This is a genomic window from Vibrio sp. 2304 (assembly GCF_033339475.1).
GTDB classification, from domain to species: Bacteria; Pseudomonadota; Gammaproteobacteria; order Enterobacterales; family Vibrionaceae; genus Vibrio; species Vibrio alginolyticus.
In genome coordinates this window covers 1-57,671 of record NZ_JAWOUQ010000018.1, presented here as the reverse complement: position 1 = coordinate 57,671, position 57,671 = coordinate 1, and the positions used below count along the sequence as shown (strand labels likewise).

Here is a 57,671-nt window from a genome sequence, read left to right as displayed (position 1 = left end):
CGCCATGAGTGATGGCGGTTTTTAAAGTGCTTTTAAAACAGTTGGTTGAATTTATGCCAATTCTGCTTTCTCTGCGATAAGTTTATCTACAACGCTCGGATCGGCAAGCGTTGATGTGTCTCCGAGGTTGCTGGTATCACCCGTTGCAATTTTACGCAGGATTCGACGCATGATCTTACCAGAACGAGTCTTCGGTAAGGAATCCGTCCAGTGCAGTACATCTGGTGTTGCAATTGGACCAATCTCTTTACGCACCCAATCTTTCACTTCTTTGTGTAGCTCTGCTGACGGGAATTCACCATCGTTCAAGGTAATGTAAGCGTAGATAGCTTGGCCTTTGATATCATGCGGAATGCCCACAATAGCGGCCTCAGCAATTTTATGATGTGCGACAAGAGCCGATTCTATTTCAGCGGTACCCATGCGGTGACCCGACACGTTTAGTACGTCATCAACACGGCCCGTGATCCAGTAGTAACCGTCTTCGTCACGACGAGCTCCATCACTAGTAAAGTACATTCCCTTGAAGGTTGAGAAGTAGGTCTGTTCAAAGCGCTCGTGGTCGCCATAAACAGTGCGCATCTGACCTGGCCATGAATCAAGGATCACCAAGTTACCTTCTGCTGCGGTTTCTTCAATGATGTTGCCCATGTTATCAACCAGTGCAGGTTGGACTCCGAAGAATGGTCGAGTTGCTGAGCCTGGTTTTAAGTCTGTTGCGCCTGGTAGTGGTGCAATTAAGATACCGCCGGTCTCTGTTTGCCACCAAGTATCAACGATAGGCGAGCTCTCGTTACCAATCGTTTTGTAGTACCACTCCCACGCTTCAGGGTTGATAGGCTCACCTACTGAACCCATCACACGTAAGCTTGAACGAGATGTCCCTGCTACCGCTTCGTTACCTTTTGCCATTAGTGCACGAATAGCGGTTGGCGCAGTGTAGAGAATGTTCACTTGGTGCTTATCAACCACTTCACTCATACGAGCCGTGCTTGGGTAGTTTGGAACACCTTCAAACAGAATGGTTTTGGCCCCGTTCGCTAGTGGACCATAAATTAGGTAAGTATGGCCTGTAATCCAGCCCACATCCGCGGTACACCAGAAGGTTTCACCTGGTTGATAATCGAAGACATATTTAAAGGTCATTGCCGCGTAGACGAGGTAACCGCCTGTAGTATGTAGTACGCCTTTAGGTTTACCTGTCGAGCCAGATGTGTAGAGGATGAACAGCGGGTCTTCGGCTTTCATCTCTTCTGGTGGGCAAACGTCAGAAACATTGGCTGTTGCTTCGTGCCACCAAACATCACGGTGTTCATGCCATTCAACATCACCACCTGTACGTTTAAGCACGACGACTTTATTGATGGTTTTTACGTCTGGGTTGGTTAGTGCTTCATCCACGTTCTTTTTCAGTGGAACAGCGCGTCCGCCACGTACGCCTTCGTCTGCGGTGATCACGACTTTAGCGTCAGAGTCGATGATACGGCCGGATAGCGCTTCTGGTGAGAAACCGCCAAATACTACGGTGTGAACCGCACCAATACGGGTACAAGCGAGCATAGCCACTGCGGCTTCTGGCACCATTGGCATGTATAGACACACCACGTCGCCCTTGCGTACGCCTTGCTCTTTCAATGCGTTGGAGAATTTACACACTTCTTTGTGCAGTTCGTTGAAAGTGAGTGTTTTGTCGTCGGCTGGATCATCGCCTTCCCAAATGATGGCGACGTCATCCCCGTGTTCTGCAAGATGACGGTCAATACAGTTAGCCGAGACGTTCAGTGTGCCATCTTCAAACCAGCGAATATCAACATGGCCAGTGTCGAAAGAAGTGCTTTTTACTTTGGTGAAAGGTTTGATCCAATCAACGATTTTGCCGTGTTCGTTCCAGAAGCCCTCTGGATCGGTTACCGACTGCTGATACATGGCTAAGTAAGTATCATTATCCGCGTGTGTATGAGTTTTAATATTTTCTTTTACCGGATAAACGTGGGCTTCGCTCATGGCTTCTCTCCTTGTGCCTTATTTCTCGGCCTTACACCAATCTAGATAAGATTTTGAATATATTTTTGTAGGGCTGTTTTTTGGTTCTAAATAACTTGGTCGTGGTAATGACGACGTTGTGCTTATAACTGTCAGTCACCGCGCGTATTTCCACAATTAGACTTTAGGATGAGAGTGATAGAAGCGCCGGGAAATCGCTGAAACAAAAGTATTTCTGGGAGCTAGGTCAACTGATTTTTATGTATACGGTGCGGTTAGGTTGGGTAAATCGCCTTTCGTTAAGCGGACAAAGACCAAAGCGGCAGAAATCGCGTCTTGCAAGGCGTCGTGTTTGTCTTGGATAGGAAGTTCGAGGTGTTTACAAATGGCATCCAGACTTAAGTCGAAATAGGCATTCGGCAAATGTCGTTCCAACTTATCGTGATAAATCTGACTGACCTCGATAAGTGGGTTAGGAAGTGGGAAGCCAAGTTGCCGCAGACAAGCAAGGTCTAAGATCTTTTTATCGTAACGAATGTGATAGCCCACAAGTGGTCGGTTGCCGATAAAGTCGAGCAGCTCGAGCAGCGCCTCTTTTTCACTGATGCCATCGACTAAGTCTTGGTGGCGAATTCGATGGATCTTGACCGAGCCTGAGTCGAGCGATTGCGGCGCGCGTAAGCGGACTTCAAATGGTTGACTGGTGATGATGCGGTTGTCGATGATCTTGGTGGCTGCAATAGTCACCAGCTCGGCGCGATTTGGGTCAAGGCTGGTGGTTTCGCAGTCAAGAGAGACGTATTCTGTTTTATCTGGCGTGCAAAACAGCGACTGATAAGGCGAACCTTTCAGTTTGTAGTGCCAGTATTTGCGTTGTAACCAGTTCATTGCCTACGCCTCTGTGATTTATGAAAATCAGGGTTAATCACGAATTTGATAATGGAAGCCTAAAAATTGCTTAAATTTCTTCACCACATGTAAGCTGTGGCGAAGCAAATCACGCTCAGTTCTATCCAGTTGTTTAATATCAATGTTATTCAACGCTTCTTGCTTTTTGAGTTGCTGATTAAGGCGAAGTTTAAAGAACAATTTCAGTGCTTCGTTGAGATTATCTGCCGTTTCAGATTCTAAGATGCGCTTATTTCTCAGAGCTTCAATGCGCTCAAACGTGTTCTTCTCCTCAATGGCATATTCCAAAGACAAGGTGCGAATGCCGTGTACAATTGGGAAAATACCGCCGCGTTTAATGTCCAATCCGTCTTTAGCACTTTTTACGTTGCCAAATAGAGTTAGGGGCACCGAAAACTGCAAGGCAGGGCGAGTAAAGTCAGACAATATCAACATGCGATCTTTCATTGTGTCACGAAGATGCGCCGCAATTGGAGCCAGCAGCTCGCAATTCCCAGCAACAGCATGGGCGTCACTGAAAATGGCTAAGTCCATGATTTGTTGTGGTTCGGCTTTAGCTATCCAGTGGTTTAGGGTGCTTATCCATTCTTGCTGTGTTTTGACCCATTTCGGGTTGTTAACCATCACTTTACCAGGGCAAAGTGGATAACCGAGCTGTTGTAGGGTGTGTGTGAAGGATTGCATCACTTGTTCGCAATGAGGCCATTCCAGGCCATCTTGAATAATCAGGGCATTGTCTTGATCGGTTTTGAGAATTTGCTCTCCTCGGCCTTCAGAGCCGAGTACGATCAAGCAACAATGGTCGTGCAAGGCTGGTGGTATTACTAACTCGAACGCTTTCTCGATAATTTGCTCGTTTACGGCTGAGATCAGCTCCATGATGAAGCGAGTGCGGATGCCGTTTTTCAATAAGCTCTCGACCAATTGACGTTGGCGGTTTGAGGCCAAAGCGAGCTCTTCCACGCTGCTTGCTCGAGCAATACTGAGCGTTAACACGTGAGAGTGGGTTGAGAACGCGCTAAGAATTTGGGTCATATCCAGCATGCCAACGGCTCTGTTGCCTTCACATACCATGAGGCGTTTCATTCTATTTCTGGTCATTGTGATCATGGCGTTGAATAGAAAGTCACCATCATCAACGTGATAAACAGGAAAGCTCGCGATCTCACCCACTGGTGTGTCGAGCGCGCAACCATCTATCATCACAGAATGCAGCATATTAGTACGAGTCACTATTGCGTACGGGTGGGCTGATGGCCATTTTTCCAATCGTGGATCATCGCCATGGAGTTGAACCAATGCAGCGTCAATCCCATTTTCTTTTAAGGAACGTGTTACCTCGTTAATTGGTGTATTTGGTTCGAGGATCATCGGTGGGTGATAAATGCTGCGGTCAACTTTAGTGAGAATAAACTCCGCTAAGTTTTGCTGTTGATGGGCCGCTTCGATGAGCTCTTGCCGTTTCGATAAATTGTTATCGAAATAGGCTGCAAACTGGCCATTTTCGTTGTAAAGGGCAAGGAAAATTTCTTTCGGCAGTAGGTAAGAGAGCGTGTCCTCAAGCGCGATGTAGTGATGACGTACCTTGTCTTCAAGTAACGAGCGTACATCGAACATATCGTCGTTGGCATAATGTGCGAACACTTCCTGTTGATCGTTGGAGCGCTCTTCTACCGCGCCTTTGATCAGAATATGTAAGTGGGGGTTCTTCTGTCCGCAGGATAAAATAACATCTCGAGCTCGATAGTAGGCGACGTCCAGAGACGATCGCAGTCGCGTTTGTTGTGCTTCAGTTAAGCGATCGAACGGTGGAGATTGCATGTTAAATTTGTCAGGCATGAGAACACCCAATAATGATGGAAGGAACACTCTCTAAGTCTGACAAATTTCTTACCGGAAGCCAGACGACTTTGGTCTAAATTACGATGTTTTCGTTTGAAGATGCCAAATGTCGCAAAGTTAGTATTCCATCGAGGAAACGATAAGTTTCTTATTCTTCCCTTTTTATAATACGCATGGCGATCCATAATTCCCGGCTCGAACGTTGGTGTTCCCGTTTTAGGATATTAGTAATGTTGAAACCTTCTCCGTATGGCTGGATTTCCCAGTACTTTCTCGGATTCTTCTTTGCGTATGGCGTGTATCTGCCATTTTGGTCACTTTGGTTTAAGGATCAGGGCGTATCTTCGACAGATATCGGTTTGCTGGTCGGGTTAGGCCTTGCGACACGTTGTGTTGCCAATATCGTGATCACCCCACGAGTACACAAAGTCGAACATCTTATGCCTGCTTTACGTTGGTTGAGTTTCGCTGCCCTCCTTTTTGTTGGATTTCACTTTTTTACGGGTGGTAGCTTTTGGTTAATGGCACTAGCGACAGTGTTGTTCAATCTTTGTTGTGGACCGATTATTCCGTTGTCGGACGCGATGGCAAATTACTACGCTCGCCTGAAAATGCTCGATTATGGCCGTACGCGGCTATGGGGTTCGATTGCCTTTATCGCAGGCTCGACGGCAGTGGGCTACCTAGTGGCTGAATTTGGCTCCGATATGATCTTGTACACTGCGATGTTCGGCGTGTTTATCTCGTTGCTGTTTGCTATGCGACCGACTAACCCAATGCCTGTAACGCACGGTGGGCAAAGCGCAGAACGTCCAAAGCTGACCGCTCTTTTGACCGACAAGCCGATACTAAAATTCTTAGTGTTGGTGTCACTAATTCAGGGCAGTCATGCGGCTTACTACGGCTTTAGTGCGATTCACTGGAAGGCCGCTGGTCACTCGGAAGATGTCATTGGCTACTTGTGGAGCTTAGGAGTAGCCGCAGAAGTGGCAGTGTTTGCATTGAGTAAGCGCTTATTCGTAGGTTGGTCAATACGCGCGCTGTTTATTGCTGCTGCCGTTGGTGTAATGATGCGTTGGGGTATTACGGCGTCGACAACATCAATTATTGCTTTGGTGATTGTTCAACTATTGCATGGTGTGACTTTCGCTACCGCACACATTGCCGCGATCCAATATATCCAAAACTCCGAAGAAAATAAGATCGTAGCGTTGCAAGCGTTGTATAACGCGATTCCGTTGGGCGCATTTATCGCGTTAATGACCGTATTGAGTGGTTGGGGTTATGAGCACTGGGGACCGCTTGTGTTCTGGGGCATGGCCGCGATGGGGTTATTGGCTCTGTTCATCAAGCTTGACTCACAAGACCCACATCAGGTGGTTGATGTATCAGACAAGCCACTTGAAACACAGAATTAGACTTATGTAACAAAGGTTAAAAACTAAGCTTTGTCTCCGTTATCAAAGCGGTGTTAAATGAAACCTCTCCCTCATGGAGAGGTTTTTTTATTCTCTTGCTTTAAAAGTAGCAAGAAAGGCAAGAAAGGATATCGGATGCAAGGATGGCTGGTGGTTCCCGTTTCTTTAGCGTATTTGGGAGCTTTATTTATCATCGCGTGGTACGGCGACATTCAGAAAAGGTGGCTAGCGCGCTGGCGGCCTTGGATTTATAGTCTTTCCATTGCGGTGTACTGTACATCATGGACCTTCTACGGCACGGTCGGGCAGGCCAGCAGTAATCCTTGGTCTTTCTTGCCCATCTATATTGCCCCCATTTTAGTGTTTACCATCGGATGGCGCGTTTTAGCTCGGCTTATTTTGATTGCTAAACGGGAACACATCACGTCGATTGCTGACTTTATCGGAGCACGCTACGGTAAATCCCAAGGTTTGGCCGTGGTTGTTACGCTCATAGCGGTTGCGGGAATTTTGCCGTACATCGCTTTACAGCTGCGTGGTATCACTATGGGGCTTGAAATTATTGCTCCGGAGCTGGCTACTGATTTTGGTTATCAAAACGATAGCGTGTCGTGGTTTGTTGTGGTCGCATTGGCGATTTTTACGATGCTATTCGGTACCCGCCACATTGATAACACGGAACACCATCGTGGGATGATGATGGCAATTGCCTTCGAATCCATTATCAAACTGCTGGCTTTTTTAGTGGTTGGTGTCTTCATTGTTTGGTTGGCGATGAACTCCGAGAATTTGAGCTTAATTGATGTTGCCGCACAGACGTATCAGTCACCAAATATCCCGACTATATTGATTCATACTGTACTGACCATGCTGGCGATAGTTTGCCTTCCGCGACAATTCCATACGATGGTGGTAGAAAATGAACGTGCTCAAGATTTGCATGTGGCTCGTTGGTTGTTCCCCATTTATCTGATCTTAATGGGGATTTTTGTTTTACCTATTGCGTGGGTAGGGCAAGGCCTCTTGAGTGGCGCTTCGCCTGATACTTATGTCATCAGTGTGCCGATGTCGGTCGGGGCGAGTGAAATCGCCTTGCTTGCGTTTCTAGGCGGTACTTCAGCAGCAAGCGGCATGGTTATCGTATCGACGATTGCCTTAGCGATCATGGTCTCGAATGACTTGGTTATGCCATTGCTATTGCGTCGCATGCGACTGACGCAGCGTAACCACCACCATTTTTCTGAATTATTACTGCGGATCCGCCGTGGTTTGATTTTAGTTTTGTTGATTGGCGCGTGGTGTTTCTATCAAGCGTTGGACACCATTCATTCACTTTCTGCTATCGGCTTTCTCTCGTTCGCGGCTATCACGCAATTCGCTCCTGCGCTGGTTGGCGGTATGTATTGGCGTCAAGGGAATAAGAAAGGTGTGTATGTTGGCCTCGCGGTGGGTTTTGCTACCTGGTTGATTACGTTAATGAGCCAAACAGACATGCTTGCCGGAGACGCCAGTAATAACTTCCTGATCTGGTTGATTACGCCACCAGAGGTATTGGCTAGCTTTGATATCGCGATTTCAGATTGGGGGATGATCCTCAGCGTGGTCGCTAATGCAGTGTGTTTTGTTGTGGTTTCTATGGCTACCCGACCAAGCCTAAGTGAGCGCTTACAATCGGCATCATTCGTTGGTACACCGTTGCCTGAAAGCGAAAATATGAGTCTGTACCAGAGCCGCGTTACGGTTGCAGAACTGGAAATGCTAGCGTCCAGATTTGTAGGACGAACGCGAGTTAAAGCGGCGTTTCAAGCCTACTGGAGCCAGCAACGAGAAGAGTTGATGCCGAATCAACAAGCGCCATCTTCTCTGATTCGGCATACGGAGCGTGTGCTAGCAGGGGTATTTGGAGCATCTTCTGCTAAGTTAGTACTTACTTCCGCTCTGCAAGGAAGAAACATGCAGCTTGAAGAGGTGGCGACTATCGTCGATGAAGCCTCTGAACTGTACGATTTTAGTCGGGGTTTACTCCAAGGCGCGATTGAGCATATTGGACAAGGTATTGCGGTCGTCGATAAGCAACTACGCTTGGTAGCGTGGAACCAACGCTATTTAGAACTTTTTGAATTTCCGCCAGGCCTGATTCAAGTAGGTCGACCGATTGCGGATGTGATTCGGCACAATGCAGAGCAGGGGTTGTGTGGCCCTGGTGACCCTGATGACCACGTCCGTCGCCGTGTTTATCACCTTGAGCAAGGGACTCGGCACACCTCTTCTCGGGTTCGTCCCGATGGTCGCGTGATAGAGGTGCAAGGTAACCCAATGCCAGGTGGTGGCTTTGTGATGAGCTTTACCGACATCACCGTATTCCGTGATGCAGAGCAAGCACTGAAAGACGCCAACGAGACATTGGAAGAAAGAGTACGTCTGCGGACTCGAGAATTAGAACAACTTAACAAGCAGCTGGTGGAAGCGACGCAGCGCTCGGATTTGGAATCGAAGTCCAAATCACGGTTCTTGGCGGCAGTAAGCCATGACTTGATGCAACCGCTCAACGCGGCGCGTCTATTCGCATCTTCACTATCGGAAGTCGCCAAAGACAGCGAAGCCAAAAAGCTGTCAGCACACATTGAAAGTGCTTTAGAGGCTGCCGAAGACTTAATTGGAGATTTGCTGGATATCTCGCGTTTGGAATCGGGCAAGTTGGAAGTCAACGTGCATGGCTTTGCGTTAAATGATGTGTTATCGAATTTGAATGCTGAGTTTAGTGCGTTAGCCAAACAGCAAGGTATAGAGTTCACCATGATTCCGTCCTCACTCATGGTTAAGTCGGATCCCAAACTGCTGCGCCGTGTGGTGCAAAACTTCCTGACCAATGCGTTTCGTTATAACCCGAATGGCAAAGTCGCACTCGGTGTTCGCCGCGTGAAAGGGCGAGTGCGTATTGATGTATGGGATAATGGAGTGGGGATTGAAGAAGAGAAGCAGCAAGAGATTTTTGAAGAGTTTAATCGCGGAACTCAAGTTCGTTCCGACCAAGGTCTCGGACTTGGTTTGGCGATTTCGAAAGGAATTGCTCAGGTACTTGGGCATAAAATTTCGATGCGCTCTTGGGTTGGAAAAGGCAGTGTTTTTTCCATCACCCTAGATAAAGCTGATCATGTTCAGCCTCATCCAGTTCACGTGGCAATGAGTAAGCAATCTGAACTTGGTCATCTGAGAATCCTATGTGTCGATAATGAGCCTGACATTCTAGTCGGCATGGAAAACTTACTTTCCCGATGGGGCTGCGATACACGAGTTGCGATTGATTTAGTTGAAAGTCTACAAGCGCTTGAGGATGGTTGGATTCCGGATGTAATTTTCTCCGATTACCGACTTGATGATGGTCGTACTGGTTTAGAAGTGCTACAGCAATGCCGCCTGAGATTAGGCCACAGCTTTGAAGGCGTCATCATCAGTGCAGATCGTACCGATGATATGCTTGATGGCATCAAAGCAAATGGGTTCAGCTTTATTGCTAAGCCAGTTAAGCCGCTTAAGCTGCGTTCGGTGCTCAATCGAGTCGCTTAGGATTGGAGTGTTTGAAAAATCGCTATAAAAAGAGACCTCCGAATGGAGGTCTCGATGTTTGTAATCTTAGTTGATAGGCTGAGTTTGCCGCTTATTCTGCGACGCCGCCTTGAGTCAGTTTGGCTGGATTAAGCAATCGCTCTAGTGTGGCTCTATCCAAATCAGTTTCTTCTTCCGCGACATCAATAATCGCGCGTCCCTGTTTGTAGGCTTTTTTCGCGACTTCTGCCGCTTTTAGGTAACCAATGACCGGGTTGAGAGCCGTGACCAAAATAGGGTTTTTGGCGAGTGCTACATCCAAGTTATCTTGGCGAACTTCAAACGTCGTAATGGCTTTGTCAGCTAAAGCGGTTGCGCTGTTAGAGAGTAACTCGATGCTCTCCAATACGTTATGAGCAATAACTGGCAGCATGACGTTAAGCTGGAAGTTGCCCGCTTGGCCTGCGACGGTAATGGTGGTGTCATTACCAATGACTTGCGCTGATGCCATCGCTGCGGCTTCTGGGATCACAGGATTTACTTTGCCAGGCATGATGGAAGAACCCGGTTGCAAGCCTTGTAATTCAATCTCACCTAAACCAGCCAATGGGCCTGAATTCATCCAACGAAGATCGTTTGCGATCTTCATGATCGCAACTGCTGCTGTTTTGAGCTGTCCCGACAGAGCGACGATCGCATCTTGACTGCTTAAATTGAAAAAGAAGTTATCACTGGCCGTGAACTGAATACGAGTTGACTGGGTTAGGTTGCTAGCGAATAAGTCTGCAAAGCGTGGATCGGCATTGATCCCCGTTCCAACCGCCGTACCACCTTGGGCTAAGGCTTTTACAGCAGGAAGAGCTTGTTCAATCGCTTGTTTTGCATGCTCGATTTGGAACTGCCAACCGCCAAGTTCTTGAGCAAAGGTAATTGGCATCGCGTCCATTAAGTGGGTGCGACCGGTTTTTACAACATCTTTCAATGCTTGCTGTTTAGACTCTAGTGTTTGGCTGAGGTGTGACAGGGCCGGGAAGAGCTGTTTTTCGATGGCTAATGCTGCGCTAACTTGAATGGCCGTTGGTACCACATCGTTGCTGCTTTGCCCCATGTTGACGTGATCATTAGGGCTGACAGTGCCGCCTAGATGCTGGGAGGCCAGTGTTGCAATTACTTCATTCGCATTCATATTTGAGCTAGTGCCTGATCCCGTTTGGAACACGTCAATTGGGAATTGCTCAATATGATTGCCTTCGATAATTGCTTGAGCTGCGTCAGCAATCGCGTTGGCAATATCTCCCTCAAGCAGCCCTAGCTGTGCGTTGGTGAGTGCCGCAGTCTGCTTGATGTGTGCTAACGCTTTGATAAAACCAGATGGCATTTTATGTTGACTGAATGAGAAGTTATCGACGGCGCGTTGAGTCTGGGCTTGGTAGAGAGCATCTGCAGGGACCGTTACTTCGCCCATACTGTCAGTTTCTATGCGGAATTCGGTGCTCATGGTAGGGATCCTTTTGGTTAATCGAGTGAGATTTGAATCAGGCGTAATTGTTGTTGTAGTGCGAGAAATTTCACGTCGCCTTGTTCAAACTGGTAGTAATAGCGTTTGAGGCAAAATAATGGCGTATGGATAGAATCGAGACAGACACGACGGAAGATACGACTGCGAGTTGAGTCTTGAATCGCGTCTAGTAAATGGAAATAAACCTGACGTAAAAACAGCTCACACAACAATAGATTTTCTTCATCGGCATCGTGTTCATAACAGGAAGACAACACCATTCCCCAATGAATATAGTCATGAATCACGTCTGGCTCAAAGCCATGTGGTGCGGCGAGAAGGAATCTATCTTGGGCTTTAAAAAATGCGTTAAAGATGTCCCGTTTGTTGTCCATAACCACCTCTCATTAAATGTAATGATAATTATTATCAATTAACTTGTGAGTTGGCAACCCTTTTTAGAGTAAGAGGTTGTTGAAGAAAGACTTACGGAAACAAAAGCCGACGCAAAGGCGTCGGCTGAGTAGGAATTCATTTATGCTGAGTGAAACTAAGTCACTGTCGTTTGAATACCGGTGAATTAGCTTGTCGCCGTTATTCAGTAAATAAGGTTTCGTACTTCACAAATGCGGTTTGTGTTTCACCATAATATAGTGTGCCGCCTGATTGAATGACGACTCTTAACCAGCTTTCTGCAGATGCAGGCTTTGGTAAGGTGATGTACCAGCTTTGGCCTGCTTGATCGGCGGGCTTCATATCAATCGGTTGAGCGTTTTTCTCTTTGTCACTCACAATAGAAACTTTAACCCCTTCAAGTGGGTAAGCGGCGTTGAGTGACAATTCTAAGTTATTTTTAGTGAGTTTTTCAGAGCGAAATTTCACTTTAAAATCGCCATTTTCCATATCACACAGACCACTGGTGTAACGACAATTAGACTTACTCGCGAGTTTGTAAGTTTCCCCTTCTTGCGCCGCGTGGGGTTTCTCGCTGAGGGCCATATCGGTACCGAAGTAAGCGATCAAAGAGAGAACTGGCGCAATCAGTAGAGCGAGAATAAAGTGCTTGTTTTTGAACATCTTGGCTTCCTTGCAACGACATACTGCGAATATGGTAACTGAAAAGTGAGAATAAAAAAGCCCCGGACGGCTGGTTCCAAACGGGGCTTTTGTGGTTTTGATTAGTTTTTAGTGATCCACTGCACTACCAGCACCTACTGGTACGCGAACGTGTTCGACTAGGTCTTTTACTTCTTGTGGCGTTTCTGCAGTTACTTTGGATACAGCGAATGCAACAATGAAGTTAAATAGTGCGCCGATAGCACCAAACGCGTTTGGCTCAATACCCAGGAACCAGTTTGTTCCCCAGCTTTCTAGATATTTCCAATCAGCGACGAAAAGAATGCCTTTGTGTTGGAATACGTAGAACAGCGTAATACTGATACCTGCAATCATACCGGCGATTGCGCCTTCTTTGTTGATGCTCTTGCTGAAGATGCCCATCATCAATGCAGGGAAGATGGATGAAGCGGCAAGACCAAAGGCGAGTGCTACCGTACCTGCGGCAAATCCAGGCGGATTTAAACCGAGATAGCCTGCGGCTGCTATCGCTACTGCCATTGATATTCGACTAGCAAGTAGCTCTTTTTTCTCGGATATGTTCGGATTGATAACCCCTTTGATTAAGTCATGGGAAATAGCTGAAGAAATGGCGAGTAGTAAACCTGCTGCGGTAGATAGTGCAGCTGCAAGACCACCTGCTGCCACAAGTGCAATCACCCAGTTTGGTAGTTTAGCGATCTCTGGGTTAGCCAATACCATGATGTCGTTATCAACGCGCAGTTCGTTGGTGGACGCATCTGAAGTGTATTGGATATTGCCATCGCCATTTTTATCGTCAAAACCGAGTAGTCCAGTTGTTTCCCAGTTTTTGAACCACGCAGGACGCTCGTCATACGCTAGGTGCTGACCCGGAGCTGGATTTACCGTATTCATTAGGTTGAGACGAGCCATCGCTGATACCGCTGGTGCTGTAGTGTAAAGGATTGCGATGAAGATCAGAGCCCAGCCTGCTGATGTACGTGCGTCGCGAACCTTCGGCACGGTAAAGAAACGGATAATTACGTGTGGTAGACCGGCAGTACCAATCATCAGTGACATGGTGTAGACAAACATATTAAGTGTGTCGCCACGTACTTGGGTCGTGTATTCACTGAATCCGAGTTCGGTCACAACTTGGTCAAGCCGATCGAGTAGATAGACATCGGTACCAGCCATGGTACTCCCCAGACCAATTTGTGGGATTGGGTTACCAGTGAGTTGCAGAGAGATAAAGATTGCAGGGATAGTGTAAGCAAGAATGAGTACGCAATATTGAGCAATCTGCGTGTAAGTGATGCCTTTCATGCCGCCAAGAACCGCGTACATGAAAACGATACACATACCAATTAATAGGCCGGTGGAGTAATCCACTTCTAAGAAGCGACCAAACGCAACGCCCACGCCTTTCATCTGACCGATAACATAAGTCACTGATGCGATGATAAGACAAACAACCGCTACGATACGTGCTGTGTTGGAGTAAAAGCGTTCACCAACAAACTCTGGCACCGTAAACTTACCAAATTTGCGTAGGTAAGGCGCTAGCAACAGCGCAAGCAGAACGTAGCCACCAGTCCAACCCATTAGAAATACTGAGCCGCCATAGCCCATGAAGGCAATTAAGCCTGCCATTGAGATAAACGACGCTGCGGACATCCAATCGGCTGCGGTTGCCATACCGTTTGCAATCGGGTTTACACCGCCACCAGCAACATAAAACTCTTTGGTTGATCCGGCGCGAGCCCAAATAGCAATCCCGATGTACAGGATGAACGTGGCGCCAACGACCAGGTAGGTAATAGTTTTCAAATCCATCTGAGTGACTCCTTATTCGTCCACGCCGAATTCACGGTCAATTTGGCGCATCTTCCATGCGTAATAGAAAATAATTCCTAGGAAGGCATAGATGGAGCCTTGTTGAGCAAACCAGAAACCGAGTTTGTAACCGCCTAGTTGAAATTGATTTAGTACGTCGACAAATAAAATGCCGCAGCCGAAAGACACGACGAACCAGATGACCATTAGGCCGATCATGAGCTTCACGTTTTTGTCCCAATAGGCTTTGGCTCTTTCTTCGCTTTCAAATGCCATTGCCGTCTCCTTACGATTGGTATTGTTGTTAATGAAATGTTTCAATATGTACATTAGCAAGGTGTTGGCAATAACTCTTTTCAACTTTAGTCGGGGTGTTAAAAATGAAGAATCCCCATGCTATGGGCTTTTTCAGCGAACAAAGGGGTAAAATGTTATGTTAATAAACTGTTAAGTTAGCCAAAGGTCTAAAGGTTGATTGGATAAACAAGCATGATTAAGACGGGCCATTAATCTTTTCTTCATTGAACTTGGAGATGCTGTGTAAATATTGGTGGTGATCTTGTGGCTCTTAAAGAGAGAAGGCGTAGATAAGAAAGCTCTCAAGTAATTTATTTACATAAAGTTTTCGCATCAAATCACCGTTTTAACGCACAATAAAGTAATATAACTGAGTCATTCTCGTACAACCTCGCATTTTGAGACGGTGTAAAGGGGAGGCAGATTAGGGCATTACCTCATTAACGAAGTAGCCTTGCTCATCACAATTATTATCGTTTTTCATTAAGGGAGGGTGAGAATGGACGCAGACACCATTAACAGTTTTTTTCTAATAGGTGCGTTGTTAATCGCACTTAGCGTTCTTTTAAGCCCAGTGTCTTCTAAGTTGGGAATCCCAATTCTTTTGGTATTTTTAGCCGTTGGAATGCTGGCGGGGGAAGACGGCTTAGGCGGCATCTTATTCGATAACTTTTCGATCGCTTATTTGGTTAGTAACCTCGCATTAGCCATCATTTTGCTTGATGGTGGGATGAGAACGCGGGTCGCCAGCTTTAGGGTTGCGTTATGGCCCTCGGTCTCTTTGGCGACATTTGGCGTTGCGATCACCACCATTTTGACCGGGCTGATGGCAACGTGGTTATTCGACTTAGATTTATTGCAAGGCATATTGGTTGGTGCGATTGTTGGTTCCACCGATGCTGCCGCGGTCTTCTCTCTACTCAAAGGTCGTAGCCTGAACGAACGTGTTGGTTCAACGCTGGAAATTGAATCCGGCACCAATGACCCAATGGCGGTGTTTCTGACCGTAACTCTGATTGCTATTTTAGCGAACCCTGGCGCTGACTTAAGTGCGGGCTTTTTGGCGTTCAGTTTTCTTAAGCAGTTTGGTATCGGCGCGTTACTTGGCTTCGCTGGTGGCTGGATCTTATGGAAAGTTATCAATCGCAATCAATTACCAGATGGGCTGTATTCTATTTTAACGGTCAGTGGTGGCTTGCTTATTTTTGCTTTATCTAACACTTTGGGTGGCAGTGGTATTTTGTCGATTTACCTCGTTGGTCTTTTATTAGGTAACCGTCCAACACGCAGCCGCCACTCTATTCTTCATGTTTTAGATGGTATGACGTGGCTAGCTCAAATTGGTATGTTCTTGGTGCTTGGCTTGTTGGTTACACCATCTAATTTACTCTCTATTGCGTTGCCAGGTCTTGCGCTTGCCTTCGGGATGATTTTGTTTGCCCGACCAATCTCAGTTTGGATTGGTTTACTGCCATTCAAGAGTTTCACGCCACGTGAAAAGTGGTTTGTCTCTTGGGTAGGATTGCGTGGCGCTGTACCTATCATCCTCGCGGTATTTCCAATGATGGCAGGGTTGCCAGATGCTCAACTGTACTTCAATTTGGCATTCTTTGTAGTAATGGTGTCTTTGATAGTACAAGGGGGCACGTTGACTAAGGCGATGTCTCTTGCAAAGGTCGAGCTACCTTCTAAGCCTGAGCCAATTTCGCGTACGGGTGTAGAGATTTACCCGACCAGTGAGTGGGAGCTGTTTATCTATAGACTTAAAGCAGATAAATGGTGCATTGGTGAGCCATTACGTAGTCTTTCGATGCCGGAAGGAACGCGTATCGCCGCTGTATTTCGCAGTAAAGAGCTATTGCACCCATCCGGCAGTACGCGTCTTGAGGAAGATGATACCTTGTGTGTATTAGCACAAGAAAAGGATTTAGATGCACTGAGCTTACTGTTTAGTGAAGCCCCAGAGAAAGCGTCGCTAGCGCGATTCTTCGGTGACTTCTTCCTCGATATTGAAGTGAAGCTTGCCGATATTGCCGTGATGTATGGTTTGAATCTGGGGGATGAACCGCTGGATAAAAGTTTGAGAAACCTTGTCGAAGAGCAATTAGGTAGCACGCCAGTATTGGGAGACCATTTCGAGTGGCAAGGTTTGCATTGGATCGTCGCTGATGTTGTTGATCAGCAGGTCACTAAAGTCGGTATCCGATTGCCAAACGAAAAAAGTAAGTCTGACGATAAGACGTCAATCTAGTCGCTCATTTCCGTCAGCATAATCACGGCTTGCGTGCGGTTCTTTACACCGAGCTTACGGAAAATCGCTGTCATGTGCGCTTTTATGGTGGCTTCTGAAACATTCAATTCGTAAGCGATTTGCTTGTTCAGCAAGCCATCGGACAACATTCCCAACACTTTATATTGCTGTGGTGTTAGCGCAGCAATCTTTTCCGCTAAGTCATTACATGCCGCGTTATTGGTGATCAGCCCTTCAGGGAAATATGGGTCGCCATTCAGCACTTGATTGAGTGCGTTCACTAATTCGCGCATGTCGCTGGACTTGGGAATAAAACCAAATGCACCATGGCTTTTCACCTGCGTCACGATCGCCGGCTCTTCACTCGCTGAAACGACGACGATAGGCAAATCTGGATGCTCTGCTCGCAAATGAATCAAGCCAGACATACCATTTGCTCCTGGCATTTTGAGGTCCAATAGCACTAAATCTGGCTCTTCCTCTCGCTCCAACAAAGCCAGAAGTGCGTCGAGTGAGTCCGCTTCCAGCAAATTTGCACCACTAATAGCCATGTGGATAGATTGAAACAAGGCATTCCGGAAGAGTGGGTGATCATCTGCAATAATGATGGTGTAGGTCGAATCCATGACGTTAAACACTTTTGACTATTTCGTTAAATTTATTATTGTCCAGCTTTGAGAGAGTGGACAATATTTATTCGCTAAAAGTCTGAACCAAATCGACTTTTATTAGGAAAATTGCATATAAACGCAATGTTCTTATTCAAATCTGAGCAATAAAAAACGCCAGTGGACATCACTGGCGTTTGAATATCTGGTTATCAGAACTGCTTGATATGCTCTAAGAAAGGCTCAGCTTGCATAAAGCCCGTCAAACGAGCGTTTGAAACGTGTTCGCCACTGGCACCCCAAAACTCAATTGTTGGTAAACCAAGTACATTCATGTGCTTCAGTAGTTCGATGTCTTGCACTTGGTTTTTGGTCACGTCCGCTTGCAGAAGAACGAAGTCTTGCAGTTTGGCTTCGACGCTTGGGTCATGGAAGGTGTACTTTTCAAACTCTTTACATGCTACACACCAATCGGCGTAGAAATCGAGCATGACGGGTTTACCTGCCGCTTTCGCAAGTGCCAGTTGTTCTTCAAGCTCCGCCACGTTAGCAATGCGAGTAAAGCTAACAGTGGCTTGCTGAGTTTGTGTTGTGTTGTTGCCAAACCAGTAATTTAAGATAGGTTGTGCTGAGGCTAGCAAACCTAAGACGGCGATTATGCCCACGGCACTTTGTTTCCAGCCACCAAACTCTAGACTGTTTTTGATGTGGTATAGCCAACCAAAAGCAGCAATACCCAGTGCTGACCACAGAATCGTTGACCACATTTCTGGCATGATGCGTTCTAGTAAGAAGATAGGTGCGGCAAGCAGAATAAAGCCGAAGAGTGTTTTCACACGGTCCATCCAACCACCTGCTTTTGGTAGCAGTTTGTTGCCGAAGGCTGCAACAAGAATAAGCGGAATACCCATGCCCATCGCCAGCGCGTATAACGCGATACCACCCGTCAGCAAATCGCCGCTTTGTGCCACGTAAAGTAGCGCACCAGACAGAGGTGCCGTGGTACAAGGAGAACAAACCAGTCCAGAAATCGCCCCCATGGCGAATACGCCTGCACTGCTGCCACCCTGTTGCTTATTACTTAAGTTATTCAACCATGTTTGAACGCTGCTTGGTAGCTGTAATGAGTACAGACCAAACATAGACAAAGCGAGTGCGATGAACAGTACGCTCAAGCCAATCAGCACATAAGGGTGTTGCATTGCCGCTTGGAACTGCATACCTGCAGATGCCACCACAAGGCCGAGTAGGGTGTAAGTCAGCGCCATGCCTTGCACGTAGACGAATGACAAGCCTAGCGCACGGCGTTGGCTTAGTTTGCCACTGCCAAGCACTATGCTGGTCAGAATTGGGTACATCGGCAGCACACAAGGTGTAAACGCCAAGCCCACACCAAGCGCTAAGAACAGAAGTGGTGTCCACCAGTTATCAGCAAGGTTGGCTGCAAGGCTATCTTGCTGTGTTACTGGCGCCGATGATGTGTCACCAGACGTAGATGATTGCGCCGCTGGTGGCGTTGCTGTTGGTGCCTGTTCTGCTTTTGATGCAGTTGTCGCCGTTGTTGAATCTGAGTTCGACGAAGTAAACGCGCTGATAGGAATCACGCGAGTTTCTGGCGGGTAACAGAAGCCTGCTTTCGCACAACCTTGGTATTGCACCACCACGCGCGCACCGTCTTGCCAATCATGCATTGGTACATTAACGAAGAGAGGTTGAGTATAGATATGCACGTCACCAAAGAATTCATCTTTATGCGGTGTGCCGTCTTCCATTTGCAGTTCGCCTAGCGATACTTTCTCACCAGCTACAGACAAGCGCTCTTGATATAGGTAGTACCCGTCACGTACCTGCCAATCGAGCATCAATTTGTCATCTTGCTGGTAGAAGTTAAATGGAAACGCCTGATCAACCGGAACAAAGCTGTCGCTGCTGCTACCAAAACTGTTGTTCTGGCTATTGTTAAACTGGTCTTTGCCAAATAAAGCTAAAGACGGAGTGGAAAAGGTAATGAGCCCTAAGAGTAAAACGGAAAGTAATGCGCGCATAAAAGAGTCAATTCATCTTAGATAATTGCCGTTAGTGTAACTCAATCAGACCCGGAGGCGAGTCAATAAGTTTCATGAAAATGAAGATTTATTGAGCATAAATCAAGACAACAGGCAATAAAAAAGGGAGCCGAAGCTCCCCGAGTAAGACTCTGTTTCTACTAGATCAGTAGACCACCGAATGCGAAGCCAAGTGCTACCGCAGAAGCGATGGTTACCACACCAGGTACAAAGAATGGGTGGTTGAATACGTACTTACCGATACGAGTTGAACCCGTGTCGTCCATCTCAACCGCTGCTAGAAGCGTTGGGTAAGTTGGCAGCACGAATAGCGCACTTACTGCTGCGAAAGATGCAACTGCGGTAAGTGGTGCGACACCGATTGCTAGTGCTGCTGGCATCAGCGCAACAGTGGTTGCACCTTGTGAGTAAAGCAGCATTGAAGCGAAGAATAGAACGAGTGCTAGCATCCATGGGTAGTCTGCTAGTAGCGCACCCGCAACTTCTTTGATGCCGTCAACGTGCGCGTTAACGAACGTAGAACCTAGCCATGCCACACCAAGAACACACACACACGCTGTCATACCAGAGCGGAATGTTGCTGCGGCTGGGATTTTGCCAGCATCGATTTTACAGCTCATTACGATAGCTGCCGCAGCTGCTAGCATTACCGTCATGATAGCTTCGTTACGGCCTAGAGCAGGGTTCTCGATAAGACCCACAGAGCCAGAAATTGCTGCTGCGTAACACACGACAAATGCGATTGCGCCTAGGAAGATGAAGGTTGCTTTCTTCGCTGTTGGTAGGATTTCGCGTTTTGCTTCTGTATTTAGCTTGATTAAGCCTTTTTCTAGACGCTCTTGGTATTCAGCATCGTCTTTTAGCTCACAGCCCATGAAGTTCGCCACGAACGCACCGATCATGCACGCGATGAACGTCGTTGGGATACAGATTGCTAGTAGTGTTAGGTAGTCAACGCCAAATGGGTGCAGCATTGCCGCGAACGCTACAACAGCCGCTGAGATTGGTGATGCGGTGATAGCGATTTGCGATGCTACGACCGCGATAGACAGTGGACGAGAAGGGCGCACGCCTTGGCCTTTCGCTACTTCTGCAATCACTGGCAAAGTAGAGAATGCCGTGTGGCCAGTACCCGCCATTAATGTCATTAGGTAAGTTACGATAGGCGCATAAAAGGTGATGCGCTCAGGATGCTTGCGCAAAAAGTTTTCAGCAACTTGCACCATCCAGTCTAAACCACCAGCTACTTGCATTGCTGCGATAGCGGTGATTACAGACATGATGATCAAAATTACGTCAACGGGAATGTAAGCTTGGCTTGTTGGTACGCCCAAGATCAAAGACAACGCAATGACCCCAGCACCACCGGCAAAACCAATGCCGATACCACCGATTCTTGCCCCCAAATAGATGAAGAGCAGAACCACGAAGAGTTCGACCATGACCATATTGATACCTCTTTAGTTTTTTATTTGATTCTGATTTTTTGAACACTCAGGAACAGGAGTAAATGCTCAGAGAATGAGAACCTAGTGGTTTAGCGGCAATAAAAGCATATAAAAAATGTGGTTAACCGTATGAGAGCCTAAAAAAGGGGCCTGAGTGGCCCCCTTCGGATTCGTTATTACTCGTAACGTTTTGCTTTGTAAGTAGGATGCATGAAGTTTTCTACTGACAAGATTTCATCAAGCTCCTCTGCTGTAAGCAGACCGCGCTCTAGCACGACTTCACGAACACTCTTACCAGTTTCTGCACAAATCTTACCTACGATGTCACCTTCGTGGTGGCCGATGTATGGGTTTAGGTAAGTGACGATACCGATAGAGTTGTAAACGTAGTTTTCGCAAACTTCTTTGTTCACAGTGATGCCGTCGATACATTTATCACGTAGGTTCACACACGCGTTGTGTAGTAGAGAGATAGACTCAAACACACTTTGTGCGATCACAGGTTCCATTACGTTTAGCTGTAACTGACCGCCTTCTGCTGCGAAAGAAACCGTGTTGTCGTTACCGAGAACTTTGAAGCAAACTTGGTTTACTACTTCTGGGATAACTGGGTTTACTTTAGCTGGCATGATTGAAGAGCCTGCTTGCATTTCAGGTAGGTTCAATTCATTTAGACCCGCACGAGGACCAGAAGAAAGTAGACGAAGGTCGTTACAGATCTTCGATAGTTTCACTGCTAGGCGTTTTAGCGCGCCGTGAGTCATTACGTATGCACCACAGTCAGACGTTGCTTCGATAAGGTCTTCTGCTGCAACAACGTCAAGGCCTGTTACTTCCGCTAGGTGTTTTACTGCAAGCGCTTGGTAGCCAGTTGGTGTATTTAGACCAGTACCGATTGCGGTTGCGCCTAGGTTGATTTCTAGGAGGAGTTTAGATGTGTAATCTAGAGCACGAATCTCTTCGTTTAGTGTTACCGCCCACGCATGGAACTCTTGACCTACTGTCATTGGTACTGCGTCTTGAAGCTGAGTACGGCCCATTTTCAGTACATCTTTAAACTCAACGGCTTTAAGTTCGAATGCGCCTTTTAGGTACTCAATTGCTTCCATTAGCTTGTGTACGCTGTTGTATACCGCAATACGGAAACCTGTTGGGTACGCACAGTTGGTTGATTGGCTCTTGTTTACATGGTCATTTGGGTTAACAAATTCGTATTGGCCTTTCTCTTTACCCATCAACTCAAGCGCAACGTTTGCGATCACTTCGTTCGTGTTCATGTTAACTGAAGTGCCTGCACCGCCTTGGAATACGTCTGATGGGAACTGATCCATACACTTGCCAGTTTCTAGGATCAAATCACACGCTTCGATGATGTAGTTTGCAACGTCTTTTGGAATAGCGCCAAGTTCTTTGTTTGCTAACGCTGCGGCTTTTTTGGTCATTACCATGCCGCGTACAAATTCTGGTACGTCAGAGATGGTCATATTAGAGATGTTGAAGTTCTCGATCGCACGTAGCGTATGAATACCGTAGTACGCATCTGCAGGGACATGACGTTGACCTAATAGATCTTCTTCAATACGAGTGGCTGGGTTTGCTGTTTTTGGAGCATCAGATAGGGTAGCCATAGCAGGATCCTTAGATGATAATTCTGATAATAAAGTTATTTATTAGCCATTTCTGCAATCTAGAATCCATTCATCAGAATTTTTGGCTGGAAAATCCGTCCTGACTTATGTGGCACATGATACTGCACCTAGCGCATAAAAATAGTAACTAGATCACCTTTTTCGTTTTTCATGAGTCAATAATTTGCAAAGTATGAACGGGTTATTAATAACCCTTTATAGGTACTCGATTTTCCTCGACAAACATGAGTTTTTAGAGTTCGAAATTAGCACTTTAAAAGCACGAAAAAATCGGTATGCAATTGAATGAAACGTGCTCCTGCTACTTTGTCTAAAAGAGAAGGAGACCAGTATGAACACGCTTTTTTACAACGATTCGTTTGAGCTTAGTCTGCTTTTACCATTACACTGAATTAAACAAAGGAGGGCGTGTGTTTCCTATCTTATTATTAGCGTTTATTTTTGTTCCGATCATTGAAATCGGCTTATTTATTCAGGTGGGCGGCTTTTTAGGTTTATGGCCGACCATTGCACTAGTCTTAATCACGGCATTTGTTGGTGCATCGTTGGTTCGTAGCCAAGGTATACAAACACTGATGTCAGTACAGGGGCGTCTTGAACAAGGTGAAATTCCAGCCCAGCAAATTTTTGAAGGCGTAATGCTAGCGGTGGCTGGCGTGCTACTGTTAACCCCGGGCTTTATGACCGATGCCCTTGGTATGTTGGTGTTGCTTCCTGCGCCACGCGCCGCGATAGCTAAATACTTGATGAGCAAAATGGTGGTGAAAACCATGCATGGCGGTGGCTTCCAAGGTGGTTCCTCTAACCAGGGGCCATTTGAGCAAGACCCGTTCCGTCGTGACCCATTTGATTCCCAGTCAGATAATGGCAAGACCTTCGAAGGGGAATACGAGCGTAAAGACGATGATGATCGCAACAAGCTCAACTGATTGAGTTAGACAGTAAAGAAAACAAAAGGGCGCACCAAGCGCCCTTTTCTGTATTTGGAATTCGTGCCGCTTACAATGCGCCTTCAAAGCCCATTTGACGCCATGCTTCAAAAGCAATGATCGCAACGGCATTCGAAAGGTTTAGGCTACGCGCATCTGGCATCATTGGAATGCGAATACGCTGCTCCATTGGCAAGCTATCGATGATTTCAGCAGGCAAACCACGAGTTTCTGGGCCAAACATCAAAACATCACCCGTTTGGTATTGTGCATCAACGTGGTGACCTGTGGTTTTGGTGGTGCAGGCAAACAATCGGTAGTTACCTTGCTTCTCTTTCTCTAAATATTCTAAGAACGCTTGATAGTTTTTATGACGCGTTACGCGAGCTAAATCATGGTAATCCAAACCAGCGCGGCGGACTTTTTTCTCTTCAAGATCGAAACCCAGAGGTTCAATTAAGTGAAGGTTTGCACCGCAGTTGGCGCATAGTCGAATGATGTTGCCGGTGTTCGGCGCGATTTCTGGTTCGTATAAAGCGATATCAAACATGGTATTGAAATAGAGTTGGTCAAAGAGAGGGGCAGTATATACCCAAGTCACCGAAATATGCGAGATTCAGCAAGATTGACCTGGGTATGAAAGCAGGCATTAGCGCGGATGTTAATACCGTAAGTATCGATGCTCTTTATAAGAGAGCGTGAGCATAGTTTTCTTCAACTGCTCGCCAGTTGACGACGTTCCACCACGCATCAATATATTCTGGGCGACGGTTTTGGTAACTGATGTAATACGCGTGCTCCCACACGTCTAATGCGAGGATTGGTTCACCGCGCACATCCACTACGTCCATCAGAGGGTTGTCTTGATTACTGGTGGACGTAATGTGAATCTCACCATCTTTTACGATCAGCCATGCAAAGCCAGACCCAAAGGTATTGATGGCAGCTTGGGCAAACGCCTCTTTAAATTGCGCAAAGCTACCAAATTTATCGTTAATTGCTTGAGCAAGCGCGCCTTGAGGCTCTCCGCCACCGTTTGGTGACATGCAATTCCAATAAATGATGTGGTTGTAGTAGCCGCCGCCATTATTACGCACTGCAGGGCTGAGCTTAGAGATATTGTCAAAGATCTCGTCTAATGACTGAGTTTCGAGCTCGCTCCCTTCAACGGCACTTACGAACTTATCGAAATAAGTCTTGTGATGTTTGCTGTAGTGCACTTCCATGGTTTTCGCGTCGATGTACGGCTCTAGTGAATCGTACGGGTAAGGCAGAGCGGGAAATGTATGTGACATAGTAAATCCTCCTTAATTGGAAAATTTACTTTAATGCTAACGATAATTATTATCAACTTTGATCTTTGTAAGGGTATTCTAAGAAGCCTCACCAATTTCTAAAGTGAGGGTGGGGCTGTGAATCACTCACTCTAGAAATATGGTGCGAATTATTGTTAGTTCATCAAATTGAGACTAACAATTGATCGGTAAGGTGATACTCATGCGCAATCCGCCTAAAGGACTTCGGCTGGCTGCGATCGTGCCACTGTGCTGGCGAATGGCACTTTCGGTAATGGTTAGGCCGAGACCTGTGCCGCCAGAGTGGCGATCGCGTGCCGTGGAAACGCGATAGAACGGGCGAAAAATCGCGGCCAGTTCCTCTTCTGGTACACCTTCTCCATTATCGTCAACCGTGATACGAAGCGTATCGTCATCGGCTTTGATGTCGATTTGTACCTCATCTTTTCCGTAGTAAATGGCGTTACGAACGATATTTTCCACCGCACTCATCAGCAGTTTAGGGTTACCGGAAATATTGCGCTTAGGTAATTCTGAATAGTGTAGCTGTTTGCCCATTTGCTCTGCTTCAAACTGCGCATCTTTAATGATCTCTTCCCATAAACTTTCTAATGGCTGTGTTTCGCGAGTCATATGACTGTTCGCCTGCATGCGAGAAAGCTCTAGTAGTTCGCTGATCATCTGTTCCAAGCGCTGCGCTTCGGTATCGATACGAGTCAATTCTGGGCTTTCTCCTTGTTTACGCGTCGCTAATGCGCTTGCCATGCGTAGACGAGTTAAAGGTGAGCGCAGCTCGTGAGAGATATCGGATAGCAAACGTTGTTGTCCTGAAATCATTTGATTAACCGCTTCGACCATCTGGTTGAAGCTGCTGCCTGCTTGACGAAATTCCGCCGTGCCTTTTTCTAAATTTGGGTCTGTGACAAATTCACCTTTCGCTACACGTTGAGCAGCGGCTTCAAGACGACGTGCAGGCTGACTCAAAGCCCAAGCAAGCCATAACAGCAATGGTGTACTAACCAACATGACCGCAAGCAAGAGCTGGAATGGGTGATCAAACAGACGCAGGAGTAGAGGTGGTGGCTCATTCCACTTGAAGCCCACGTACATCAAGATATCGGAATCTGCCAAAGTGATAGGAATTGGGCCCGCAATCATGTATCGACCATACAGCTTCTGCTTTGGATTATTGTAATCTTCGATACTGGTGACAAAGTTTTGCATGGCACGCAATTGAAAATTGCTGCGTTTTTCTGTCGTAAGAACATTACCGCTGTAGTCAGAAAAAAACACTCGTGGGCGAGGGTCGTGCTTGCCGTGGCGGTTGCCCTCGATACGAAAAAGTATGCGGCCTAAATCAGTTTGCTGGCTGTATTTTTGTTGGATTGAGTCACGCGTTTCTACCATACGTTTGTAGTGTTCTTCTGGAATATCGCGAGCTTTGCGTGGGTCCAAATGTGGCAGTGATAGCACGGCTATCAATACTAATAACATGGTGAACCAAAAAATGGCAAAGATGCGTCCATACAGGCTATTGATGTTTGGCAGTTTGATGCGTGATAGGCGCATTAATCCTCCTCAAGCAGCATGTAGCCACGACCACGCAGGGTTTTAATTCGCGGCTTGCCATTGCTTTGATCTGGTAATTTTTTACGTAAGTTCGAGACATGCATATCGATAGCGCGATCAAAAGCAGCGAGTCGTTTACCAAGCACATCTAAGCTCAGTGTCTCTTTGGTCAGCACTTGTCCTGGGTTTTGTACGAAGTGGGTGAGTAGCGCAAACTCGGTTGCCGTGAGATCGAGTAGCTGTTGCTCACAGTACGCTTCTTGCTTACCGGGATAGAGGCGGATTTCTTGATACTCAATGCAATCGCTGTTTTTGGTATTTTTTTGTGTGCTGCTAGTGCGGCGTAAAATCGCGCGGATACGCGCTAACAGCTCTCGGTCACTAAAAGGTTTTGGTAAATAATCGTCCGCGCCCAGTTCCAAGCCGATCACGCGATCAATTTCTTCCCCTTTAGCGGTCAGCATCAAGACGGGAGTTTCCCAATTTTCACGTAAGCGTTTCAGCGTTTCCATGCCATTGAGTTTTGGCATCATGACATCCAACAAAATCAAATCAATCTTATCATTGATCGCGGCTAAGCCGGCTTCACCGTCATTTGCTTCGCTGACGTCAAACCCTTCGAAACTGAGTACTTCTTTTAATAAGCTGGTTAGCTCGATATCGTCATCGATTAAAAGAATGTTTGCCATGGGGGCACCTATAGTAAGTTACCGATAGCCTAATATTACATTGGAATGATGCGCAACGAAGAGGAGAAAAATCACTCTTTACGATTCTTTACGCTCCCTATACGTCGCTTTACCTAGCGGGTCGTATTCTATACTCAAGCGCTGTGAGAACAGCTCAGAAGAACCACTCACCTGTGTAAGGAATCGTATTATGAAGTCTGCAAAAAAACTTGTGTTAGCTGCTGTTGTTCTACCTCTTACTCTTGGCGCCGCAAGCGCATTCGCTTACGGTGGTAAAAACCATCATAAAGGTCCTCGTGACGAATGCGGCATGGGTATGGACCGAGGTGTCATGCGTCAACTAGACCTGACTGATGCACAAAAAGATCAGCTAAAAGAAATGCGTGAAGCAAACAAAGCAGAAATGAAAGCAAAATTCGCTGATGGCAAAGAAGCACGTATGGCTGAGCGTCAAGCGCATCACGCAAAAGTACAATCGCTTTTGCTGGCGGATAACTTTGATGAAGCTCAAGCTAGCGAATTAGCAAAAGAGATGGTTGAGCGCCAAACGGAACGTCGCGTGCAAATGCTAGAAAGAAAGCACCAAATGCTTAGCGTATTAACACCTGAGCAGAAAGCGAAATTTGTTGAGCTACAAAATGAACGTATGCAAGAGTGTGGCGACAGAATGCACAAGCGCATGGAAAAGTCGCGCAATAATTAAGTCATGAATTGATGTTATATAAAGAGGCAGCCATTGGTTGCCTCTTTTTGATCTGGTTATTTCATGGTCATTCAATATACTCAACGTATGGTTTTAGTTAACTCTTTGATTATGAAACAGCAATACGCACGTTTAGTTACGACCGCCGCTTGGACTGCAACCATTGTGGCGACGCTTCTTCTGATAGTAAAAGTCATCACGTGGTGGGTAACCGGCTCAGTGAGCTTATTGGCGTCATTGATTGACTCCATGTTAGATATCGCGGCTTCGGTTGTGAATCTTGTGGTGGTTCGTTACGCCTTACAACCGGCAGACCGCGAACATACGTTTGGACATGGTAAAGCTGAGTCCTTAGCGGCCCTAGCCCAAGCAATGTTTATTTCGGGCTCGGCAGTATTTTTGATTCTTAACGGGATTGACCGATTCTTCCGCCCACATGCTTTACACGCACCGGAGTTAGGTGTGTATGTATCGCTGTTTGCGATTGTGGTCACACTTGGCTTGGTGATGTTCCAAAAACATGTGGTTCGCGTGACGGGGAGCCAAGCAATAGCGGCGGATTCTCTGCATTATCAGACTGACTTGTATATGAATGCTGCGATCATGGTGGCTCTGGGGCTCAGTTATTTTGGAGTGACTCAAGCGGATGCTGTGTTTGCGATTGGTATTGGTGTCTTCATTCTTTATAGCGCTTTCAAAATGGTCAGCGAAGCGATTCAAACCTTACTTGATAGAAAGTTGCCCGATGAAGAACTTGAGCAAATTAACCAAGCTTGTTTGAGCGTAAAAGGGGTATTGGGCGTGCATCAGTTACGCACGCGAATGTCCGGACCGACGCGCTTTATACAGTTGCATTTAGAGCTAGACGATAACTTACGATTAATTGAGGCGCATTACATCGCTGATAAAGTGGAAGATAATTTATTGGCTCTGTTTCCTGATGCGGACGTACTGATCCATCAAGATCCATTGTCTGTCGTTTTCGGACCTGAGAAAGAGCAGAAAGCGCAAGATTGGTAGGCTTGAAAAATCCATCAGTGCCCGACGACAAACAGGTACTTATTGACTATCTTTCCATCAATACTTATTAAGATTCGTGATCCTGATATGAATCAACAAAGTTTCATAGAGAAACTGTAATACTCTTACATAAGTAGAAAAGTTACATAAAAAAGTGCGTTTTCATTGGTAATCCTGTAGAGGAAATGTAACATAACGCACAGTTCTGGATTATGCAGGTTGCTTGGTAACAAGGGGCCTAAAAGAAAATTAAATAATTGATTGCCAAAGATCGAGGGTGAGCATGATTAAGAAGATCGGTGTTTTAACAAGTGGCGGTGACGCACCTGGTATGAACGCTGCGATACGCGGCGTAGTACGTACAGCACTATCCGAAGGATTGGAAGTATTCGGTGTGTACGACGGCTACCTAGGCCTATACGAAGGCCGCATCGAGAAGCTAGATCGTTCTAGCGTTTCAGATGTGATCAACAAAGGTGGTACGTTCCTAGGTTCTGCACGTTTCCCTGAATTTAAACAAGTGGAAGTTCGTGAAAAAGCGATTGAGAACCTGAAAAAACATGGTATCGATGCACTAGTGGTAATCGGTGGTGATGGTTCGTACATGGGTGCGAAGAAACTGACTGAAATGGGTTACCCATGTATCGGTCTTCCGGGCACAATCGACAACGATATCGCAGGTACGGATTACACTGTGGGCTACCTAAGTGCACTAAACACCGTTATCGATGCAATCGACCGTCTACGTGATACTTCTTCATCTCACCAACGCATTTCAATTGTAGAAATCATGGGCCGTCACTGTGGTGATTTGACTCTGATGTCTGCAATTGCGGGCGGTTGTGAATACATCATCACTCCGGAAACTGGTCTAGACAAAGACAAGCTGATCAGCAACATCCAAGATGGTATCGCTAAAGGTAAGAAACACGCGATCATCGCGCTTACTGAGCTAATGATGGATGCTAATGAACTAGCACGTGACATCGAAGCCGCGACAGGTCGTGAAACTCGTGCAACAGTACTTGGTCACATCCAACGTGGTGGTCGTCCAACTGCATTTGACCGCGTACTAGCATCTCGTATGGGTAACTACGCTGTTCACCTATTGATCGAAGGTCATGGTGGTCGTTGTGTAGGTATCGTGAAAGAGCAACTTGTTCACCACGATATCATCGATGCAATCGAGAACATGAAGCGTCCAGTACGCAACGATCTATACAAAGTTGCTGAAGAGTTGTTCTAAGCAAGTTTGAAATAGATAAACAAAACCGCGGCTTTCCGCGGTTTTTTTGTATTTGAGAATCAACAAAAAGAAACTAGTGATAGACGAGTGTTAAGACACGCTGCTCTGCTCTATGAGCGTTAATTTTCGCTCGCGCAGCGCAAACAAGTAGCCCAGTAGCCCACCCAACGTATTCCCAACCGCGATACCGATAAACAAGCCTTCAATGCTGTAGATTTGGCTCCCGACCCACGCCGATGGCAAGGTAAAAATGAACAGCCGCATAAAGCTCCACTGGAATGCACGCAATGGCTTGTGCATCGCATTCAAACCACTGACTAACATCATTACGATGCCTTGGAAGCCATAACTAAATGGCACCACCAGTAAATAATGCCAAAGCAGGTTTTTCACCGCATCTTCCTGAGAAAACAGCGCAGCCAGAGGAATGCTCAGCGGTACCATCATCAAGAAGATAAACCCTTGGAATACCACTGCAAAACGCATGCTAATAAATAAACCGGAAAAGGCTCGTTGCGGTTGTTTGGCTCCTAAATTTTGTGCCATAAACGGTGTTAGGGCAGAGGTCAGCGACATCAATACTAAAATCAATATGGACTCAATACGCTGCGCTGCGCCGTAAGCAGCAACCGCCGCTGTACCGTGGTTGGATAACAGCATCATCAGAATGGCACCGGACAACGGATTCATCGCGTTTGATAGCGCTGCAGGGGTACCAATTTTTAGTGTCTGTTGCCAGTCTTGTTTCAGCAAAGCCCATTGGGGTTGCGCAAGCAATTTTTCCCGTTTAATTAGCACATAGAATGAGCCACACAAAGCACCTAACCAGCTAAAGGCACTTGCTATGGCTGCGCCTTGAATGCCAAGTTCCGGAAAAGGGCCATAACCGAAAATCAACAATGGATCGAGCATGCCATTAATCAAACCAGCCAACATCATGACTTTTGCTGGTGTTTTTGTGTCGCCAGTAGCTCGGATAGCACTGTTGCCCGCCATTGGGATCACTAGCAGAGGAATGGTGAGATACCAGACCTGCATATATTGCTCAATAAGAGGGATGAGATCATCAGACGCACCAAGAAAACGAAACAATGGCGCAATGGTGGTAAAGCCAATAGAAGACGCGATAGCCACAAGTAACACGGCTAATAACAAACCGTGGGTGGTGAACCGAGCAGCTTGTGGTGCATGACCTTGCCCAAGCAAGCGACCAATATTGGTCGATAGTCCCATGCCAATCCCCATCGTAATGCAGTTAACCGCAAAGGTGACAGGGAAGGTATAGCTGATAGCTGCTAGCGCTTGAGTGCCAAGCAACGAGATAAAAAACGTGTCCACCAAGTTAAACATCAAAATTGCGATCATGCCCATGGTCATGGGTACGGTCATTTTCCGCAGCGTTTCAGGAATGGGTGCGGTCAACAAACCATGCTTATCGGTCGCTTGGGGTTCCAGCTTGTTATTTTCCTGCATGTGTGACAACTATCTGGTGAGCAAACTGCAAGGATACAAGAAAGCGAGATGCCGAGCGAGTGAGCATTTCTAACGCAAACCGTTGCCTAGTTGTTCGTTATTTTAACTAAGTCACAAAAATTTTGTGCCACCCCCTTGGGATCGCTGCTTCGACCCCTTATATAGGGATCACGTGTCTGGGGCTACAGTCCCTAAGGACAATTATCAAATAAACATGGAAATTTTCAGGAGAGACGACCGATGAACATTCGTCCATTACATGACCGAGTTATCGTTGAACGTAAAGAAGTTGAATCTAAGTCTGCTGGTGGCATCGTTCTGACTGGTTCTGCTGCAGAAAAATCGACTCGCGGTGTTGTTCTAGCTGTGGGTAAAGGCCGCATCCTAGAAAACGGCACCGTACTGCCACTAGACGTTAAAGTCGGTGATACCGTTATCTTCGCTGAAGGTTACGGTACAAAAACTGAAAAAATCGACGGTAAAGAAGTGCTTGTCATGTCTGAAAACGACATCATGGCGATCGTTGAATAATAGCAATCATTGAGTAATTTTTTGCTCAGATTCAATTACGAAATTACACACAAAGAATTTTAGAAAGGAAATCAAAGATGGCTGCTAAAGACGTTAAATTTGGTAATGACGCACGAGTTAAAATGCTGGAAGGTGTAAACGTTCTGGCTGATGCAGTAAAAGTAACACTGGGTCCTAAAGGACGTAATGTCGTTCTAGACAAATCTTTTGGTGCACCGACTATCACTAAAGATGGTGTATCAGTAGCGCGTGAAATCGAGCTGGAAGATAAATTCCAGAACATGGGCGCACAAATGGTTAAAGAAGTTGCGTCTAAAGCAAACGACGCAGCGGGTGACGGTACAACAACAGCAACGGTACTAGCACAATCTATCGTTAACGAAGGTCTAAAAGCAGTCGCAGCGGGCATGAACCCAATGGATCTTAAGCGTGGTATCGACAAAGCTGTTGCTGCGGCAGTTGAGCAACTAAAAGAGCTTTCTGTTGAATGTAACGACACAAAAGCGATCGCGCAGGTTGGTACTATCTCTGCAAACTCAGACGCAAGCGTAGGTAATATCATTGCAGAAGCAATGGAGCGTGTGGGTCGTGATGGCGTTATCACGGTTGAAGAAGGTCAGGCGCTACAAGACGAGTTAGACGTAGTAGAAGGTATGCAGTTCGACCGCGGTTACCTGTCTCCTTACTTCATCAACAACCAAGAATCAGGCAGTGTTGATCTAGAAAACCCATTCATTCTTCTTGTTGATAAGAAGATCTCAAACATTCGTGAGCTTCTTCCAACGCTAGAAGCTGTCGCGAAAGCATCTCGTCCACTGCTTATCATTGCAGAAGATGTAGAAGGCGAAGCGCTAGCAACATTGGTTGTGAACAACATGCGTGGCATCGTAAAAGTTGCAGCTGTGAAAGCACCTGGTTTCGGTGACCGCCGTAAAGCAATGCTACAAGACATCGCTATCCTAACTGGCGGTACTGTGATTTCTGAAGAGATCGGTCTAGAGCTAGAAAAAGTTGCACTAGAAGATCTAGGTCAAGCGAAGCGTGTTTCTATCACGAAAGAAAACACGACTATCATCGATGGTATCGGTGAAGAAGAGATGATCTCTGGCCGTGTTGCTCAGATTCGTCAACAAATCGAAGACGCAACTTCAGACTACGACAAAGAGAAACTACAAGAGCGCGTAGCTAAACTGGCTGGCGGTGTTGCAGTAATCAAAGTTGGTGCTGCGACTGAAGTTGAAATGAAAGAGAAGAAAGACCGTGTAGAAGATGCGCTAGCCGCAACTCGCGCAGCGGTTGAAGAAGGTGTTGTTGCTGGTGGTGGTGTTGCACTTATCCGCGCGGCATCTAAGATTGCTCACCTAACGGGTGACAACGAAGAACAAAACGTTGGTATCCGCGTTGCACTACGTGCAATGGAAGCGCCAATCCGTCAAATCACGAAGAACACAGGTGAGGAAGACTCAGTTGTTGCGAACAACGTGAAAGCGGGTGAAGGTAGCTACGGCTACAACGCGGCAACAGGCGAATACGGCGACATGCTAGAAATGGGTATCCTAGATCCAACTAAAGTTACTCGTTCTGCACTACAATTCGCAGCATCGGTTGCAGGTCTGATGATCACTACTGAAGCGATGGTTACTGACCTACCGCAAAAAGACGCGCCAGCGATGCCTGACATGGGCGGCATGGGTGGCATGGGCGGTATGGGCGGCATGATGTAAGCCAGCTTATCTCATCGCTCTAAGGGAGCCCTTATAGCGGAAAGATAACCGACCAAACCTTTAAAAGTCGAGGCAGATGCCTCGACTTTTTTTATGCGTGTCACCTGAGAAACATGACGTTCTGGAGTGGCTTATCATGAGATTTTTGAGCGTAAAAAGCGCCATTTCAGAAGCAAAAAATCGAAGAGAAATATTTTTTCTTTTGAGTCAGATGGTTAAATCTGACCTATTGCTAACACTTTTTGAACGGGTACAGAGCAAAATCTGAACATTACACTATGTTGTAAATTGTTGCTTCCCATCATGGAGATGAAAATGAAAAAGCTTATGACGTCATTGGCGGTTGCAGCCGCTATCGCATCACCTGTTGCTTTTGCCGACAGTACACCTGTGATGTTCTCTACTATCGATAACACAAACGCACCTTCGAATTCTTCAGTTGGTGGTGTTCGTTTAGCTGTGTTGCATGGACAGGTAAATGAGGTTAAAGGTGTCGACTTTTCACTGCTTGGTATGTCAGAAACGGATCGTACGACAGGTGTGAACTTCGGTCTGTTTTTTGGCGCAGCAAAAGTAAATCAAGAAATGAAAGGCGCGTCTTTAGGCTTAGTTAACTGGAACCAAGGTCAGACGACGGGTGTTAACTTGGGTGCTGTTAACATTACGAACAACGTAAAAGGCTTGAACTGGAGCGCGGTGAACTATTCTGAAGGCTACACCATGGCGGATGTGGGCTTAGCGAGTATCTCTAAGAAGTCTAATTTCCAGTTTGGTTTCTTCAACATGACCGATCAAATCGATGGCGTGCAAATTGGTCTTTTGAACTGTGCGGATAACGGTTTCTTCAAGTGTTTCCCACTCATCAACTTTGCTAAGTAATCCCTGAGAAAGTCAGAATCTTTATATACAGAAAGCCCTCGATGTTTGTCGAGGGCTCTTTAATTACTGATGAGATGAAGCGAGTTTCTCGGAGCGTTAACTATTTAATTAATCGTGATGAAGTTTTGCGTTGTTGAATTCTTTGATGAACACCGCGGCGTAATGCTTTGATGTGGTTTTCTGCTTTATCCACACCTAACAACACGGTTAGTGTCAGGAGAGTAATAACCACCGACTGCGTTAAATAACCCAAACCTATCATCAAACCTAAACCTGCTAGCACCCATATTACAGCCGCGGATGTTACGCCATGGATTTTTCCATCAAGTGTCATCATAACGCCAGCGCCTAAGAAGCCGACGCCAGTAATGATCTGACCAAGCACTCGTGCTTGATCAAGTGTATTTGGCGATAACGACACTGCCATCGACATAAACAGGTAGGTGCCTGAAATAATTAATATTGCTGTGCGAATGCCAACCGGTTTACCACGAGTTTGGCGCTCTATACCGATCATGAGCCCATTAATGGCGCAGCATAGTAGGGCAGGCCAACTGAATGGGCCAAGATCGAAAATTTGTTCGAATGCTGTATGCATCTTGACCTCCAAAAGTGCGGAGTATGCATAGACTTACCGTGCAAAGCGAACAAAAATAATCAATCTAGACGACAAATTTAATTGAGTGTCAGAGCTTATTCTAAATGCAAATCCAACGGCGTTTTACTTGGCCTGCCACCAACTTCTCGTGTGAGTTTTGGTACCAGATAACCCGATACACGCGTGATGAGTCCGCGCATAATAGCTTTCGCTTCTTCGTCCGAAATAAAGTAGTGCGCTGCGCCTTGCACCTTATCAAGAACGTGGAGGTAATAAGGCAAGATACCCGCGTCAAATAAGGCCTCACTTAACGCCACTTGAGCTTCTACCGAATCATTCACGCCTTTCAGCAGAACGCCTTGGTTTAGAAGCGTAACGCCCGCTCTTTTGAGTTTGAACATCTGTTCAGCAAATTCGTCATTGATTTCGTTGGCATGGTTGATGTGAGTGACGAGGATGATTTGTAACCTTGATGCTTGCAGAAGTTGGCATAGTTCATCAGTGACTCGAGCTGGAATCACCACAGGTAAACGGCTATGAATACGCAGACGTTTGATGTGAGGAATATGAGCAATGTGCTCTAAAAGCCAATGAATCTCATCGTCTTTTGCCATTAATGGATCACCACCTGAGAAGATGACTTCGTTCAACTCTGGTTGTTGAGCCATGTACTCTAAGCACTTGGTCCAGGCTTGTTTCCCGCTTTTGTTCTCTTGATAAGGGAAGTGACGACGAAAACAGTAACGGCAATTTACCGCGCAGCCACCTTTGACAATCATCAGGGCGCGGTTGCGATACTTGTGTAGCAGGCCAGGGACTTCATTGTCCTGCTCTTCCAATGGATCATTGGAGTAACCCGGATGCACCTCAAATTCGTCGCTCAGTGGTAAAACCTGACGTAAAAGAGGGTCTTTAGGGTTGCCTTTCTCCATCCTATCGACAAAACTTTGCGGTACACGCTGTGCAAACAGCTTGCGCGCGGCAAACCCGTCTTGCCACGGTGAAGGATCAATTTCCAGTATTTCGAGCAATTTTGCAGGATCAGAGATCCCATTCGCCAACTGTTTGAGCCAGTTTTGCTCAACAGATTCGACTTTTCGGGTTATTATGTGCGGCATTGAATTTAGCTCTAAGAATGTAAGAGGAAAAAATGGCTACAGTTAGCACCAATGAATTTAAAGGCGGTCTTAAGTTAATGCTTGATAACGAGCCTTGTGTAATTCTGGAAAACGAATACGTTAAACCAGGTAAAGGCCAAGCGTTCAACCGTGTTAAAATTCGTAAACTTCTTTCTGGTAAAGTGCTAGAGAAAACATTCAAGTCTGGTGACACTTGTGAAGTGGCAGACGTAATGGATATCGACCTAGATTATCTATATTCAGACGGCGAATTCTACCACTTTATGAACAGTGAAACGTTTGAACAGATCGCAGCGGATGCAAAAGCGGTAGGTGAAAACGCTAAGTGGTTGGTAGAAAACAACACTTGTATGATCACACTTTGGAACGGTAACCCAATTACTGTTACTCCACCAAACTTCGTTGAGCTAGAAGTTGTAGACACAGACCCTGGCCTGAAAGGTGATACTCAAGGTACTGGCGGTAAACCAGCGACGCTATCAACTGGCGCTGTTGTTCGCGTTCCTCTGTTCATCTCAATTGGTGAAGTGATTCGCGTAGATACTCGTACTGCTGAATACGTAGGTCGTGTGAAGTAAGCACTTTATATGATTGTTAGAAAGGTCGCTTCGGCGGCCTTTTTTATTGCCTGTGATTCTTCTCTTTTAATCCCTCTGCGTAAAACATCGATATCCTCCGCAAATTTTTGATGATTTTGTATTATTCGTAAAAATCTTATTTATTCCATGAATCTGTCGATTATTCCTTAATGTAACATTTTGATACATTAGTACTTGTTGCTGAGTTGCATAGCAATCTGATTTTTATCGATTTAGCTCAGTAACAATCCAAAAAGGAGAACAAAATGGAAAGCAGAGGTTTAGGAAGGGGTTTAAAGGTGGAAGAAAGACGTCAGTTACTACATAAAGGATTAAAAGCAGCCGTATTTGGCGTACCGCTGTTGGCAATAGGCTTAACGATTAATAGCTCGGTGCTGATGACCGATGCGGGTTACAGCTACGTGCATCAGAATAATATTACTGGTGAGTTGGATGTGTTTACTGAACCTGGCATTCATTTTCGCATGCCATTTCTGTCCAAAATCACCAAGTATGACCAAGTGATCACCGTGTCATTCGGTAACAGCAAGGGCGAAGATTTTTATCAACGCCTTGATGCGATTCAGGTTCGATTTGCCGACACCTATATTGGTCAGATCCCCGTAACATTCCGCTTTAAGCTCAGTAATGACCCTGAAGCGGTGAAGAAGATGCACAAAGAGTTCCGCAACAACAGTAACTTGATCGATGCGCTGCTTGTAAAGAACGCACGTAACGTAACGGTGATTACCGCAACCCAATACACGGGTGAAGAGTTTTTCCAAGGTGGTTTGAACCAGTTCAAATCGAAACTTGGCGATCAGTTACGAGAGGGGATTTATCTAACAGAGCGACGTCAGGTTGAAGTGGAAGAGTTGGATCTTGCGCCTGTTGGGGCGAATCAAGCTAATCCGAACCAATTACAGCGCACCAATCAACTGGTTTGGAAAACCGTACCTGTCGTAGACAAAACCGGGCAACCGATTCGTCAAGACAATCCGTTACAACAATACGGTATTCAAGTGACGCAGGTGACCATTGGTGACCCGCAGCCAGAAAAGCAATTAGATCAGCTATTGGCAGATAAAAAGCGTTTAGTGGCGGATCGTATTCGCGCGATTCAGGAACAAGAAACGTCGAAAGCACAGGCAGAGACCGAGCAGTTACGCAAAGAGATTCAACGAACACGTGAGGTGCAAGACGCCCAGCGTGGTAAAGAACTCGCAATTATTGCTCAACAAAAAGAAGTGGAAGTGGCGCGTCAGATTGCAGAGCGTGAAATCGTTGAAGTGGAAAAGACCAAACGACTTGCTGAAGTCGAGAAGGAGAAAGAGCTAGCTATCGCAGAGGCTAACTTAGCGATTCAAAAAGCGAACGCACTTTCTGCTGAGTTTGAAGCGAAAGCGATATTAGCGAAAGGTCGCGCAGAATCTGAAGTCCTAAAAGGTAAGTATGCGGCGTTAGGAGCAAACCGTGAAGTTTACTTGGCAGAATTGAATCGAGACGTAGCGAACTCGCTGTACAACAATTTGCAAAACTTCCAAGTTCAGATGCCACAAAATTACATTGGTGGAAGTGACGAAACGGGCTTGAAAACAAACCTAGATGTGATTACTGGCTTTGGTGCTCTGGGTCTTATGGACCAGACAAAGAAGGTCGCACAGCAATAAGATCATGGGTGGTCAAAAGCTTAAAAAGCAAAAAGATCATAGGTAACCCAAAGCAATAAAAAAGCTGGCATTTAGCCAGCTTTTTCTTTTTTGGTCAGTCTCTTAAATCATGAAGATAAAGATAACTGCTAGTGCAGTGATGAGGCCTGCAAATGCATAGCATGCAATTTTACCAATCACACCAGTGTGGAATTTAAGGTCGTGCATGCCGTGGTGTACACGGTGCATTGCGTGCCACATTGGCAATGCTAGCGTGCCAATGATGAATAGCGCACCGATGATGCTGGTTGCGAATGCAGAGACACGCTCGTAGCTCATCGCTTCTGCGTCAATCACGCCTAGTGGTACCAAGATACCTAGCACAAGAACAGTGATTGGCGTGATCATCGCGAACCAAGTACCGCCTGCGCCAAACAGACCCCACCAGATTGGCTCATCAGAACGTTTTGGTGATGTGTTTACACTATAATTCGGTTTCATTGCTCAGCTCCTTACACCACGATGAGAACGATCAGTGAGATGAACGCAACCGCGGCCCACTGAGTCAATACGATGATCTTCTTGTCCACTGGTTTGCCTTTCAAACGAATTGGCATTACTTGTGGCATCATGCTGAAGAAAGTTTGAGCGTGGAATAGGCTACCGAGTAGTGCAACGATGTTGATTGCGACGACGATTGGGTTCGCCATGAACGCTAACCAACCTTGCCATGCTTCAGGACCTTTCACCAAGCAACCTAAACCGAAAGTTAGGAACAGAGTGAATAGAATTAACGGAAGCACCGTCGCTTCACGTAGCATGTAGAAGCGGTAGAAAGGATGGTTCTTCCACCAAGTGCGTTTTACTTCACGAACGTAAGGTTTACGATTGCTCATCCTTATGCCTCCACTTTCTTTGGTGAACCATCAGGTTTCAACATAGCAATCACGAAGTCCATAGAAGACTCCACTTTGCCTTGGTTTACAGCCGCTGCTGGGTCAACGTTCTTCGGACAAACTTCAGAACAGTAACCAACAAACGTACAACCCCAAGCACCGTTTTCACCGTTGATAAGCTTCATGCGCTCATCTTTACCGTTGTCACGGCTGTCTAGGTTGTAGCGGTGGGCTAGCGTTAGTGCAGCAGGACCGATGAACTCTGGGTTAAGACCAAACTGAGGACATGCTGCATAGCATAGACCACAGTTGATACAGCCAGCGAATTGCTTGTATTTCGCCATCTGTTCTGGCGTTTGCAAGTTCGTACCGTCTTCTGGTTTACGATCGTTACCAATGATGTATGGTTTGATTGCTTCTAGGCGCTCGATGAATGGCGTCATATCAACAATCAAGTCTTTCTCGATTGGGAAGTTCGCTAGAGGCTCGATAGTCACGCCGTCTGGGTAGTCACGTAGGAAGCTCTTACAAGCAAGTTTCGGTACGTTGTTCACCATGATGCCGCAAGAACCACAGATCGCCATACGACAAGACCAACGGTAAGACAGATCTTTGTCTAGGTGGTCTTTGATGTAACCAAGTGCGTCAAGTACAGACATGGTTTCATCGAATGGGACTTCGAATGTTTGCTTGTATGGTTCTGCATCTTTTTCTGGGTCGTAACGCAGGATGTCTACTTTTTGAATGCGATTTGCTGACATTATGCTTGCTCCTCTGCGTTCTTCTCTTCAGCCGCTGCTTTTTCTGCTGCTTCACCGTATAGACGAGCTTTTGGTTGTGACTTAGTGATGGTCACATTGCTGTAATCGATACTTGGTGCTGACTCTGGCTTGTAGAAAGCAAGTGAGTGTTTTAGGAAGTTCACGTCATCACGTTCTGTACAACCGTCGTCTAGACGTTGGTGCGCACCGCGAGATTCTTTACGTAGAATCGCAGAGTGAACCATCGCTTCTGCTACTTCTAGGCCGTAACCCACTTCGATTGCATATAGAAGGTCAGTGTTGAACACTTTACCTTTGTCTTTGATGCTGATGCGTTTGTAGCGTTCTTTCAACTCAGTGATCTTGTCGATAGTCGCTTGCATCAAATCTTCTTGGCGGTAGATACCACAACCCGCTTCCATGGTGTGGCCCATTTCTGTGCGTATTTCTGCCCAGTTTTCGTCGCCTTCTTGGTTCATCAGTTTCGCGATGCGCTCTTCAACGGCTTTGACTTGCGCGTCAATTGCCGCGTCGTTCCAACCTTTGAATTCTGCTGCGCGTTTCACTGCGTTTTCACCCGCTACGCGGCCAAATACCACGAACTCAGCCAGTGAGTTAGACCCTAAACGGTTTGCACCGTGAAGACCAACAGACGCACATTCACCCACCGCGAATAGGCCTTTAATGCGAGTTTCACATCCGCCGTCCGTTTCAATACCACCCATGGTGTAGTGAACGGTTGGACGAATTGGAATTGGCTCTTTTGCAGGGTCCACGTTTACGTAAGCTTTTGCTAGCTCACAGATGAACGGTAGACGCTCTTGTAGGTACTCTTCACCAAGATGGCGAAGGTCTAGGTGCACCACGTCACCCAGTGGGTGTTTGATGGTGTTGCCTTTCTGTTGTTCGTGCCAGAAAGCTTGAGAAACTTTGTCACGAGGACCCAGTTCCATGTATTTGTTCTTCGGTTGGCCAACTGGAGTTTCAGGACCCATGCCGTAATCTTGTAGGTAACGGTAGCCATTCTTGTTAACGATGATACCGCCTTCACCACGACAACCTTCCGTCATCAGGATACCTGTACCAGGAAGACCGGTTGGGTGGTATTGAACGAATTCCATATCACGTAGAGGAACGCCGTGACGGTAAGCCATTGCCATACCATCGCCCGTTACGATACCGCCGTTGGTGTTACAGTGGTAAACACGGCCCGCGCCACCTGTTGCTAGAACAACCGATTTTGCTTTGATAGTAACAAGCTCGCCTTCAGACATGTGAATAGCAATCAGACCTTGAACTTCGCCTTCATCAACAAGCAGATCCACCACAAAGTACTCATCAAAACGTTTGATGTTGCTGTACTTCATTGATGTCTGGAATAGCGTATGAAGCATGTGGAAGCCAGTTTTGTCTGCAGCGAACCAAGTACGTTCAACCTTCATACCACCAAAGCGGCGTACGTTGACTTCACCGTTCTCTTTACGACTCCATGGGCAACCCCATTGCTCCATTTGGATCATTTCGCGAGTCGCGTTCTCTACAAAGTATTCAACAACATCCTGTTCACATAGCCAGTCACCACCGCCAACAGTGTCGTTGAAGTGGTTGTCTAAGCTATCTTCATCCTTGATAACTGCTGCTGAGCCACCCTCTGCAGCGACCGTGTGGGAGCGCATTGGATAAACTTTAGAAATCAGAGCGACTTCTAAGTCTGGGTTTGCTTCAGCCGCTGCAATAGCAGTACGAAGACCAGCGCCGCCTGCGCCGATGACTGCGATATCTGTGGTGATAATTTGCACAGTTATCCTCCAGTGTGTGATTGCGGAAATCCGCTTGTTATTGTCATTACGAGGCGCTCTTTAAAAAGAACTCCCCAAAAGTAGTAGGGTTAGTGTAGATGAGCCACATGGCAGAAAAATTGATGTAATTGGGTTTTTGCTTCGGTAATGCACTTAAGGGCATAGAATTTATAGGTTATGTGACTGCTATCACGGCATCGAGGTTTTGGCCCTCAAGCATTAACATTAGGGATGTTAAGCCTGTGTTGCGTGACATTAACCGCATGGATAATAGGATTTTAACTGAGTGTTTTTTGTTCTGCGGCACGAGTAATGCTTGCCTCAAATTGGCGAGCTCATTAGTAAAAAGAAGAAGGGATATTCCTCTCTTCTTGAAGAGTAAAAAGCATGTAGAATGAGACTTTCCTCGCTGAATTAAAGTTTGAGAGATTTGTTATGCAAACCAACTGGCAACCTACTGCTTCCATTGACCAACTTCGTCAACGTGCGACGTTAGTCGCGTCGATTCGACAATTCTTCGCTGACCGACAGGTGATGGAAGTCGATACGCCAGCCATGAGTCACGCAACCGTGACTGACATCCATTTGCATACTTTCCAAACCGAGTTTGTTGGCCCAGGCTATGCCGATGGCAGTAAGCTGTTTTTTATGACCAGCCCAGAATTCCATATGAAGCGCCTTTTGGCTGCGGGTAGCGGTTGTATTTATCAAATCAACAAAGCATTTCGTAATGAAGAGAATGGTCGCTACCACAACCCTGAATTCACGATGTTGGAGTGGTATCGCGTTGGCTTTGACCATCATAAATTGATGGATGAAATGGATGACCTGTTGCAGCTGGTATTGAAGTGTGGCGCAGCGCAGCGCATGACGTATAAGCAAGCCTTCATTGATGTGTTGGGTGTGTGTCCACTGGAAGGCTCGATGACTGAGCTGAAAGCGGCGGCAAGCAAGCTGGGTTTGAGTGACATTGCTGAGCCAGAAGAAGATCGCGATACGCTGCTGCAACTACTATTTAGCGTGGGAGTAGAAAACAAAATTGGTCAGGACGTGCCGGCTTTTGTGTACGACTTCCCTGCATCACAGGCGGCGCTTGCGAAAATCAATCCTCAAGATCATCGCGTCGCGGATCGTTTTGAAGTGTACTTTAAGGGGATAGAGCTGGCGAACGGATTTCATGAACTGGATAACCCGAAAGAGCAATTAGCGCGCTTTGAACAAGATAACGCAAAGCGTATCGAAATGGGTTTAAAACCACAGCCGATCGATTATCATCTGATCTCTGCACTGGAAGCAGGGTTGCCAGATTGTGCAGGGGTCGCGTTGGGTATCGATCGTTTGATCATGCTGGCGCTAGGCTGTGACCACATTGATCAAGTGACGGCCTTTCCATTTCCAATTGCATAAGGACGTCCAATGAACCTGACGGCTGCACGTTTCGTCATCTTTAGCTACGCCATATTGATCGCTTTTTTATCTCTGAGTTCAGGTGAACTGCAAGACTGGGGCAATATCGCGTATCTCGACAAAATGCAGCACGCTATGGCGTATAGCGGCTTTGCGTTTTTAGGTTGTTTCTGTGTGTGGCGTTGGCGTCAACGTTGGGCGGTGGCGATTAGTATTTTGCTATTCAGCGCCGTTATTGAGTGGTTGCAAGGGTATGTAGGGCGACAAACTTCTTGGTTAGACCTTGTCGCCAACTCAACTGGCATCTTAACTGGTCTGTTATGTTACCGTATTTGGAGCCTCTATCGACCTAGGTTGGTGAAGTCGCTATACTCGATTCGTTAATGAAGAGGGAACACGATAACAATGAAAACGCGCGACAAAATCGTCTACGCGGCACTGGAGTTGTTCAACCAACATGGTGAGCGCAACATCACCACCAATCACATTGCCGATCACATCGAAATTAGCCCTGGTAATCTGTATTACCACTTCCGCAATAAGCAAGAAATCGTTCGTGAGATCTTTGCGCTTTATTCAGCAGAACTTTTAGAAAGATTTACCCCTATTCAAGGTTCGCAAGAGAGCCTGACTATGCTGAAGAGCTACCTAGACTCTATTTTTACCTTGATGTGGAAATACCGCTTTTTCTACGCAAACTTACCAGAAATCTTGTCACGAGATGAACAGCTACACGAACAGTACATCGATGTGCAAGAGAAGCTGCAAGCGAACCTCATTGCTATTATGCAAGAGTTCGTAACGATGAAGCTGTTGAATGTCGATCAACAACAGTTGAAGTCATTGGTATGTACATTGCACTTGATTGCGTGTAGTTGGTTGGCGTATCAATCCGCGATGGCTTCAAAAACCAACATTACCGAACAAATGGTGAAGCAAGGGATGTTGCAGATGCTTAATGTCGTTAAGCCATTAGCAACTGAGCAGGGCTTAGAGCAGCTACTGTTATTAGAAGATGCGGTTAGCAATCTACACAGTTAAACGTCAAACTGCTTAATATTTCGAGAGTCACTCTCATTTTCGAGTCGTGGCTCGAGTTGACTTGTCAAATATGCCACGCACAATAGTCCCATACGCTAAAAACCCTTGCAGGGATAAGATTCTCGATAAAGGAACTATCGCCCCATGAATTACGACATTTTTAATGGTGATGCTGATGGCATCATTGCTCTTCTGCAATTACGTTTGGCTGATCCTGTCGATGCCCAGTTAATAACCGGTGTAAAGCGCGACATCAAACTGGTGGAAAAAGTAGACGTGCAAGCGGGTGATGAGCTGACTGTGTTAGACATTTCGATGGAAAAGAACATGGCAGGTCTAGAGCAAGCTTTGGCTCAAGGCGCGCACGTCTTTTACGCCGACCATCACAAAGCTGGTGACATTCCTCAGCATGATAATTTGGATGCGCACATCGATCTCGATGCCAACATGTGCACGGCGTTGATTGTCGATAAGTTGCTTGATGGGCGTTTTCATGACTGGGCGATTACGGCGGCTTATGGCGATAACATGATTGCTAAAGCCAATGAGTTAGCGAATAACGCGGGCTTGTCGCAGCAACAGAAAGAGCAGCTAAAAGAGCTGGGTACTTTAATTAACTACAACGGCTACGGCTCGAAAGTCGAAGATTTACACTTTCATCCTGCGGAGCTGTACCGAGCTTTGCTGAAGTACATGTCACCATTTGAAGCTATTGAAGATACGGCCTCGCCATACTACCAATTGCAATCGGCTTACCAACAAGACATGGAGGCGGCTCTCGCAGTGCCTGCCATGCATGAGGGCGGTAAGCTAAAGTTGTTTGAGTTACCAAACACGGCGGCATCACGCCGAATCAGTGGTGTTTATGGCAACTGGCTGGCAAACCAAAACCCTGACTCTGCGCATGCGGTACTTACTGAAAATGCAGATGGGACTTATACGGTTTCACTTCGTGCCCCGTTAAACAATAAACAAGGTGCCGTGGCCGTGTGTGGTCAGTTCCCGACAGGTGGGGGCCGAGAGGCGGCGGCAGGAATCAACGCGTTAAGCAAAGATGATGTGCATGCTTTTATTGATGCGGTAGAAACCTACTACGCATAGCATTTTCCAAAATATGAATGCAAAAAAGGAGCCGAGTGGCTCCTTTTTTATTATAAGTCGATGAGTCAGATAATCAGCGTTTTAACCAAGATTTCGGATTCTGCGCTTCACTATTACGACGAATTTCAAAGTACAGCGATGGCCTGTCTTGACCACCCGTATCACCCGCGAGAGCAATCACTTCGCCGGCGGTGACTCGATCGCCTTCTTTTTTAGTTAACGCTTGGTTGTAACCATAGAGGGTCATGTCACCTTTTCCGTGGTCGAGCAGTACCACTAAACCGTATCCGCGCAGATACTCAGCAAATACGACAGTACCAGGATAAACGGCTTTCACTTGTTGACCATAGTTGGCAGACAACACCATACCCTTCCAGTTTACCTGCCCAGTTTGTCGCGTACCAAAGTTGTGTAACACACTGCCTTTGAGTGGCCAAGGCAACTTACCGCGCTGTTTGCCGAGTCCGTCCATTGGCACCGCATTACGCTTCGCTGCTTTGGCGATCTCTGCTTTTAAACGGGTTTCGTTGCGTTGCAGCTCGGCTAAGTAGCGTTTGTCATTCTTGATACTGCTCTGAATTTTATTCAGGGTTTGCTTACGCTTGGATTGTGTACTCGCTAGCGCTGTACGTTTTTCGGATTGCTGCTTGAGCAGAGTCTCGATTTGCTCTTTTTCTAGCTCGAGCTGGTTTTTGTTGTGCGCTAATTCTTGGGTTATTTTGGTGATCGCATCAATCACTTCAGCACGTGCTTTAGCTAAATGCTGGAAGTATTGGCTCATGCGGTCTTCTTCCACACCTTGATTTAACAAGTGACCATTGGCCTTCGCTCGCTCGGTCACGTAATACGTTTGCAGCAGCTGTTTGAGTTCTTCTTCTTGCTCTTGACGCTGTGCTTCTTGCAAGGCAATTTTCTCTTCCAGGTTTTCTATGTTTTTGTCTGCTTGTGCGAGGTTAGACTTGGTTTGTCGTATTTCACGCTCAAGCTTAGAAATACCAAGCTCTTGATCTTTTAGTGATTTCTGTAACTCATTGAGCTGCTTTTCTTGGGAAGAGAGCGATTTGCGCTGACGGCTTATCTCACTGGATACGCCTTTGAGCTCTTGCTGACTCACAGCAGAGGAGGTAATGGGATAAGTGGCAGATAAAGCACAAGTTAATAAAATAGCCGAGCGTAGAACAGGGTGATTTTGTTTTCGCACTTGAGAGTTACCTACCACGTTGTTGTCAAAAAGGTTTGTTGACGATTAAATACCATCCCCATGGATAAAGCTTTGCGATTTACCGTTAAAGCCTTGATCCATATCGAGAGAAGGTTTGTCCGTTTTTGGACGTCCGACGATTTTTGCAGGCACGCCAGCCACCGTTGTGTGAGGAGGCACGGCTTGCAATACCACAGAGCAAGATCCGATTTTCGCGCCTTCACCAACTTCGATATTGCCAAGAATCTTTGCACCAGCGCCGATCATTACGCCTTCGCGAATTTTCGGGTGACGATCACCGCATTCTTTACCAGTACCACCAAGGGTGACATCTTGCAGTATAGACACGTCGTTTTCGACCACGGCAGTTTCACCAATCACGATGCCTGTTGCATGGTCGAGCATGATGCCACTACCAATGCGCGCTGCAGGGTGGATATCGACCTGACATGCTACAGAAATCTGATTTTGTAGGTAAGTCGCAAGAGCGTGACGACCTTGCTTCCATAGCCAGTTTGCTACTCGGTAGCCTTGCAGTGCATGATAGCCTTTTAGGTACAGCAATGGCATTGAGTACATTGAAACAGCAGGGTCGCGATTGACCGTGGCACAAATATCACAAGCCGCACCGTCAGTGATGGTTGGATCAGCTGCAAAGGCTTCTTCAACCACTTCACGTACAGCCATCGCTGGCATGGAAGCGGTGTTCAATTTGTTAGCCAGAATATAACTCAGAGCGGCACACAAACTTTCATGCTTGATAATGGTGGCATGATAGAAGCTCGCCAGCATAGGCTCTTGTTCTGACATTTCACGGGCTTCTGAGACAATTTTGTTCCAGACTTTTTGTTTTTCGCAGTGTTTCATTCTCAATATCCAGAGTGGTTCTTCCGTGACCCGACAACTTCAATTTTTCTCAGATGAGCTGCAAAGGGCGGTAGATTGCTACTTTCCTTCGGCTTTTTTGTCACGAGCAAGTAAATCTTGCGCTGCTAAGCGCGCATCTTTTCCTTGATACAATACTTGATAAATTTGATCAACTATCGGCATCTCAACACCCATACGTTGAGAAAGTAGCCATACTTCTTTTGTATTGCGGTAACCTTCAACCACTTGACCAATTTCTTCTTGAGCCGTATCAACGTCTTTACCTTGGCCTAATGCCAAGCCAAAGCGTCGGTTACGTGATTGGTTATCGGTACATGTCAGGACAAGATCGCCTAAACCTGCCATGCCCATAAAGGTTTCTGGCTGTGCACCCAGCGCAGCACCAAGGCGACTCATTTCAGCCAAGCCACGAGTAATTAATGCAGTACGGGCGTTGGCGCCAAAACCAATACCATCAGACATACCCGCACCAATCGCAATAACGTTTTTCACAGCACCGCCCAGTTGCATACCAATAAAGTCACTATTGGCATATACGCGGAAGGTTTTGCTACAGTGGATTTTTTCTTGTAGATCCGCAACAAATTCAGAATCTGGAGACGCAACAGAGATTGCAGTCGGCATACCCATTGCGAGCTCTTTCGCAAACGTTGGGCCAGACAATACTGCTAGTGAGTAGTTTTCACCGATAATGTCATAAGCGACGTCTTTCAGCAGGCGCCCCGTTTCAGGTTCAAGCCCTTTGGTTGCCCAACAGATGCGAGAGTCTTCGCGCAAGAATGGTTTACAGCTGTTTAGCACGATGCCGAAGACATGGCTTGGAACCACAACCAACAAATCTCGGCTTGCTTGAACGGCTTTTTCTAAATCCGATTCAATGATCAAGCTTTCAGGGAAATCAACACCTGGTAAGAAGGCATGGTTAGCTCGGTCTGCTTCTAGGCGAGCCATGTGCTCTGGCTCGTGTCCCCAAAGGACAACGTTCGCGCCGTTACGAGCGAGTGAGATTGCCAAAGAGGTGCCGTATGAGCCTGCGCCAATCACAGTCATTGCGATGTCTTTACCGTAAGCATTGTTTGTATTTGCTTGTGTCATGCTACCGCCTAATTGTCTTGCTACTAGTAGAATCTAGTTCCTAATCGTCAAATTTTACGCCTTCTGGCGATTAGGAACTAGGAACTTTTGTCAGAAATAAAAAATGCACATTGCATCGGATGGTAGACGCTCTGTGCATTTTATTTGATTCGGTGACGTCAGCACTGTGGCTATTCGTCACTTATAAAACGTGAATTACGCTTCAGCTTCGCCTTGTTGAGCTTGCTGTTGTAGGTAGTTCATGAATAGCGCGTCAAAGTTTACTGGCGCTAGGTTCAGTTGAGGGAACGTACCTTTAACGACTAGGCTTGAGATAGTTTCACGAGCGTATGGGAATAGGATGTTCGGGCAGAATGCGCCTAGGCAATGTGCAAGTTGACCAGCTTCCATTTGTTCAGCAGTGAAGATACCACCTTGTTGAACTTCACATAGGAACGCAGTCTCTTCTTCGTTCTTCACAGTAACGGTTAGACGTAGAACAACTTCGTACACGCCTTCACCAAGCTCACGGCTTTGAGTGTCTAGGTCTAGTTTAACGTCTGGGTTCCACTCTTTCTGGAAAATTACTGGAGAGTTCGGCGCTTCAAAAGAAACGTCTTTTAGGAAGATGCGTTGAATTGCGAAGTTTTGTTGTGCGTCTTGAGGTGCTGCTTCAGCCATTTTTTAATCCTTAAATCAATATTTGTTGAGCCTAGAAACGTCTAAGCTCAGAAAACTGGTATGTCCTGAGACTAACTGAGCCAATCTACCTTGACTAGATGAAGCGTGTATTACGTGCAAAGCGTCACAACTTAGTGCTCCAACTGCTTTCAATTTGCTCAGTTTTTTGTCCGCGAGGCTTGTAAAAGCGCGTTTAAACGCGAACTTTCGTTCTTGCCACGTTCCTACTTCTTACCGCGAACTAACGGCAGGTTCGCTTCGTTCCACGCAATCAAACCATTTTTTAGTAGGCTCACGTTTTCGAAGCCTGCTTTTACTAGTAGGTTTGCGCTTTCTTGAGCGGTCTGTCCTGTCTTACATACCACAATGATTGGGTCTGATTTGTGGTTTTCAAGGCTACCCAAGTTACCCGCTTTGATGTCTGACGGTAAAATGTGAAGTGAGTCGGTGATATGACCTTTTTTGAACTCGTCTTTGGTACGGATATCCACTACAACGCCGTTTTCACGGTTCATAAGATGAGTCAGTTGGTTTACGTTGATTTCTTTGTATGCGGCTGTCGCTGATTTCACGATGTTCATGATAAAGGCGACAAGAAGACCTACCCAAACCAAAGATAGAATCATGTTCTGTTGGAAAAATTCAATGTACTCTTGCATGTCTTGAGCTCTTACGCTGTTGGCGGAAAAATAAAGCAGGAGTATAGCGAGGTTACGGCTCTTAGGCGAGAGGGTTAAAATTTTCTAACGAATAATTGAGATCTCTATAAACCCGTTATGCCCTTACTATCCGTACATTTTGCTCTGGTAGCTTGATTGTTTTTGCCTATTGGACTTATCGGTTTAAGTGACTTCTGTTTTACTGAGAAAAGAGAACAATAGGTATTAACCCATCTTGTTTGATGTTGCTTTAAATTAGCGCTGTTTCAAGTGCAAAAATAAGAATGAGAAGCGTAAGAAAACCGAACTTAGACTGGGGTGTACAAAGCGTATTAGAAATGACTATGCTTGTGGAACACGATTGTCGGCACTGACTCGTTGTTCGCTTAACTTGTAAGATAGCAACAATAAATCGCAAACATTATTTGATCTTAACCTACAGTTTTGGTTAAAAAGTGTAGTAAAATTACGCTAGTTTTGTTTCAAGGTTAGATAGGGCAGCGAGGCCCTACGCCAAAAGTTACTTAAATTTGATGAGGTCATCACTATGTCAGCTAAGAAGCCATTGGCTCTAGTTATCCTTGACGGTTACGGTTACCGTGAAGACACAGCAAGTAACGCAATTGCGAATGCGAAAACACCAGTAATGGATGCTCTGATTGCGAATAACCCACACACATTAATCTCTGCTTCAGGCATGGATGTTGGCCTTCCTGATGGTCAAATGGGTAACTCTGAAGTTGGTCACACTAACATTGGTGCAGGCCGCGTTGTATACCAAGACCTGACTCGTATCACTAAATCAATTGCTGATGGTGAGTTCGAACAAACGCCTGCGCTAGTTGAAGCAATCGACTCTGCTGTGAAAGCTGAAAAAGCAGTACACATCATGGGCCTGATGTCTCCAGGCGGTGTTCACTCTCACGAAGACCACATTTACGCAGCAGTTGAAATGGCAGCGGCGCGTGGCGCAGAGAAAATCTACCTACACTGCTTCCTAGACGGCCGTGACACACCACCACGTAGTGCTGAAAACTCACTACAACGTTTCCAAGACCTATTTGCGAAACTAGGTAAAGGCCGCGTTGCTTCTCTAATAGGTCGTTACTACGCAATGGACCGTGACAACAACTGGGATCGCGTCCAAGTTGCTTACGATCTTCTAACTCAAGCTAAAGCTGAGTTCACAGCAGAAACGGCAGTTGAAGGTCTAGAAGCGGCTTACGCTCGTGAAGAAAACGACGAATTCGTTAAAGCAACAGCTATCAAAGCGGAAGGTCAAGAAGACGCAATCATGCAAGATGGCGATGCGGTTATCTTCATGAACTACCGTGCTGACCGTGCACGTCAAATCACTCGTGCATTCGTTCCTGCATTTGACGGCTTTGAGCGTGCAGCATTCCCTGCAATTAACTTTGTGATGCTGACTCAATACGCGGCTGATATCCCTCTAGCTATCGCATTCCCACCTGCGTCTCTAGAAAACACTTACGGTGAGTGGCTATCTAAACAAGGTCAAACTCAGCTACGTATCTCTGAAACAGAGAAATACGCACACGTGACTTTCTTCTTCAACGGTGGTGTTGAGAACGAATTCGAAGGCGAAGAGCGTCAGTTGGTTGCTTCTCCAAAAGTTGCAACGTACGACATGCAGCCTGAAATGAGCTCTCCAGAACTAACAGAGAAGATGGTTGCGGCTATCAAGTCTGGTAAGTTCGATACCATCATCTGTAACTACCCGAATGCAGATATGGTTGGTCACACTGGCGTTTATGAAGCGGCTGAGAAAGCAATCGAAGCTCTAGATGAAAGCGTGGGTAAAGTGGTTGAAGCAATCAAAGAAGTTGGCGGTCAACTATTGATCACTGCGGACCACGGTAACGCAGAAATGATGATCGACCCTGAAACTGGCGGCATCCACACTGCTCACACTAACCTACCAGTGCCTCTAATCTATGTAGGTGACAAAGCGGTTGAATTCAAAGAAGGCGGTAAACTGTCTGACCTTGCACCAACCATGCTTTCTCTAGCTGGTCTAGAAATCCCAGCAGAAATGACGGGTGAAGTATTAGTTAAATAAATAATTAACTAACGGCTCCGAATGATAAAAGCCCGAGTTTAAACTCGGGCTTTTTTGTATCTGGCAATAAGGGCTGGTCTGTAAGGTTACTGAACCAAAATGCCCGCACCAATCACAGCTAGGGCTGCGCCCAACCATGCAAATCGGTTTGGTCGGCGTTTAGTGTAAATCCAGAGCAGTGGTAGCAACATAATTGGCGTGGTTGAAGATAGAAGTGCAACCATACCTACATTTCCTTCTTGCAGTGCGTATAAGATTAGCGTCATGCCGACGGCCATCGCCAAGAAACCATTAAGCGCAGTAATACCAAATATGCGCCAAGTAATGTGTTGCGTCGAGCGAGCGACTTTGACCCCTAGAACTAACAACATGCTGTGGGCGAAAAAGGCACTGATCATTCGAATAGCAGAAGCCGCAACTGGGTCAATACTGGTTTGCATTACTGGCTTGGCGATAATGCCTCCCAATGCTTGGCACATTGCTGCGGTTAAGCCAAGTCCAATACCTACCCAGATGTTACCTTTAATGTCTTCCAAGACGTTATTCACTTGACCTCTTCGGCCAAAGAATATCGCCATCACCACGCCGCTAAATACCAATGATGCGCCCAGTAGTTCTATTGTGGTCATGACTTCGCTAAATAAGAAGTAGCCCAAGATGGCAGAGAACACGGCGTGGCAAGAGAAGAGTAACCCGGCTTGTCTTGGCCCCATACGATTCAAACACGCGAATAGAGCGGTATCGCCAATAAAAATACCAATCAGTCCTGAGGCCATCATTGGCGTTACATGTTCCCAAGAAACCGTTAACCAGCCGCCAGTTATCCAGGCCATTGTTGATAAGATCACGGCTGTGCAGCCCATACGCCAGCGGCTGTAAGAAAATGCGCCTAGGTGTTGTGCAGGAATGACCGAAATTAGGCTAGAAACTGCCCACAGAAAAGCGGCGCATAAAGCAAGCCATTCGTAACCCATGATGTGTCGACGTCCTTGTAGAGTAGAGGAGTCTTAATATGCACGAAATTTATGGGATGTAAAAGCCGCTCTGTAAGGGCAGTAGCTGGAGAGCAGCTCCATGACAACACGCTTTTTCATGGAGCTCTTCGATTAAAACAGTACCAAAACTGCGCCATACACGATAATTAGACCAATCAAACCGAGAATCAGGCCTACTTTCGCCATGTCTTTGCTCTCGATGAGGCCTGTTGAATAAGCCAAAGAGTTTGGTGGTGTGGAAACCGGTAAGATCATGCCAAGTGATGCGGAGAAGGCGACGACAACCAGTAAACCTTGTAGGCCACCAACCGCAATAAGGCTTGGCATGGATGTACCAATAGCGGCAGCAATAGGCATCAATAAGTTTGCCGTTGCGGTATTAGACATAAAGTTCGCCATTAACCAGCACACTACCGATAGGGCTAAAACAACGGCAAATGGTGATAGCAGGCTGTAATCAATGGCGTGCGCTAATGTTTCGGCTAAGCCCGTTTTGTCTAAGGCAATACCAATTGCTATACCACCGGCAACCAGCCATAAAACATCCCAGTTAATCAGCTTGAGTTCTTCTTTGCCCATAATGCCCGTTAAGGTGAAGACCGCAAGCGGGATAATCGCAACAACATACGTGTTCATGCCGTGCACTTTTGTCGTCATCCAAAGCACAATGGTTAGTGCAAAAGTGATGTAGACGACGATCGCGCGCCAGCTCCTTTTGAATGTACCATCTAGCTTTAGTTTCATTTCTGGTTCGCTAGACGGAAACAGCTTTTGCAACAAGAACCAAGCTACAGTGAGTTGTACCAACACAAAGGGTAGACCCATTGTCATCCACGATAGGAAGTCTATCGCGTTTTCTCCAGTGAGATATTGAAGCGCTATCGCATTAGGTGGCGTGCCTATCGGAGTCGCAATGCCGCCTGTATTCGCGGCAATTGGAATGCACAGCACCAGCGCTTTAATCCCTAAATCCCCTTTAGGTGCTGAAGCGACGATGGGGCCAAGCAGGGCTAGCATCATCACGGTCGTGGCAGTATTGGACATAAACATTGAAAAAACGGCGGTAATTAACATCAAGCCCAGCATGATGAACTTAGGTTGGGTGCCGAATGGTTTTAATAGTACTCGGGCGAGGTTGTTGTCGAGCTCGTATTTGGAAGCCGCAATCGCGAGAGCAAAACCACCCATAAAAAGAATAATGATCGGTGAAGAGAAGGCCGAGAAAATATCGGTGTAAGCAATTAACTCTCCTAAATCATGCCCCGCTGGTGGATTGCGAAATAGATGCAAACCTTTATCCGATATCATGATCAGTTCAAGAGCGATAATAAGAATGGACGTAGCAAAAACGGGAACCGGCTCGAGAACCCAAAGTAGGGCAGCAAGAAGAAAAATAGCTAACAGGCGATGCTGAATTAAAGTGAGATCGTCAATAGGAATAGCATCGATCGGCATCATCAAAACACCGAGCGGAATTAAAAAGCACACCAGCAATTTCGCCAACGTGTTTACACTCATCTTTGGCATTGGCTGCCCCTCTAAATATTCATTCTAAGCGCAGGATAATTGATTGTGGAATGAGGGTCTTAGAGGCAGGTATGAGTTTGAGAAATAGAGGCTAAATTTCGAACGGAGTTTTGCTTTTTATCAATAAAAAGAGCCCTTAATAAAGGGCTCTTTAACGGTGTTTTACTTATTTTTTCAAGGCGTAAGGTGTGCCCATAACGGTTGGCTTACCGTTTTCCATGCTTGCGTCAAACTCAATCGCGTCTTTGGCAAACAGGTTAATAACAGTAGAACCCAGTTTGAAGCGGCCCATCTCTTCGCCTTTTTTCAAGATCACGGCCTTGTCACCCTCTGCTGGGTAATCCCATTTGTAGACAGTGTTTCCACGAGGCGGAGTGATAGTGCCAGCCCATACTTGCTCAATGCTACCAACAATTGTCGCACCAACAAGCACCTGTGCCATTGGACCAAACTCAGTATCGAAGATACACACCACACGCTCGTTACGTGCAAATAGGTTCGGTACGTTTTCTGCTGTCAGAGGGTTTACTGAGAACAGGTCACCTGGTACGTAAATCATTTGGCGCAGAGTGCCGTCACATGGCATGTGTACACGGTGGTAATCGCGCGGAGATAGATACAATGTGGCAAAAGAACCATCTTTAAATTCGTCCGCTAAATTCGCGTCACCGCCCAGCAATTCTTGTGCTGAGAAGTGATGACCTTTTGCTTGGATAAGTTGACCATCTTCAATAGGGCCAAACTGGCTAACACAAGCGTCGGCTGGATGAGTGATGACGTTTTCGCCTTCAGAAATTGGGCGTGCGCCTTCTTTTAGCTCACGAACGAAAAACTCGTTGAACGTTTTAAAATGCTTAGGATCTGAGTGCTTTGCCTCATCCATATTCACATTGTATTGTTTGATAAACCAACGAATAACTGCTGTTGTTAGACCGCCAGCTTTTGCTGAAGCCAGTTTACCCATTAGGCGAGTGAGGCCGTGTTGTGGGATCCAGTACTGCAGTCCAACTTTAAACTTGTCCATCTTTAATTCCGATACTTCTGTTAGATTCGCGCTTTAGGGCGCGTGATGTTACTGAAATTTAATTTGCTTGTCAGTATTAGGTGAAGACTTTTTACACAGTTACAGCCTTAACTCAATTACAGATCGGCTTTTTTATTACGTGAATACTGACGATTTGCTTTGTTTTCAACCATGCTTTCCAAAATGCGATGATAGTTTTCAAAGCGAGTTTCGTTAATTTCCCCGTTCTCGACAGCTTCGCGTAGAAGGCAGCCTGGGTCATCATTGTGTTTACAATCTCGGAACTTGCAACCGCCTAAATATGGTCGAAATTCAACGAATGCTTTTGTTACTTCTTCTGCTTCCAAATGCCAAAGACCAAATTCACGTACTCCAGGTGAGTCGATCAAATCGCCACCCGTTGGAATGTGGTATAAACGTGCAGCCGTCGTGGTGTGTTGGCCCAAGCCAGAGTTCTCAGAGACTTCGCCTTCTTCCACTTCGCTCTCTAGTTCCGGCATTAACGCATTGACTAAGCTGGATTTCCCTACGCCTGATTGACCAACAAAGATATTAATTCGATCACGCAGTAGGGTTTCTAGTTCAGCAATGCCTTCTCCAGACTTCTTGCTGACCAGAAGCACTTTATAGCCAATACGTTCATATTCTTTGAGCCATTCTTCATACATTGCACGGTCATCGGCTTCTAGAAGGTCGACCTTATTTAAGACCAACAATGGCGCAATATTCAGTGTTTCTGATGCAACGAGATAGCGGTCAATAATATTTAGCGATAGCTCTGGTAATACCGAAGAGACAATGACCATTTGATCAATATTGGCTGCAACGGGTTTTAGACCATCGTAATAATCTGGACGAGTGAGCACTGAAGAGCGAGGTTCTACCGCTTCAACAACACCAGAGATGCCCGCCATAGACTCCAATCCTTCGCGCCATAAAACACGATCGCCAGATACTAGAGACTCAATACCACGGCGGAGGTTACAGCGTTGAATTTCGCCTGTTTCAAGGTCTTCAATGTCCGCGTGCTGACCAAAACGAGTGATCACGAGACCTTGCTTGCTGGCGCCTAGCATGTTTTCATCCCACTGGATGGAATCTTCTTGCTTCTTCAAACGCTTTTGTTGGTTGCTACGTACGCGTCGCACCTGACCTTTGGTTAACTTTTTCTTCTTTGCCACAATTCTGTACTTTATGTGAATTTACTCAAATGGTTGAGCCGTACTCTTGGCTCCGTGTATGAGTATCGTGTTTCTCGTATTTTGAGGTATAGTACCTCTTTTATCGATAAACAAATAGGCGGCGTAACCATGTCCTTTAGCGATCAAAACCTAATTTGGGTTGATTTAGAGATGACAGGGCTTGATCCTGAAACGCACAAAATCATCGAAATTGCTTCTATTGTCACGGATAGCGAACTAAATATTTTGGCTGAAGGTCCAGTGTTAGCGATTCATCAGCCGGAAGAAGAACTGGCGAAAATGGACGACTGGTGTACTAATACGCATACGGCAAGCGGTTTGGTGGAGCGCGTTCGAAACAGTCAAATCTCAGAACAAGACGCAGTCGCACAAACCATTGAATTTTTAGAAAAATGGGTGCCAAAAGGGGCGTCGCCAATATGTGGTAACAGCATTGGGCAGGATCGCCGCTTTTTATACAAGCATATGCCTGAGTTGGAAGAGTTCTTCCATTACCGATATGTTGACGTTAGTACTCTTAAAGAACTAGCACGTCGCTGGCAACCTGAGGTGCTAAATGGGTTCACAAAACAGGGAACACATTTGGCCTTGGACGACATTCGTGAGTCCATCGCAGAACTTAAGTACTATCGAGGTACTATTTTCAAGATTTAACTGTTAAGGTTGCGATCCAAATTGTTGTAATTTATATCGCTTTTGATTGCTTTTTCGTCGTTCAGTAAAAAAATAAAGTTTTTTTGAAGGAAGGACTTGCATCACAAAAAAATGCTCTTATAATTCGCAGCCCTAAACAGCGGAAACGTTGTTGATGCGACACTAGCTCAGTTGGTAGAGCGCAACCTTGCCAAGGTTGAGGTCACGAGTTCGAACCTCGTGTGTCGCTCC

At 46.2% G+C, this 57,671-nt stretch carries 50 protein-coding genes and 1 tRNA gene; 19 read left to right on the top strand and 32 right to left on the bottom strand.

Annotation, left to right across the window (positions count from 1 at the left end):
- Window positions 1–51 precede the first annotated feature (51 nt).
- The 3 genes from acs to R7P64_RS22310 form a co-directional block, all read right to left on the bottom strand.
- Window positions 52–2,004 carry an acetate--CoA ligase gene (acs, locus tag R7P64_RS22320; protein WP_005386359.1) on the bottom strand — a complete coding sequence of 651 codons (1,953 nt, stop codon included), beginning with the start codon at window positions 2,002–2,004 and terminating at the stop codon, window positions 52–54.
- A gap of 237 nt (window positions 2,005–2,241) precedes the next feature.
- Complete coding sequence (locus R7P64_RS22315) at window positions 2,242–2,871, bottom strand: 3'-5' exonuclease (protein WP_005382363.1); 630 nt, start codon at window positions 2,869–2,871, stop codon at window positions 2,242–2,244.
- Between the two features lie 33 nt (window positions 2,872–2,904).
- Window positions 2,905–4,731 (bottom strand): DUF294 nucleotidyltransferase-like domain-containing protein, encoded by a 1,827-nt coding sequence (locus tag R7P64_RS22310; protein ID WP_158159512.1) that lies wholly within the window; start codon window positions 4,729–4,731, stop codon window positions 2,905–2,907.
- 233 nt (window positions 4,732–4,964) lie between these two features.
- Between R7P64_RS22310 and R7P64_RS22305 the strand changes: the two genes are divergently transcribed.
- Together R7P64_RS22305 and R7P64_RS22300 are read left to right on the top strand one after the other, a co-directional pair.
- A complete protein-coding gene (locus R7P64_RS22305; protein ID WP_005382367.1) occupies window positions 4,965–6,152 on the top strand; it encodes a 3-phenylpropionate MFS transporter in 1,188 nt (395 codons plus the stop codon).
- A 135-nt stretch (window positions 6,153–6,287) separates the two neighbouring features.
- The gene (locus tag R7P64_RS22300) at window positions 6,288–9,719 is read left to right on the top strand and encodes a PAS-domain containing protein (RefSeq protein WP_318123985.1); all 3,432 of its coding nucleotides are present in this window, start codon (window positions 6,288–6,290) and stop codon (window positions 9,717–9,719) included.
- 91 nt (window positions 9,720–9,810) lie between these two features.
- On the opposite strand, the gene R7P64_RS22295 is transcribed toward R7P64_RS22300, so the two are convergent.
- The 5 genes from R7P64_RS22295 to R7P64_RS22275 form a co-directional block, all read right to left on the bottom strand.
- Window positions 9,811–11,196: a class II fumarate hydratase gene (locus R7P64_RS22295; RefSeq protein WP_104975663.1), complete on the bottom strand. Its 1,386-nt coding sequence runs from the start codon at window positions 11,194–11,196 to the stop codon at window positions 9,811–9,813.
- 17 nt (window positions 11,197–11,213) lie between these two features.
- Entirely contained in the window at window positions 11,214–11,591 is a 378-nt protein-coding gene (locus R7P64_RS22290; RefSeq protein WP_005382370.1) for a hypothetical protein, read from the bottom strand.
- 199 nt (window positions 11,592–11,790) lie between these two features.
- Window positions 11,791–12,273, bottom strand: a complete 483-nt coding sequence (locus tag R7P64_RS22285) for a hypothetical protein (RefSeq protein WP_005382371.1) — start codon at window positions 12,271–12,273, stop codon at window positions 11,791–11,793.
- 108 nt (window positions 12,274–12,381) lie between these two features.
- Complete coding sequence (locus R7P64_RS22280) at window positions 12,382–14,109, bottom strand: sodium:solute symporter family protein (RefSeq protein WP_005382372.1); 1,728 nt, start codon at window positions 14,107–14,109, stop codon at window positions 12,382–12,384.
- Window positions 14,110–14,121: 12 nt separating this feature from the next.
- On the bottom strand, window positions 14,122–14,385 hold the full coding sequence (locus R7P64_RS22275) for a DUF4212 domain-containing protein (RefSeq protein ID WP_005382373.1): 264 nt from the start codon (window positions 14,383–14,385) through the stop codon (window positions 14,122–14,124).
- Window positions 14,386–14,905: 520 nt separating this feature from the next.
- Between R7P64_RS22275 and R7P64_RS22270 the strand changes: the two genes are divergently transcribed.
- Window positions 14,906–16,657, top strand: coding sequence for a potassium/proton antiporter (locus R7P64_RS22270; protein ID WP_005382374.1), 1,752 nt, complete (start codon window positions 14,906–14,908; stop codon window positions 16,655–16,657).
- On the opposite strand, the gene R7P64_RS22265 is transcribed toward R7P64_RS22270, so the two are convergent.
- The 4 genes from R7P64_RS22265 to aspA form a co-directional block, all read right to left on the bottom strand.
- Window positions 16,654–17,283 carry a response regulator gene (locus R7P64_RS22265; protein WP_005382375.1) on the bottom strand — a complete coding sequence of 210 codons (630 nt, stop codon included), beginning with the start codon at window positions 17,281–17,283 and terminating at the stop codon, window positions 16,654–16,656. The two genes, R7P64_RS22270 and R7P64_RS22265, sit on opposite strands and share 4 nt — an antisense overlap.
- Window positions 17,284–17,477: 194 nt before the next feature.
- Complete coding sequence (locus R7P64_RS22260) at window positions 17,478–19,310, bottom strand: protein-disulfide reductase DsbD (protein ID WP_318123982.1); 1,833 nt, start codon at window positions 19,308–19,310, stop codon at window positions 17,478–17,480.
- 161 nt (window positions 19,311–19,471) lie between these two features.
- Window positions 19,472–20,779, bottom strand: a complete 1,308-nt coding sequence (locus R7P64_RS22255) for an anaerobic C4-dicarboxylate transporter (protein ID WP_005382378.1) — start codon at window positions 20,777–20,779, stop codon at window positions 19,472–19,474.
- A gap of 176 nt (window positions 20,780–20,955) precedes the next feature.
- Entirely contained in the window at window positions 20,956–22,407 is a 1,452-nt protein-coding gene (gene aspA, locus R7P64_RS22250) for an aspartate ammonia-lyase (protein WP_005382379.1), read from the bottom strand.
- A gap of 431 nt (window positions 22,408–22,838) precedes the next feature.
- Between aspA and R7P64_RS22245 the strand changes: the two genes are divergently transcribed.
- Window positions 22,839–23,357 (top strand): FxsA family protein, encoded by a 519-nt coding sequence (locus tag R7P64_RS22245; protein WP_213973484.1) that lies wholly within the window; start codon window positions 22,839–22,841, stop codon window positions 23,355–23,357.
- Window positions 23,358–23,427: 70 nt separating this feature from the next.
- Here R7P64_RS22245 and trmL read toward each other — a convergent pair whose 3' ends face one another.
- From trmL to R7P64_RS22225, 4 genes are all read right to left on the bottom strand, one after another.
- Window positions 23,428–23,907, bottom strand: coding sequence for a tRNA (uridine(34)/cytosine(34)/5-carboxymethylaminomethyluridine(34)-2'-O)-methyltransferase TrmL (gene trmL, locus R7P64_RS22240; RefSeq protein WP_025768811.1), 480 nt, complete (start codon window positions 23,905–23,907; stop codon window positions 23,428–23,430).
- 136 nt (window positions 23,908–24,043) lie between these two features.
- Window positions 24,044–24,652, bottom strand: coding sequence for a superoxide dismutase (locus R7P64_RS22235; protein ID WP_005397537.1), 609 nt, complete (start codon window positions 24,650–24,652; stop codon window positions 24,044–24,046).
- Window positions 24,653–24,826: 174 nt separating this feature from the next.
- Window positions 24,827–26,221, bottom strand: coding sequence for an envelope stress sensor histidine kinase CpxA (gene cpxA, locus R7P64_RS22230; protein ID WP_170894109.1), 1,395 nt, complete (start codon window positions 26,219–26,221; stop codon window positions 24,827–24,829).
- On the bottom strand, window positions 26,221–26,910 hold the full coding sequence (locus tag R7P64_RS22225; RefSeq protein WP_005382384.1) for a response regulator: 690 nt from the start codon (window positions 26,908–26,910) through the stop codon (window positions 26,221–26,223). The genes cpxA and R7P64_RS22225 overlap by 1 nt, the downstream gene beginning before the upstream one ends.
- Window positions 26,911–27,100: 190 nt before the next feature.
- Between R7P64_RS22225 and R7P64_RS22220 the strand changes: the two genes are divergently transcribed.
- The 3 genes from R7P64_RS22220 (at window position 27,101) to pfkA (ending at window position 29,879) form a co-directional block, all read left to right on the top strand.
- Window positions 27,101–27,613, top strand: a complete 513-nt coding sequence (locus tag R7P64_RS22220; RefSeq protein WP_005386388.1) for a CpxP family protein — start codon at window positions 27,101–27,103, stop codon at window positions 27,611–27,613.
- 111 nt (window positions 27,614–27,724) lie between these two features.
- Entirely contained in the window at window positions 27,725–28,633 is a 909-nt protein-coding gene (gene fieF / locus R7P64_RS22215) for a CDF family cation-efflux transporter FieF (protein WP_025768809.1), read from the top strand.
- A 283-nt stretch (window positions 28,634–28,916) separates the two neighbouring features.
- Entirely contained in the window at window positions 28,917–29,879 is a 963-nt protein-coding gene (gene pfkA / locus R7P64_RS22210; RefSeq protein WP_005381521.1) for a 6-phosphofructokinase, read from the top strand.
- 90 nt (window positions 29,880–29,969) lie between these two features.
- Here the strand turns inward: pfkA and R7P64_RS22205 are convergent, their stop codons facing one another.
- On the bottom strand, window positions 29,970–31,352 hold the full coding sequence (locus R7P64_RS22205) for an MATE family efflux transporter (protein ID WP_017635565.1): 1,383 nt from the start codon (window positions 31,350–31,352) through the stop codon (window positions 29,970–29,972).
- 240 nt (window positions 31,353–31,592) lie between these two features.
- On the opposite strand from R7P64_RS22205, the gene R7P64_RS22200 reads away from it, so the two are divergent.
- From R7P64_RS22200 to R7P64_RS22190, 3 genes are all read left to right on the top strand, one after another.
- On the top strand, window positions 31,593–31,883 hold the full coding sequence (locus R7P64_RS22200) for a co-chaperone GroES (protein ID WP_005381516.1): 291 nt from the start codon (window positions 31,593–31,595) through the stop codon (window positions 31,881–31,883).
- Window positions 31,884–31,960: 77 nt separating this feature from the next.
- Window positions 31,961–33,607, top strand: coding sequence for a chaperonin GroEL (groL, locus tag R7P64_RS22195; protein ID WP_262580147.1), 1,647 nt, complete (start codon window positions 31,961–31,963; stop codon window positions 33,605–33,607).
- Between the two features lie 315 nt (window positions 33,608–33,922).
- Complete coding sequence (locus R7P64_RS22190; protein ID WP_005381507.1) at window positions 33,923–34,486, top strand: VC2662 family protein; 564 nt, start codon at window positions 33,923–33,925, stop codon at window positions 34,484–34,486.
- A 100-nt stretch (window positions 34,487–34,586) separates the two neighbouring features.
- Here R7P64_RS22190 and R7P64_RS22185 read toward each other — a convergent pair whose 3' ends face one another.
- Both R7P64_RS22185 and epmB read right to left on the bottom strand, forming a co-directional pair.
- The gene (locus tag R7P64_RS22185) at window positions 34,587–35,084 is read right to left on the bottom strand and encodes an MgtC/SapB family protein (RefSeq protein ID WP_005381504.1); all 498 of its coding nucleotides are present in this window, start codon (window positions 35,082–35,084) and stop codon (window positions 34,587–34,589) included.
- 95 nt (window positions 35,085–35,179) lie between these two features.
- The gene (gene epmB / locus R7P64_RS22180; protein WP_053307395.1) at window positions 35,180–36,202 is read right to left on the bottom strand and encodes an EF-P beta-lysylation protein EpmB; all 1,023 of its coding nucleotides are present in this window, start codon (window positions 36,200–36,202) and stop codon (window positions 35,180–35,182) included.
- 32 nt (window positions 36,203–36,234) lie between these two features.
- Between epmB and efp the strand changes: the two genes are divergently transcribed.
- Window positions 36,235–36,801, top strand: a complete 567-nt coding sequence (efp, locus tag R7P64_RS22175; RefSeq protein ID WP_005381500.1) for an elongation factor P — start codon at window positions 36,235–36,237, stop codon at window positions 36,799–36,801.
- 266 nt (window positions 36,802–37,067) lie between these two features.
- A complete protein-coding gene (locus tag R7P64_RS22170) occupies window positions 37,068–38,471 on the top strand; it encodes an SPFH domain-containing protein (RefSeq protein WP_005386397.1) in 1,404 nt (467 codons plus the stop codon).
- Between the two features lie 102 nt (window positions 38,472–38,573).
- Here R7P64_RS22170 and frdD read toward each other — a convergent pair whose 3' ends face one another.
- Genes frdD through frdA form a run of 4 tightly spaced genes read right to left on the bottom strand, consistent with a single transcriptional unit; the run spans window position 38,574 to window position 41,906 of the window.
- Window positions 38,574–38,951, bottom strand: a complete 378-nt coding sequence (gene frdD / locus R7P64_RS22165; protein WP_005381493.1) for a fumarate reductase subunit FrdD — start codon at window positions 38,949–38,951, stop codon at window positions 38,574–38,576.
- 11 nt (window positions 38,952–38,962) lie between these two features.
- Complete coding sequence (frdC, locus tag R7P64_RS22160) at window positions 38,963–39,346, bottom strand: fumarate reductase subunit FrdC (protein WP_005381491.1); 384 nt, start codon at window positions 39,344–39,346, stop codon at window positions 38,963–38,965.
- 2 nt (window positions 39,347–39,348) lie between these two features.
- Complete coding sequence (locus R7P64_RS22155; RefSeq protein WP_005381489.1) at window positions 39,349–40,107, bottom strand: succinate dehydrogenase/fumarate reductase iron-sulfur subunit; 759 nt, start codon at window positions 40,105–40,107, stop codon at window positions 39,349–39,351.
- Complete coding sequence (frdA, locus tag R7P64_RS22150) at window positions 40,107–41,906, bottom strand: fumarate reductase (quinol) flavoprotein subunit (protein ID WP_005381487.1); 1,800 nt, start codon at window positions 41,904–41,906, stop codon at window positions 40,107–40,109. The genes R7P64_RS22155 and frdA overlap by 1 nt, the downstream gene beginning before the upstream one ends.
- A 435-nt stretch (window positions 41,907–42,341) precedes the next feature.
- Here frdA and epmA point away from each other — a divergent pair, with 435 nt between their 5' ends.
- The 4 genes from epmA to R7P64_RS22130 all read left to right on the top strand — a co-directional run bounded on the left by epmA (window position 42,342) and on the right by R7P64_RS22130 (window position 45,455).
- On the top strand, window positions 42,342–43,313 hold the full coding sequence (gene epmA, locus R7P64_RS22145) for an elongation factor P--(R)-beta-lysine ligase (RefSeq protein ID WP_149192320.1): 972 nt from the start codon (window positions 42,342–42,344) through the stop codon (window positions 43,311–43,313).
- Between the two features lie 9 nt (window positions 43,314–43,322).
- Window positions 43,323–43,697 (top strand): VanZ family protein, encoded by a 375-nt coding sequence (locus R7P64_RS22140; protein WP_017635567.1) that lies wholly within the window; start codon window positions 43,323–43,325, stop codon window positions 43,695–43,697.
- Between the two features lie 21 nt (window positions 43,698–43,718).
- Window positions 43,719–44,354 (top strand): TetR/AcrR family transcriptional regulator, encoded by a 636-nt coding sequence (locus R7P64_RS22135; RefSeq protein WP_005381480.1) that lies wholly within the window; start codon window positions 43,719–43,721, stop codon window positions 44,352–44,354.
- A 144-nt stretch (window positions 44,355–44,498) separates the two neighbouring features.
- Window positions 44,499–45,455 carry a DHH family phosphoesterase gene (locus R7P64_RS22130; RefSeq protein WP_318123979.1) on the top strand — a complete coding sequence of 319 codons (957 nt, stop codon included), beginning with the start codon at window positions 44,499–44,501 and terminating at the stop codon, window positions 45,453–45,455.
- Between the two features lie 73 nt (window positions 45,456–45,528).
- Here R7P64_RS22130 and R7P64_RS22125 read toward each other — a convergent pair whose 3' ends face one another.
- From R7P64_RS22125 to R7P64_RS22105, 5 genes are all read right to left on the bottom strand, one after another.
- Window positions 45,529–46,674 (bottom strand): murein hydrolase activator EnvC family protein, encoded by a 1,146-nt coding sequence (locus R7P64_RS22125; RefSeq protein WP_005381476.1) that lies wholly within the window; start codon window positions 46,672–46,674, stop codon window positions 45,529–45,531.
- Between the two features lie 27 nt (window positions 46,675–46,701).
- Window positions 46,702–47,523, bottom strand: a complete 822-nt coding sequence (cysE, locus tag R7P64_RS22120) for a serine O-acetyltransferase (protein ID WP_005381475.1) — start codon at window positions 47,521–47,523, stop codon at window positions 46,702–46,704.
- A gap of 78 nt (window positions 47,524–47,601) precedes the next feature.
- Entirely contained in the window at window positions 47,602–48,639 is a 1,038-nt protein-coding gene (gene gpsA / locus R7P64_RS22115) for an NAD(P)H-dependent glycerol-3-phosphate dehydrogenase (RefSeq protein ID WP_005381474.1), read from the bottom strand.
- Window positions 48,640–48,834: 195 nt separating this feature from the next.
- Window positions 48,835–49,299: a protein-export chaperone SecB gene (gene secB / locus R7P64_RS22110; protein ID WP_005386410.1), complete on the bottom strand. Its 465-nt coding sequence runs from the start codon at window positions 49,297–49,299 to the stop codon at window positions 48,835–48,837.
- A gap of 224 nt (window positions 49,300–49,523) precedes the next feature.
- On the bottom strand, window positions 49,524–49,958 hold the full coding sequence (locus R7P64_RS22105; protein WP_005386415.1) for a rhodanese-like domain-containing protein: 435 nt from the start codon (window positions 49,956–49,958) through the stop codon (window positions 49,524–49,526).
- 547 nt (window positions 49,959–50,505) lie between these two features.
- On the opposite strand from R7P64_RS22105, the gene gpmM reads away from it, so the two are divergent.
- The gene (gene gpmM, locus R7P64_RS22100; RefSeq protein ID WP_258662959.1) at window positions 50,506–52,038 is read left to right on the top strand and encodes a 2,3-bisphosphoglycerate-independent phosphoglycerate mutase; all 1,533 of its coding nucleotides are present in this window, start codon (window positions 50,506–50,508) and stop codon (window positions 52,036–52,038) included.
- Between the two features lie 86 nt (window positions 52,039–52,124).
- Here gpmM and R7P64_RS22095 read toward each other — a convergent pair whose 3' ends face one another.
- The 4 genes from R7P64_RS22095 to rsgA form a co-directional block, all read right to left on the bottom strand.
- Window positions 52,125–53,012, bottom strand: a complete 888-nt coding sequence (locus tag R7P64_RS22095) for a DMT family transporter (protein WP_025768800.1) — start codon at window positions 53,010–53,012, stop codon at window positions 52,125–52,127.
- 132 nt (window positions 53,013–53,144) lie between these two features.
- Window positions 53,145–54,560, bottom strand: a complete 1,416-nt coding sequence (locus R7P64_RS22090; protein WP_318105798.1) for an SLC13 family permease — start codon at window positions 54,558–54,560, stop codon at window positions 53,145–53,147.
- Window positions 54,561–54,726: 166 nt separating this feature from the next.
- Window positions 54,727–55,584: an archaetidylserine decarboxylase gene (gene asd, locus R7P64_RS22085; protein WP_005381465.1), complete on the bottom strand. Its 858-nt coding sequence runs from the start codon at window positions 55,582–55,584 to the stop codon at window positions 54,727–54,729.
- Between the two features lie 116 nt (window positions 55,585–55,700).
- Entirely contained in the window at window positions 55,701–56,765 is a 1,065-nt protein-coding gene (gene rsgA / locus R7P64_RS22080) for a small ribosomal subunit biogenesis GTPase RsgA (RefSeq protein ID WP_005386419.1), read from the bottom strand.
- Between the two features lie 129 nt (window positions 56,766–56,894).
- On the opposite strand from rsgA, the gene orn reads away from it, so the two are divergent.
- Together orn and R7P64_RS22070 are read left to right on the top strand one after the other, a co-directional pair.
- Window positions 56,895–57,440: an oligoribonuclease gene (orn, locus tag R7P64_RS22075; RefSeq protein ID WP_017635574.1), complete on the top strand. Its 546-nt coding sequence runs from the start codon at window positions 56,895–56,897 to the stop codon at window positions 57,438–57,440.
- 156 nt (window positions 57,441–57,596) lie between these two features.
- Window positions 57,597–57,669, top strand: a tRNA-Gly gene (locus R7P64_RS22070).
- Window positions 57,670–57,671: the final 2 nt, after the last annotated feature.

What these genes read in the sequence shown, in the direction of transcription:
- gpsA (WP_005381474.1), bottom strand. Translation starts at nt 48,639, where the DNA reads ATGACACAAGCAAATACAAACAATGCTTACGGTAAAGACATCGCAATG.
- secB (WP_005386410.1), bottom strand. Translation starts at nt 49,299, where the DNA reads ATGGCTGAAGCAGCACCTCAAGACGCACAACAAAACTTCGCAATTCAA.
- R7P64_RS22280 (WP_005382372.1), bottom strand. Translation starts at nt 14,109, where the DNA reads ATGGATTTGAAAACTATTACCTACCTGGTCGTTGGCGCCACGTTCATC.
- R7P64_RS22290 (WP_005382370.1), bottom strand. Translation starts at nt 11,591, where the DNA reads ATGGACAACAAACGGGACATCTTTAACGCATTTTTTAAAGCCCAAGAT.
- R7P64_RS22090 (WP_318105798.1), bottom strand. Translation starts at nt 54,560, where the DNA reads ATGCCAAAGATGAGTGTAAACACGTTGGCGAAATTGCTGGTGTGCTTT.
- R7P64_RS22295 (WP_104975663.1), bottom strand. Translation starts at nt 11,196, where the DNA reads ATGAGCACCGAATTCCGCATAGAAACTGACAGTATGGGCGAAGTAACG.
- asd (WP_005381465.1), bottom strand. Translation starts at nt 55,584, where the DNA reads ATGGACAAGTTTAAAGTTGGACTGCAGTACTGGATCCCACAACACGGC.
- gpmM (WP_258662959.1), top strand. Translation starts at nt 50,506, where the DNA reads ATGTCAGCTAAGAAGCCATTGGCTCTAGTTATCCTTGACGGTTACGGT.
- R7P64_RS22305 (WP_005382367.1), top strand. Translation starts at nt 4,965, where the DNA reads ATGTTGAAACCTTCTCCGTATGGCTGGATTTCCCAGTACTTTCTCGGA.
- orn (WP_017635574.1), top strand. Translation starts at nt 56,895, where the DNA reads ATGTCCTTTAGCGATCAAAACCTAATTTGGGTTGATTTAGAGATGACA.
- R7P64_RS22310 (WP_158159512.1), bottom strand. Translation starts at nt 4,731, where the DNA reads ATGCCTGACAAATTTAACATGCAATCTCCACCGTTCGATCGCTTAACT.
- R7P64_RS22105 (WP_005386415.1), bottom strand. Translation starts at nt 49,958, where the DNA reads ATGCAAGAGTACATTGAATTTTTCCAACAGAACATGATTCTATCTTTG.
- pfkA (WP_005381521.1), top strand. Translation starts at nt 28,917, where the DNA reads ATGATTAAGAAGATCGGTGTTTTAACAAGTGGCGGTGACGCACCTGGT.
- efp (WP_005381500.1), top strand. Translation starts at nt 36,235, where the DNA reads ATGGCTACAGTTAGCACCAATGAATTTAAAGGCGGTCTTAAGTTAATG.
- cysE (WP_005381475.1), bottom strand. Translation starts at nt 47,523, where the DNA reads ATGAAACACTGCGAAAAACAAAAAGTCTGGAACAAAATTGTCTCAGAA.
- cpxA (WP_170894109.1), bottom strand. Translation starts at nt 26,221, where the DNA reads ATGCGCCTATCACGCATCAAACTGCCAAACATCAATAGCCTGTATGGA.
- acs (WP_005386359.1), bottom strand. Translation starts at nt 2,004, where the DNA reads ATGAGCGAAGCCCACGTTTATCCGGTAAAAGAAAATATTAAAACTCAT.
- aspA (WP_005382379.1), bottom strand. Translation starts at nt 22,407, where the DNA reads ATGGCTACCCTATCTGATGCTCCAAAAACAGCAAACCCAGCCACTCGT.
- frdC (WP_005381491.1), bottom strand. Translation starts at nt 39,346, where the DNA reads ATGAGCAATCGTAAACCTTACGTTCGTGAAGTAAAACGCACTTGGTGG.
- epmB (WP_053307395.1), bottom strand. Translation starts at nt 36,202, where the DNA reads ATGCCGCACATAATAACCCGAAAAGTCGAATCTGTTGAGCAAAACTGG.
- R7P64_RS22190 (WP_005381507.1), top strand. Translation starts at nt 33,923, where the DNA reads ATGAAAAAGCTTATGACGTCATTGGCGGTTGCAGCCGCTATCGCATCA.
- R7P64_RS22265 (WP_005382375.1), bottom strand. Translation starts at nt 17,283, where the DNA reads ATGGATTCGACCTACACCATCATTATTGCAGATGATCACCCACTCTTC.
- R7P64_RS22220 (WP_005386388.1), top strand. Translation starts at nt 27,101, where the DNA reads ATGAAGTCTGCAAAAAAACTTGTGTTAGCTGCTGTTGTTCTACCTCTT.
- R7P64_RS22170 (WP_005386397.1), top strand. Translation starts at nt 37,068, where the DNA reads ATGGAAAGCAGAGGTTTAGGAAGGGGTTTAAAGGTGGAAGAAAGACGT.
- epmA (WP_149192320.1), top strand. Translation starts at nt 42,342, where the DNA reads ATGCAAACCAACTGGCAACCTACTGCTTCCATTGACCAACTTCGTCAA.
- R7P64_RS22095 (WP_025768800.1), bottom strand. Translation starts at nt 53,012, where the DNA reads ATGGGTTACGAATGGCTTGCTTTATGCGCCGCTTTTCTGTGGGCAGTT.
- trmL (WP_025768811.1), bottom strand. Translation starts at nt 23,907, where the DNA reads ATGTTTGATATCGCTTTATACGAACCAGAAATCGCGCCGAACACCGGC.
- R7P64_RS22275 (WP_005382373.1), bottom strand. Translation starts at nt 14,385, where the DNA reads ATGGCATTTGAAAGCGAAGAAAGAGCCAAAGCCTATTGGGACAAAAAC.
- R7P64_RS22285 (WP_005382371.1), bottom strand. Translation starts at nt 12,273, where the DNA reads ATGTTCAAAAACAAGCACTTTATTCTCGCTCTACTGATTGCGCCAGTT.
- R7P64_RS22255 (WP_005382378.1), bottom strand. Translation starts at nt 20,779, where the DNA reads ATGGTCATGGTCGAACTCTTCGTGGTTCTGCTCTTCATCTATTTGGGG.
- R7P64_RS22155 (WP_005381489.1), bottom strand. Translation starts at nt 40,107, where the DNA reads ATGTCAGCAAATCGCATTCAAAAAGTAGACATCCTGCGTTACGACCCA.
- R7P64_RS22315 (WP_005382363.1), bottom strand. Translation starts at nt 2,871, where the DNA reads ATGAACTGGTTACAACGCAAATACTGGCACTACAAACTGAAAGGTTCG.
- R7P64_RS22235 (WP_005397537.1), bottom strand. Translation starts at nt 24,652, where the DNA reads ATGTCACATACATTTCCCGCTCTGCCTTACCCGTACGATTCACTAGAG.
- R7P64_RS22130 (WP_318123979.1), top strand. Translation starts at nt 44,499, where the DNA reads ATGAATTACGACATTTTTAATGGTGATGCTGATGGCATCATTGCTCTT.
- R7P64_RS22200 (WP_005381516.1), top strand. Translation starts at nt 31,593, where the DNA reads ATGAACATTCGTCCATTACATGACCGAGTTATCGTTGAACGTAAAGAA.
- R7P64_RS22135 (WP_005381480.1), top strand. Translation starts at nt 43,719, where the DNA reads ATGAAAACGCGCGACAAAATCGTCTACGCGGCACTGGAGTTGTTCAAC.
- frdD (WP_005381493.1), bottom strand. Translation starts at nt 38,951, where the DNA reads ATGAAACCGAATTATAGTGTAAACACATCACCAAAACGTTCTGATGAG.
- fieF (WP_025768809.1), top strand. Translation starts at nt 27,725, where the DNA reads ATGAAACAGCAATACGCACGTTTAGTTACGACCGCCGCTTGGACTGCA.
- R7P64_RS22270 (WP_005382374.1), top strand. Translation starts at nt 14,906, where the DNA reads ATGGACGCAGACACCATTAACAGTTTTTTTCTAATAGGTGCGTTGTTA.
- R7P64_RS22140 (WP_017635567.1), top strand. Translation starts at nt 43,323, where the DNA reads ATGAACCTGACGGCTGCACGTTTCGTCATCTTTAGCTACGCCATATTG.
- R7P64_RS22300 (WP_318123985.1), top strand. Translation starts at nt 6,288, where the DNA reads ATGCAAGGATGGCTGGTGGTTCCCGTTTCTTTAGCGTATTTGGGAGCT.
- R7P64_RS22225 (WP_005382384.1), bottom strand. Translation starts at nt 26,910, where the DNA reads ATGGCAAACATTCTTTTAATCGATGACGATATCGAGCTAACCAGCTTA.
- R7P64_RS22260 (WP_318123982.1), bottom strand. Translation starts at nt 19,310, where the DNA reads ATGCGCGCATTACTTTCCGTTTTACTCTTAGGGCTCATTACCTTTTCC.
- R7P64_RS22185 (WP_005381504.1), bottom strand. Translation starts at nt 35,084, where the DNA reads ATGCATACAGCATTCGAACAAATTTTCGATCTTGGCCCATTCAGTTGG.
- R7P64_RS22205 (WP_017635565.1), bottom strand. Translation starts at nt 31,352, where the DNA reads ATGCAGGAAAATAACAAGCTGGAACCCCAAGCGACCGATAAGCATGGT.
- groL (WP_262580147.1), top strand. Translation starts at nt 31,961, where the DNA reads ATGGCTGCTAAAGACGTTAAATTTGGTAATGACGCACGAGTTAAAATG.